The sequence below is a fragment of the Halolamina sp. genome (genome assembly GCF_036626355.1).
GTDB lineage: Archaea > Halobacteriota > Halobacteria > Halobacteriales > Haloferacaceae > Halolamina.
The window spans coordinates 1-57,119 of record NZ_JAZKRY010000002.1; the positions used below are offsets into that span (position 1 = coordinate 1).

Annotated in this window: 52 protein-coding genes and 2 tRNA genes; 30 read left to right on the forward strand and 24 right to left on the reverse strand. The window is 64.8% G+C overall.

The genetic code is table 11. The features are described 5' to 3' along the window. On the forward strand, positions 1–1,822 hold a 1,822-nt coding region (locus V5A38_RS00395; protein ID WP_332323761.1), incomplete at its 5' end, for an MMPL family transporter. 175 nt (positions 1,823–1,997) lie between these two features. Beyond that, positions 1,998–2,843 carry a DMT family transporter gene (locus tag V5A38_RS00400; RefSeq protein WP_332323762.1) on the forward strand — a complete coding sequence of 282 codons (846 nt, stop codon included), beginning with the start codon at positions 1,998–2,000 and terminating at the stop codon, positions 2,841–2,843. On the opposite strand, the gene V5A38_RS00405 is transcribed toward V5A38_RS00400, so the two are convergent. The 3 genes from V5A38_RS00405 to V5A38_RS00415 form a co-directional block, all read right to left on the reverse strand. Next, positions 2,744–4,114: an MATE family efflux transporter gene (locus V5A38_RS00405; RefSeq protein WP_332323763.1), complete on the reverse strand. Its 1,371-nt coding sequence runs from the start codon at positions 4,112–4,114 to the stop codon at positions 2,744–2,746. The two genes, V5A38_RS00400 and V5A38_RS00405, sit on opposite strands and share 100 nt — an antisense overlap. A gap of 96 nt (positions 4,115–4,210) precedes the next feature. Beyond that, the gene (locus tag V5A38_RS00410) at positions 4,211–4,396 is read right to left on the reverse strand and encodes a hypothetical protein (protein ID WP_332323764.1); all 186 of its coding nucleotides are present in this window, start codon (positions 4,394–4,396) and stop codon (positions 4,211–4,213) included. A gap of 252 nt (positions 4,397–4,648) precedes the next feature. Further along, positions 4,649–5,290, reverse strand: a complete 642-nt coding sequence (locus tag V5A38_RS00415) for a helix-turn-helix domain-containing protein (protein ID WP_345786261.1) — start codon at positions 5,288–5,290, stop codon at positions 4,649–4,651. Between the two features lie 159 nt (positions 5,291–5,449). On the opposite strand from V5A38_RS00415, the gene V5A38_RS00420 reads away from it, so the two are divergent. The 7 genes from V5A38_RS00420 (at position 5,450) to V5A38_RS00450 (ending at position 15,178) form a co-directional block, all read left to right on the forward strand. Continuing rightward, the gene (locus tag V5A38_RS00420; RefSeq protein WP_332323766.1) at positions 5,450–6,817 is read left to right on the forward strand and encodes a phosphomannomutase; all 1,368 of its coding nucleotides are present in this window, start codon (positions 5,450–5,452) and stop codon (positions 6,815–6,817) included. A gap of 165 nt (positions 6,818–6,982) precedes the next feature. Next, positions 6,983–8,071, forward strand: a complete 1,089-nt coding sequence (locus V5A38_RS00425) for a BMP family protein (RefSeq protein WP_332323767.1) — start codon at positions 6,983–6,985, stop codon at positions 8,069–8,071. Between the two features lie 60 nt (positions 8,072–8,131). Next, positions 8,132–9,727, forward strand: a complete 1,596-nt coding sequence (locus V5A38_RS00430) for an ABC transporter ATP-binding protein (protein WP_332323768.1) — start codon at positions 8,132–8,134, stop codon at positions 9,725–9,727. After that, positions 9,724–10,857, forward strand: coding sequence for an ABC transporter permease (locus tag V5A38_RS00435; protein WP_332323769.1), 1,134 nt, complete (start codon positions 9,724–9,726; stop codon positions 10,855–10,857). Before V5A38_RS00430 ends, V5A38_RS00435 begins: the two co-directional genes overlap by 4 nt. Beyond that, entirely contained in the window at positions 10,854–12,080 is a 1,227-nt protein-coding gene (locus tag V5A38_RS00440; RefSeq protein WP_332323770.1) for an ABC transporter permease, read from the forward strand. Before V5A38_RS00435 ends, V5A38_RS00440 begins: the two co-directional genes overlap by 4 nt. 83 nt (positions 12,081–12,163) lie before the next feature. Then, on the forward strand, positions 12,164–13,702 hold the full coding sequence (locus tag V5A38_RS00445; protein WP_332323771.1) for a SagB/ThcOx family dehydrogenase: 1,539 nt from the start codon (positions 12,164–12,166) through the stop codon (positions 13,700–13,702). A 102-nt stretch (positions 13,703–13,804) separates the two neighbouring features. Beyond that, positions 13,805–15,178, forward strand: a complete 1,374-nt coding sequence (locus V5A38_RS00450; protein ID WP_332323772.1) for a geranylgeranyl reductase family protein — start codon at positions 13,805–13,807, stop codon at positions 15,176–15,178. 203 nt (positions 15,179–15,381) lie between these two features. On the opposite strand, the gene V5A38_RS00455 is transcribed toward V5A38_RS00450, so the two are convergent. Both V5A38_RS00455 and V5A38_RS00460 read right to left on the reverse strand, forming a co-directional pair. Next, positions 15,382–16,656 (reverse strand): amidohydrolase, encoded by a 1,275-nt coding sequence (locus tag V5A38_RS00455; protein WP_332323773.1) that lies wholly within the window; start codon positions 16,654–16,656, stop codon positions 15,382–15,384. A 98-nt stretch (positions 16,657–16,754) separates the two neighbouring features. Beyond that, positions 16,755–17,081, reverse strand: a complete 327-nt coding sequence (locus tag V5A38_RS00460; RefSeq protein ID WP_332323774.1) for an uS10/mL48 family ribosomal protein — start codon at positions 17,079–17,081, stop codon at positions 16,755–16,757. Positions 17,082–17,203: 122 nt separating this feature from the next. Here V5A38_RS00460 and V5A38_RS00465 point away from each other — a divergent pair, with 122 nt between their 5' ends. From V5A38_RS00465 to V5A38_RS00475, 3 genes are all read left to right on the forward strand, one after another. Further along, positions 17,204–17,662 (forward strand): bis(5'-nucleosyl)-tetraphosphatase, encoded by a 459-nt coding sequence (locus V5A38_RS00465; RefSeq protein ID WP_332323775.1) that lies wholly within the window; start codon positions 17,204–17,206, stop codon positions 17,660–17,662. Between the two features lie 9 nt (positions 17,663–17,671). Further along, a complete protein-coding gene (locus V5A38_RS00470) occupies positions 17,672–18,706 on the forward strand; it encodes a DUF5787 family protein (protein WP_332323776.1) in 1,035 nt (344 codons plus the stop codon). A 268-nt stretch (positions 18,707–18,974) separates the two neighbouring features. Continuing rightward, a complete protein-coding gene (locus V5A38_RS00475) occupies positions 18,975–19,232 on the forward strand; it encodes a hypothetical protein (RefSeq protein ID WP_332323777.1) in 258 nt (85 codons plus the stop codon). A gap of 171 nt (positions 19,233–19,403) precedes the next feature. On the opposite strand, the gene V5A38_RS00480 is transcribed toward V5A38_RS00475, so the two are convergent. The 5 genes from V5A38_RS00480 to V5A38_RS00500 form a co-directional block, all read right to left on the reverse strand. Continuing rightward, the gene (locus tag V5A38_RS00480; protein WP_332323778.1) at positions 19,404–19,589 is read right to left on the reverse strand and encodes a hypothetical protein; all 186 of its coding nucleotides are present in this window, start codon (positions 19,587–19,589) and stop codon (positions 19,404–19,406) included. A 181-nt stretch (positions 19,590–19,770) separates the two neighbouring features. Further along, positions 19,771–20,997, reverse strand: coding sequence for a Zn-dependent hydrolase (locus V5A38_RS00485; RefSeq protein ID WP_332323779.1), 1,227 nt, complete (start codon positions 20,995–20,997; stop codon positions 19,771–19,773). Between the two features lie 111 nt (positions 20,998–21,108). Then, positions 21,109–21,179, reverse strand: a tRNA-Gly gene (locus V5A38_RS00490). A gap of 180 nt (positions 21,180–21,359) precedes the next feature. Continuing rightward, positions 21,360–22,391, reverse strand: a complete 1,032-nt coding sequence (locus tag V5A38_RS00495) for an NAD(P)/FAD-dependent oxidoreductase (protein WP_332323780.1) — start codon at positions 22,389–22,391, stop codon at positions 21,360–21,362. 96 nt (positions 22,392–22,487) lie between these two features. Beyond that, positions 22,488–23,462, reverse strand: a complete 975-nt coding sequence (locus tag V5A38_RS00500; RefSeq protein WP_332323781.1) for an MBL fold metallo-hydrolase — start codon at positions 23,460–23,462, stop codon at positions 22,488–22,490. A 100-nt stretch (positions 23,463–23,562) separates the two neighbouring features. Here V5A38_RS00500 and V5A38_RS00505 point away from each other — a divergent pair, with 100 nt between their 5' ends. Continuing rightward, entirely contained in the window at positions 23,563–24,774 is a 1,212-nt protein-coding gene (locus V5A38_RS00505; protein WP_332323782.1) for a DnaJ domain-containing protein, read from the forward strand. Between the two features lie 43 nt (positions 24,775–24,817). Here V5A38_RS00505 and V5A38_RS00510 read toward each other — a convergent pair whose 3' ends face one another. Then, positions 24,818–25,447 (reverse strand): uracil-DNA glycosylase family protein, encoded by a 630-nt coding sequence (locus tag V5A38_RS00510; RefSeq protein ID WP_332323783.1) that lies wholly within the window; start codon positions 25,445–25,447, stop codon positions 24,818–24,820. Between the two features lie 141 nt (positions 25,448–25,588). On the opposite strand from V5A38_RS00510, the gene V5A38_RS00515 reads away from it, so the two are divergent. Further along, positions 25,589–26,089: a DUF5797 family protein gene (locus V5A38_RS00515; protein WP_332323784.1), complete on the forward strand. Its 501-nt coding sequence runs from the start codon at positions 25,589–25,591 to the stop codon at positions 26,087–26,089. Here the strand turns inward: V5A38_RS00515 and V5A38_RS00520 are convergent. The 3 genes from V5A38_RS00520 to V5A38_RS00530 form a co-directional block, all read right to left on the reverse strand. Next, complete coding sequence (locus V5A38_RS00520; RefSeq protein WP_332323785.1) at positions 26,086–27,390, reverse strand: MFS transporter; 1,305 nt, start codon at positions 27,388–27,390, stop codon at positions 26,086–26,088. The two genes, V5A38_RS00515 and V5A38_RS00520, sit on opposite strands and share 4 nt — an antisense overlap. A 116-nt stretch (positions 27,391–27,506) precedes the next feature. Beyond that, positions 27,507–28,307, reverse strand: a complete 801-nt coding sequence (locus V5A38_RS00525) for an HD domain-containing protein (protein ID WP_332323786.1) — start codon at positions 28,305–28,307, stop codon at positions 27,507–27,509. Between the two features lie 67 nt (positions 28,308–28,374). Then, positions 28,375–28,878 carry a redoxin domain-containing protein gene (locus V5A38_RS00530; RefSeq protein WP_332323787.1) on the reverse strand — a complete coding sequence of 168 codons (504 nt, stop codon included), beginning with the start codon at positions 28,876–28,878 and terminating at the stop codon, positions 28,375–28,377. A gap of 178 nt (positions 28,879–29,056) precedes the next feature. On the opposite strand from V5A38_RS00530, the gene tatA reads away from it, so the two are divergent. From tatA to V5A38_RS00575, 9 genes are all read left to right on the forward strand, one after another. Continuing rightward, a complete protein-coding gene (tatA, locus tag V5A38_RS00535; protein ID WP_332323788.1) occupies positions 29,057–29,353 on the forward strand; it encodes a twin-arginine translocase TatA/TatE family subunit in 297 nt (98 codons plus the stop codon). 41 nt (positions 29,354–29,394) lie between these two features. Then, positions 29,395–29,467: transfer RNA gene (locus tag V5A38_RS00540), tRNA-Arg, on the forward strand. Positions 29,468–29,813: 346 nt separating this feature from the next. Continuing rightward, the gene (locus tag V5A38_RS00545; RefSeq protein ID WP_332323789.1) at positions 29,814–33,314 is read left to right on the forward strand and encodes an ATPase, T2SS/T4P/T4SS family; all 3,501 of its coding nucleotides are present in this window, start codon (positions 29,814–29,816) and stop codon (positions 33,312–33,314) included. After that, positions 33,315–35,348, forward strand: coding sequence for a type II secretion system F family protein (locus tag V5A38_RS00550; protein WP_332323790.1), 2,034 nt, complete (start codon positions 33,315–33,317; stop codon positions 35,346–35,348). It abuts the gene before it with no gap. Next, positions 35,345–35,863, forward strand: a complete 519-nt coding sequence (locus V5A38_RS00555) for a hypothetical protein (protein ID WP_332323791.1) — start codon at positions 35,345–35,347, stop codon at positions 35,861–35,863. The genes V5A38_RS00550 and V5A38_RS00555 overlap by 4 nt, the downstream gene beginning before the upstream one ends. Then, complete coding sequence (locus V5A38_RS00560; protein ID WP_345786262.1) at positions 35,857–36,501, forward strand: hypothetical protein; 645 nt, start codon at positions 35,857–35,859, stop codon at positions 36,499–36,501. Before V5A38_RS00555 ends, V5A38_RS00560 begins: the two co-directional genes overlap by 7 nt. Beyond that, positions 36,489–37,475 (forward strand): hypothetical protein, encoded by a 987-nt coding sequence (locus V5A38_RS00565; protein ID WP_332323792.1) that lies wholly within the window; start codon positions 36,489–36,491, stop codon positions 37,473–37,475. The genes V5A38_RS00560 and V5A38_RS00565 overlap by 13 nt, the downstream gene beginning before the upstream one ends. Further along, positions 37,468–38,871, forward strand: coding sequence for a hypothetical protein (locus tag V5A38_RS00570; protein ID WP_332323793.1), 1,404 nt, complete (start codon positions 37,468–37,470; stop codon positions 38,869–38,871). Before V5A38_RS00565 ends, V5A38_RS00570 begins: the two co-directional genes overlap by 8 nt. Positions 38,872–38,974: 103 nt before the next feature. Next, positions 38,975–40,531: a hypothetical protein gene (locus tag V5A38_RS00575; RefSeq protein ID WP_332323794.1), complete on the forward strand. Its 1,557-nt coding sequence runs from the start codon at positions 38,975–38,977 to the stop codon at positions 40,529–40,531. Here the strand turns inward: V5A38_RS00575 and V5A38_RS00580 are convergent. Genes V5A38_RS00580 through V5A38_RS00590 form a run of 3 tightly spaced genes read right to left on the reverse strand, consistent with a single transcriptional unit; the run spans position 40,528 to position 43,923 of the window. Then, positions 40,528–42,030, reverse strand: a complete 1,503-nt coding sequence (locus V5A38_RS00580; protein WP_332323795.1) for an amidase family protein — start codon at positions 42,028–42,030, stop codon at positions 40,528–40,530. The genes V5A38_RS00575 and V5A38_RS00580 overlap by 4 nt on opposite strands. Before the next feature lie 52 nt (positions 42,031–42,082). Then, on the reverse strand, positions 42,083–43,024 hold the full coding sequence (locus V5A38_RS00585; protein WP_332323796.1) for a PfkB family carbohydrate kinase: 942 nt from the start codon (positions 43,022–43,024) through the stop codon (positions 42,083–42,085). Positions 43,025–43,080: 56 nt separating this feature from the next. After that, positions 43,081–43,923: a M55 family metallopeptidase gene (locus V5A38_RS00590; RefSeq protein WP_332323797.1), complete on the reverse strand. Its 843-nt coding sequence runs from the start codon at positions 43,921–43,923 to the stop codon at positions 43,081–43,083. 310 nt (positions 43,924–44,233) lie between these two features. On the opposite strand from V5A38_RS00590, the gene V5A38_RS00595 reads away from it, so the two are divergent. After that, a complete protein-coding gene (locus tag V5A38_RS00595; protein WP_332323798.1) occupies positions 44,234–44,653 on the forward strand; it encodes a hypothetical protein in 420 nt (139 codons plus the stop codon). Between the two features lie 114 nt (positions 44,654–44,767). Further along, positions 44,768–45,745 (forward strand): C40 family peptidase, encoded by a 978-nt coding sequence (locus tag V5A38_RS00600; protein WP_332323799.1) that lies wholly within the window; start codon positions 44,768–44,770, stop codon positions 45,743–45,745. Between the two features lie 24 nt (positions 45,746–45,769). On the opposite strand, the gene V5A38_RS00605 is transcribed toward V5A38_RS00600, so the two are convergent. The 3 genes from V5A38_RS00605 to V5A38_RS00615 form a co-directional block, all read right to left on the reverse strand. Then, positions 45,770–46,840: a M20/M25/M40 family metallo-hydrolase gene (locus V5A38_RS00605; RefSeq protein ID WP_332323800.1), complete on the reverse strand. Its 1,071-nt coding sequence runs from the start codon at positions 46,838–46,840 to the stop codon at positions 45,770–45,772. Between the two features lie 100 nt (positions 46,841–46,940). Then, the gene (locus V5A38_RS00610; RefSeq protein ID WP_332323801.1) at positions 46,941–47,711 is read right to left on the reverse strand and encodes an MOSC N-terminal beta barrel domain-containing protein; all 771 of its coding nucleotides are present in this window, start codon (positions 47,709–47,711) and stop codon (positions 46,941–46,943) included. Positions 47,712–47,778: 67 nt separating this feature from the next. After that, complete coding sequence (locus V5A38_RS00615; protein ID WP_332323802.1) at positions 47,779–49,227, reverse strand: hypothetical protein; 1,449 nt, start codon at positions 49,225–49,227, stop codon at positions 47,779–47,781. 257 nt (positions 49,228–49,484) lie between these two features. Here V5A38_RS00615 and V5A38_RS00620 point away from each other — a divergent pair, with 257 nt between their 5' ends. The 5 genes from V5A38_RS00620 (at position 49,485) to V5A38_RS00640 (ending at position 54,781) form a co-directional block, all read left to right on the forward strand. Next, positions 49,485–50,381, forward strand: a complete 897-nt coding sequence (locus tag V5A38_RS00620) for an NAD(P)H-binding protein (RefSeq protein WP_332323803.1) — start codon at positions 49,485–49,487, stop codon at positions 50,379–50,381. Next, positions 50,381–51,088, forward strand: coding sequence for a hypothetical protein (locus V5A38_RS00625; RefSeq protein ID WP_332323804.1), 708 nt, complete (start codon positions 50,381–50,383; stop codon positions 51,086–51,088). Before V5A38_RS00620 ends, V5A38_RS00625 begins: the two co-directional genes overlap by 1 nt. A gap of 437 nt (positions 51,089–51,525) precedes the next feature. Then, positions 51,526–51,948 carry a macro domain-containing protein gene (locus V5A38_RS00630; protein WP_332323805.1) on the forward strand — a complete coding sequence of 141 codons (423 nt, stop codon included), beginning with the start codon at positions 51,526–51,528 and terminating at the stop codon, positions 51,946–51,948. A gap of 89 nt (positions 51,949–52,037) precedes the next feature. Next, a complete protein-coding gene (locus V5A38_RS00635; protein WP_332323806.1) occupies positions 52,038–53,186 on the forward strand; it encodes a nicotinate phosphoribosyltransferase in 1,149 nt (382 codons plus the stop codon). Positions 53,187–53,575: 389 nt separating this feature from the next. After that, complete coding sequence (locus V5A38_RS00640; RefSeq protein ID WP_332323807.1) at positions 53,576–54,781, forward strand: inorganic phosphate transporter; 1,206 nt, start codon at positions 53,576–53,578, stop codon at positions 54,779–54,781. An 11-nt stretch (positions 54,782–54,792) separates the two neighbouring features. Here the strand turns inward: V5A38_RS00640 and V5A38_RS00645 are convergent, their stop codons facing one another. The 4 genes from V5A38_RS00645 to V5A38_RS00660 all read right to left on the reverse strand — a co-directional run bounded on the left by V5A38_RS00645 (position 54,793) and on the right by V5A38_RS00660 (position 57,023). Then, entirely contained in the window at positions 54,793–55,224 is a 432-nt protein-coding gene (locus V5A38_RS00645; protein WP_332323808.1) for a universal stress protein, read from the reverse strand. A gap of 874 nt (positions 55,225–56,098) precedes the next feature. Next, positions 56,099–56,374: a hypothetical protein gene (locus V5A38_RS00650; RefSeq protein WP_332323809.1), complete on the reverse strand. Its 276-nt coding sequence runs from the start codon at positions 56,372–56,374 to the stop codon at positions 56,099–56,101. Then, a complete protein-coding gene (locus V5A38_RS00655) occupies positions 56,371–56,670 on the reverse strand; it encodes a hypothetical protein (RefSeq protein ID WP_332323810.1) in 300 nt (99 codons plus the stop codon). The genes V5A38_RS00650 and V5A38_RS00655 overlap by 4 nt, the downstream gene beginning before the upstream one ends. Positions 56,671–56,672: 2 nt before the next feature. Then, positions 56,673–57,023, reverse strand: coding sequence for a helix-turn-helix domain-containing protein (locus V5A38_RS00660; protein ID WP_332323811.1), 351 nt, complete (start codon positions 57,021–57,023; stop codon positions 56,673–56,675). Positions 57,024–57,119 lie beyond the last annotated feature (96 nt).

A 57,119-nucleotide genomic window follows, 5' to 3' on the forward strand; every position in this document is an offset into this window, starting at 1 on the left:
GAGGCTCGCCTGTGGCCGTCACGTCGGCAAGGGGGCTGGTTGCGAACCCGACAATATCCGCGGGCGTCCCTTCCTCGTCGTCGCCTATCGCGACCTGGTCGACCTGCTGCTGGGTACCACCGCGCTGGGGATGGCCATCGTCTGGACGTTCGGCTTCCTTGGGCTGGCGGGAATCCCGTTCAATCAGGTGATGATCGCGGTGCCGCCGCTGCTGCTCGCGGTCGGTATCGACTTCGGAATCCACTCGGTGAACCGCTACCGCGAGGAGCGAGAGACCATCGAGGCCGCCGGTACTGAAAGCGCCGCGGCGCCCGACGAGGCGATGTCCGTCGCCTCGCGGCAGTTACTTGTCGCGTTCGCCATCGTCACCGGGACGACCGTCATCGGCTTCCTGTCGAACTTCACGTCCAACCTGGTCCCCATCCGGGATTTCGGCCTCGTCGCTGCCGTCGGCATCCTGTTTACGTTTTTCGTGTTCGGGGTGTTCCTTCCGGCGGCGAAACTCCAGATCGACCGGCTCCGGGAATCGTACCCGATTCCGACGTTCTCGACCCGCCCGCTGGGTAGCGAGGGCACCGCGCTCGGCTCGGCGCTGATGGTCGGTATCGGCATCGCGCGACGCGCGCCGGCGGTATTCCTGCTCGCGATGCTCCTCTCGTCGGCGATGCTCGGCGGCTACGCGACGGGGATCGACACCTCGTTCAGCCAGCGTGATTTCCTGCCGCCCGAGGAGACGCCCGACTACCTGCAGGGACTGCCCGAGCCGTTCCGACCGACAGAGTACGCCGTCGTCTCCCAGCTCAACTTCCTGGAGGACAACTTCGCGGCGACCCAGGGCGGGTCGACGACGGTGTACTGGGAGACACGGATGGAGCGGGATACGGCGCTAGAGGAGATCCACCGTGCTAACAGCGACCCGCCCGAGTCGTTCGTGAGCGAGAACCGCCGGGCGGAGTCGACGAGCGTCCTGAGCGTGCTGGAGACGTTGCAAGCCCGGGACCCCGCCTTCGCCAGCCTGGTCGCGCGTAACGACCGGAACAGCAACGGCGTCCCAGATCGCAACCTCGGGGAGATCTACGACTACATGCTCTCCTCGCCGCTCCGAGCAGAGACGCTACGCTATCTCGATGAGGACCGCCGAAGCACCCGCGTGGTCTACAGTCTCGACGCCAGTGCCCAGAACGACGAGGTGACCGCCGACACCCGCACCGTCGCCGAGCGGTTCCGCGGCGACGCCACCGCGACCGGTGGAACAGTCGTGTTTAGCGCCGTCTCGGACCTGATTTTCCAGTCGGCGGTACTCAGTCTCGCCGTCGCGCTGGCCGGGACGGTGGTCTTTCTCGTCATCGCGTACTGGCTGCTCGAGGGTCGGCCCCTGCTTGGAATCGTCAACACGGTGCCCATCGTCGTCGCCGTCGCTGCTGTCGCGGGGTCGATGCGGGCCGCCGGCATCCCGTTCAACGCGTTCACGGCTACCATCCTCGCACTCACCATCGGGCTCGGAATCGACTACTCGGTCCACGTCGTCCACCGGTTCCTCGACGAGCGCGCAGAGCACGGACGCTGGCTCGCGCTCGAGCGCACGCTCCGCGGGACTGGCGGCGCGCTCGCGGGCAGTATGCTCACGACGGTGTCCGGTATCGGCGTGCTCGTGCTGGCGGTGCTTTCGGTCCTCGGACAGTTCGGGATCCTGACCGCGCTCTCGGTGTTCTACTCGTTCATCGCCTCCGTGGTGGTGCTGCCATCGGCGCTGGTCCTCTGGGACCGATACGTCTCCGAGGACGCCGACACGCCGCTCACACCGACCGCTCGAGGGCGCTGAGCTGTCGGGGACTGGACGACATCGCTAACTACTGGCCCCGAGCCACCTCCGCCATGAGCCGTGAACGACAGACAGACTGGGATCGCACACGTGTGTGCGCTTCGGCGAGGTCTCACCGGCCCAGCGTAGTTGACCCGCCGCGCTCGAATCAGTTCCGCGGCGACTGCGACGACTAATGGCCCGCGCCGCGTTTGGCCCGCTGCTCGCTGCGGCACTCTGGGGCGGCATGTACGTCGTCAGCAAGTGGGGGTTCGCGGTCGTGCCACCCCTTACGCTTGGCTTCCTCCGCGTCGCGCTCGGCGGTATCGTCCTCTACGCGATAGTGCGGGCGAACGGCGACAAGGGCGGCATCGACGCTGACGATTATCGGGGCTTCGCGGTCCTCGGGGCGTGGGTAGCTGCTACCATCGCTACGCAGTTCCTCGGCACCGAACTCACGAACGCGAGCCAGGGCTCGCTCCTGACGATTCTCACTCCCGTGTTCACGGTTGCACTGGGTGCCGCCGTCCTCGGCGAGCGTGTCGGCGCCCGGAAACTGGTCGGTATCGCCATCGCGCTCGCCGGAACGGTCGTCGTGCTCGCCGGGCAGTACGATCTCGCCGCGCTCATCGCTGGAACCGGCGGGAGCCTCGTCGGCGTGTTCCTGTTGGTCGTCGCGAGCCTCTGCTGGGCCGGCTACACCGTCTGGGGGCTACCGCTGGTCCGGCGCTACTCCGGGCTCACGGCGGCGACGTACTCGACGCTCGCGGCGATTCCGATGCTCACGCCGCTCGCCATCGTCGAACTGTCTCTCGACCCGCCGCCGCTCGCCGGACTGCTGGCGCCGCGGGCGATTTTCGTTGTCCTGTATCTCGGCCTCGCTGCGACGGCCGCGGCGTGGGTGCTCTGGTACCGAGGGCTGGAGACACTGCCCGCCGACACTCAGGCGTTCTCGGCGCGCTCGGCGATCATCGACGCCGCCGTTTCGGTCCATCCGCCCCAGACGAAGCCGGCGCCGACGATGATGGCCCAGGAGAGGTAGGTGAGAATCATCCCCGCGTAGACGCCGGGCAGGCCGTAGCCGAGCGTGATGCTGAGCAGGTAGGAGGCCCCGACCATGAACACGAACGCCCCGACCAGCCGCGCGTAGAACGGTGTGCGGGTGTCGCCCGCGCCACGGAGCGTTCCTGCCAGCGGGAAAAACACCGCGAAAAACGGCATCGAGACGGCGAATACGCGCGTGAACGTGACGGCCTGTCGCTGTGTCGTCAGGTCGCTCGTGAACACCCGGACGAGCGGCCAGGCGCCAGCGAACATCACGACGCCGGCCCCGGTCAGAAGGAGCAGACTGAGCCCGAGAAGCGATTTCGCGTTCGCCCGGGCCGCGACCGGCTCCCCCTCGCCCAGCGTCTGGCCGACGACGATGCTGGTGACGGTGCTGACGGAGCGATAGATCGGACCGGTGAGCTGCTGGTAGATGCGCCGGCTGATGTGGTAGGCCGCGTTGGCCTCCGTCCCGAACAGTAGCAGTATCGCGTTGAACGGGAAGTTCGCGAGCGATGAACTCATCCCCTCTGCGAACGTCGGCAGGCTCACCGCGACCACCTGTTTGGCGATGGTGAGGTTGCGCGAGAAGTTGAGCGACAGGACCGTTCGCGAACTGGCGATCGCTGCGGTGACCGTCACAGCTTCCGCCGCTCGACTGATCGCCGTCGCGAGCCCGACGCCGACGATTCCCAGCTCGGGGGCGACCCAGAGGCCCAGGCCGAGGGTAACCGTCAGCACCGCGTTCAGGAGGTTCGTCCCGCCGTTGAGTATCATCGGCGTGCGTGTGTCGCCGGCGCCCTGCAGCGCACGCGCACCGACGAGCCCGACGATGCGCATCGGCGCGATGCCGAAGACGAACGTCAGATAGAGCCCCCCGAGCCGGGCGACTTCGGGCTCCGCGCCGAGGAGCGCGATGAGCGGCGCGCCGAAGAAGAACCCGACGGCGACCAGCGGCAGCCCACAGAACGCCCCGAGGACGAGTGACTGCGTAATCGCCGTATCGCGGGTCACCTGGGCACCCCGACCGGTGTCCTGACTCGAGAGCGCGATCGCCCCGGAGCCGAGGCCGAGGCCCACACGGAGCGGCACCTGTGCGTAGAGGTCTGCGAGCCCGACAGCGGCGACGGCGGCCGGCGAGAACAGCCCGGTGACGATGATGTCCACCGTCCGCATCAACGTCGTGAACGTGTGCTGGACGGAGATGGGCCACCCGAGGCTGATCGCCCGTCGCCAGACCGTTTTCGTCCGTGACCCAAGCAGCGCCATCCAGGTGGGGAGACGAGACTGGGGCCTAACAAAACACTGATAGGAGCAAAGCAGACGAGCACCCGTCCCCAGGCCCCGGTCGGACGCGTCCCCTCCTCAGTCCGACCGCTCTCTTTTGACGACTTCGGTAATCACGGCCTCCCAGTCCGGCTGCTCGGGGCCGTTCCGGCAGTCCCAGCCTCCCTCGACGTCGATGTCGCTGTCGTATGCGCGCCGGAGAAGGTCCTTCAACTCGGCCTGGAACTTCGCTTCGGATTCGAGGGGCGTCTCGTCGGGCGCCACTACAGCCTCCCCCCTCGATGCCTCGTTGGGCCCGTCGTCGACGCGACACTGACGGGGAGATGGCTCCCTGCAGCGGTGGTTGCTCGACAGCGTCCGTGTCTGGCTCCCTCGGTGGAGAACGCCAGTGAGTCAGCCGACACAGATGAGTGCGTGGTAACCATTGGTCGTTGTTCTTCGGTACATGCTCCCGGCGGGTGAGATTGCCCACTGATAATACAGATTATTTAAATAGTCACCGGGTCGCCAATCGCGTCACGACGAGATCAGCGTGTTCGAGATGAGCCGGCGATAGCCCCGTTTGAGCCGGGAGGAGAGTGACTGTTGGGTGATGCCGAGTTCGTCGGCGATCTCCGCGAGCGTCGTCTCCCGCGGCGAGTTGAAGTAGCCACGCTCGTACGCTAGCGCGAGCGCCTCCCGCTGGGTCTCTGTCAGTTCGTACCCCTCGCCCTGGACTGGAAGCAGTGCGTGGATCGCGGTGATCTCGATGGGGATCTCGTGGTCCTGGCACTCCGTCCGGAACTCACTGATCGCCTCACGGCTCTCCCCCCGAACCTCGAACCTCCAGCCGACGGTCCGCCCCACGCCCGAGAGCACGGCGATGTTGGATTTGGCCAGTGCACTCAGAATCCCGAAATACTCCTCTTCCCATTCCGCACGCATGAGGTACTCGTCATCGACGTCGTCGATGAGTTCGATATTGATGACGCCCGCGTGGGTCTCGAACGCGTTCTCGATATCCTTGGTCTCCGCGCCACGGACCCAGAAATACGGGATGACCAGCGACTCGTGTGGGATGAGTCGCTCCAGTTCAATTGTCACCTCCGGCAGGTTCTCGAACACCGTCCCCAGTGGGAACTCGTCGGCCGACGTCGTGAACTCCATCACTGTCGCCATAGAGCACGAGAGGGGAGCCAGGAAAGTAACCTACGGGGGTGGATGTCAGGGAGATAACGGGGCGTGCCTCGTCGCCCGATACCGTCCCGCCCGTCCGAACCGCATCGGCCGTGTCGGTGGAACCGGGCAGGCCAAGTGACCCCGCATCAAGGTGGGGACATGGAACTGTTCGGCACTGCCGGTATTCGTGGCGACGCCCGGCGAACCGTGACTCCCTCGCTCGCCCTCAAGGTCGGCCAGGCCGCCGGCGCCGAGGCCGTCGACGCTTCCAGCGCAGGTGAACCAGTCGAGTTCGTGGTCGCTCGCGACGGGCGCGTGACAGGTGAGGCACTGGTGGCCGCGATGGTCGCGGGCCTCCAGTCGGCTGGCGCTGAAACGGTCGCCATCGGACAGGCAGGCACGCCCGCACTGGCCTACGCCAGCCAGGGTCGCTACGGCGTCGCGGTCACGGCTTCGCACAACCCGCCCACCGATAACGGTATCAAACTGTTCCGCGACGGTATCGAGTACAGCGGCGACGCCGAGGCACGGATCGAGGAGCGCGTCGCCGGCGACGAGGGACCGACCGAGTGGGACGAGTGGGGGTCCGGCAGGAACACCGAGGCGCTCCCTCCGTACCGCGACGCCGTCGTCGAGTACGCAAGTGGGCTTGGTGCGCCGCTCGACGGACTCGAGATCGTCGTCGACTGCGGCAACGGGATGGCGTCGACGACGACGCCCGTCGTGCTCCGCGAACTCGGTGCCTCGGTGGTGACGCTGAACGCCAACGTCGACGGCCACTTCCCCGGACGGGAGAGCAAGCCCACGGCGGAGACACTGGCCGACTGTATCGCCTTCCTGGAGGAGCACAACGCCGACTTCGGAATCGCTCACGACGGCGACGCCGACCGCATCGTCATCCTCGACGAAGATGGAGCGCTCGTCCACGAGGACACGGTGCTCGCGATGCTCGCCGAGGAGTACACCCGGGAGAGCGACGCTCCCGACCGGGTTGTGGTGACGACGCCCAATGCCTCCGCGCGAATCGACGAGCGGGTTCGGGATGCCGGTGGTCGCGTCGAGCGCGTGGCGCTGGGCTACCTACACGACGGTATCGCCGAGGCTCGCGAGGAGGGCGGCACCGTCGTGTTCGCCGCGGAGCCGTGGAAACACGTCCACACTGCCTTCGGCGGGTGGATCGACGGCATCACTTCGGCGGCGGTGCTTGCCCGTTTGTTCGCGGAACGCTCGCTGACCGAGCGACGCGAACCCATCAGTGAACGACCGTACCGCAAGGTGAGTGTCCCCTGTCCCGACGAGCAGAAAGCCGATGCGATGGCGGATCTCGCCGAGTCGTTGCCGCCGGCGTTCCCGGAGGCGACCGTCGACGACGAGTACGGGGTTCGCCTCGAACTTCCCGACGCGTCGTGGCTGTTGGTGCGTCCGAGCGGAACGGAGCCGTATCTCCGCATCTACGCCGAGAGCGACGATGTCGATGCGCTGGTTGAGGAGGCGCGCGGCGTCGTCGAGAACGCCATCGAGAACTGAGTGTCGCGTTTTCGGTTAAGTTGGTTTCAGTAGCGGCCCCGCTGCTTGTCCACTGCCCTGGCTGCTGGGTGGGGCTGTGTACCGCTGACCGGAGAGGCCCGAATACCACAGGTTGGACCCCGAAACGACGACTTTATGGGTCGTTCGCGGCAGGATGAACCAACGATGCGTACAAAGCTCGACCGACGAACGTTTCTCGGAGGCACTGCTGGCGCCGCAGTAACCGGACTCGCAGGCTGCACCGGTGGTGGCGGTGGCAACGACGAGACGACGAACGTCGGGATGGTGTATGCTCTCGGCGGCCTCGGCGACAAGGCGTTCAACGACATGGCCCATACCGGCATCCAGCGCGCTGAGGAGGAACTCGACATCGAGTACTCCAACACCGAGCCCGAGAGTCAGAGTGAGTTCGAGACGATGCAGCGGCAGTTCGCCAGCTCCAGCGACCCGACCTACGAGCTGGTCGCCTGTATCGGCTTCGCACAGACGAGCGCGCTGGAGACCAACGCCGAAGAGTTCCCCGACCAGAAGTTCATGCTGGTCGACAGCACGCTCGACGCCGACAACGTCGCCTCCTACGTGTTCAAGGAAGAGCAGGGTTCGTTCCAGGTCGGCCATCTCGCCGGCCTGCTGACGACCCGCGAGTTCAGCCACGAGGGGAGCTACGGCGGCTCCGATACGACGTTCTCCACGAACTCCGAGAAGACGACCGTCGGCTTCGTCGGCGGGAAGGAGAACCCGCTCATCAAGAAGTTCGAAGCGGGCTTTATGGCAGGCGCCCACCACGTCGACGAGAATATCGAGGTGCGCCGCGCCTACGCCGGCTCCTGGAACGACCCCTCGAAAGGAAAAGAGATCGCCGACTCGATGTACAACGAGGACGCCGACGTCGTCTACCACGCTGCAGGCGGCACTGGCAGCGGCGTCTTCAAGTCCGCCGCCGAACGCGGCAGTCTCGCAATCGGCGTCGACAGCGACCAGTCACTCGAGAACGATGCCAGCCACGCCATCGTGGCGAGCATGGTCAAGCACGTCGACACCGCCGTGTTCAACGCGACAAAAAGCGTCGTCGACGACGCGTTCAACGGCGGCGAGATCACCGCACTCGGTCTCGAGAAAGACGGTGTCGAGGCCGTCATCGGCACCGAGTACGAGGGTGAGCTCCCCAGCGACATCACGGACGCCCTGGAGGAGTCACAGTCCGCAATCAACAACGGCGATATCGAGGTCCCGACCGACCCCGAGAACGCCTGAGCCCGATCTGCTCGCTCTCCCGGCAGTGCCGGGACGAACCACCCACTCTCTCAGAACTAGATGAGCGCCCCCGCGGTTGAACTCCGACGGATAACCAAGCAGTTCCCCGGCGTCCTCGCAAACGACGAAGTCGATCTCGCGGTCGAGCGCGGGAGCGTCCACGCGCTGCTCGGCGAGAACGGCGCGGGGAAAACCACCCTGATGAACGTCCTCTACGGGCTCTATCGCCCGACCGCCGGGACGGTCGTCATCGATGGCACCGAGCGGACGTTCGACTCGCCGCGCGATGCCATCGAGGCCGGGGTCGGCATGATCCACCAGCACTTCATGTTGGTCGAACCGATGACGGTCACCCAGAACGTCGTGCTCGGCAACGAGCCACGGAAGTGGGGTGGGCTCGCGGTCGACCGGAAGCGCGCTCGCGATGAGGTTGCGCAACTCGCTGATCGATACGGGTTCGATGTCGACCCCGAAGCTACGGTGGCGGAGGTCTCTGTCGGCGAGCAGCAGCGCGTCGAAATCCTGAAAGCGCTCTACCGTGGCGCAGACACGCTGATCCTGGACGAGCCGACGGCCGTGCTGACGCCCCAGGAGGTCGAGGAGCTGTTCGCGGTGTTCGAGGAACTCACCGAGGCCGGCAAGACGATTATCTTCATCACCCACAAGCTGAGCGAGGCGACCGGCGCCGCCGACGAGGTGACGGTGCTTCGTGACGGCAGGAACGTCGGGACCGTCGCGACCGACGAGGTGACCGGGGAGCAACTCGCGGAGCTGATGGTCGGCCGTGAGGTGCTGTTCGAGGCGGAGAAACCCCCGGTGGAAAGCAGCGGGGTCGGACTCGCGACCAGTGGGCTGGTCGTCGACGACGACCGCGGCGTCCGCGCTGTCGACGGTGTCGGGTTCCAGGTCGCCCAGGGCGAAGTGTTCGGAATCGCCGGCGTCGACGGTAACGGGCAGTCTGAGCTGGTCGAGGCGATAACCGGGATGCGCTCGCCAGAATCCGGGCAGGTGTTCCTCGGCGACGAAGCGGTCACCAGCGCCTCCCGACGGGAGCGCATCCGGAAGGGGATGGCGTACGTCCCGGAGGACCGCCAGGCCCGTGGGCTGGTGATGGCGTACGATCTCGTCGAGAACGGCCTCCTCGGAAGCCAGCACGACGGCGCGTTCGCGCCCGGCGGCCGCATCAACTGGGACGGTGCGGACCACCACGCCGCGGATATCATCTCCGAGTACGACGTCCGCCCGCCAGACACCGACGCGACGGCGAACGCCCTTTCTGGGGGGAACCAGCAGAAGTTCATCGTCGGCCGGGAGTTCGGGCGCGACCCGGAGGCGGTTGTCGCCGCCCATCCGACTCGGGGGGTGGACGTGGGAAGCGTCGAGTTCATCCACGAACAGCTGCTTGCACTCCGGGAGACGGGAACGGCGGTGCTGCTCGTCTCCTCGAAACTCGACGAGGTGCGGAGCCTCTCGGACCGCCTCGCCGTGATCCACGACGGCGAACTGATGGCTATCGTCGACCCGGAGCGGGTCACCGAGGAACAGCTCGGCCTCCTGATGGCCGGCGAGCATCCCGAGACGATTCCCCGACCGGACGGGATTTCGGACGAGAAGCCAGCGTCGGCGTCCACAGAGGAGACGGAGGGTGAGGCGTGAACACAGAGCGTCTCCCCGACTCGGTGACGAGCGTTCTCGGGCGGCTGGTCGATGCCTCCGTAGGCGAACGGCTGGTCGTCAGCCTCGCCGCAGTGCTCGCCTCCGTGCTCATCGGCGGCGTCGTCACGGTGGTCGCGGGACTGGTCGCTGCGTGTAGCACGCCGACGTTCGGCCCCTCATGCTACAACCCATTCGCAGTGTACGAGTATCTCTTCCTCGCACCGCTCTACAGTTCGTTCAACTTCGGCATTATGGTCGAGCAGACCTCGCTGCTGCTGTTCACCGGACTGGCCGTCGCCGTCTCGTTCCGCGCGGGGCTGTTCAACATCGGGACGCAGGGCCAACTCGTCCTCGGCGGGCTGGCAGCGGCGCTCTCGGCTGTCGCCGTTGGCCCGTTGATCCCGTCGGGACCGGTCGGTGGAGCACTCATCGCGCTCGTCGCGCTGCTTTCCGGCGCGGTCACGGGTGGGCTGTTCGCGGCAATTCCGGGCGCGCTGAAAGCCTACAGCGGCGCCAACGAGGTCATCACGACGATCATGCTCAACTTCGTCGCCAGCGACGTGGCCTTCTTCCTCGTCTCGACGTATTTCCAGAAACCCGGGAGCGGCTCCATCGAGACGCGGAACGTCCCCGACGCGGCGATGATCGGTCCCGGCATCGCACTCGCGATGGGGCTCGCCTTCGTCGCGTTCACGACGTATCTGCTCTGGGGCACCTCCTTTGGCTACGACCTGCGGACCGCGGGACTCCAGCCCGACGCGGCGAAGTACGCGGGCGTCAACGCCGAACGGATGGTGGTCGCCAGCATGACGCTCTCGGGCGCCATCGGCGGCGTCGGCGGTGCCATCTGGGTGCTGATGTCGGTCGGTCGCTGGGTGACCGGCGTGCCGCCGCTCGGCTTCGACGGGATCACCGTCTCGGTGCTGGCCAGCAACAACCCGCTGGGGGTGCTGCTCGCCGGCCCGCTGTTCGGCACCATGTCCGCTGGCAGCCTCTCGATCGACTTCCAACTCGGGGTACCCCGACAGCTCGTCGGCGTCATCCGCGGGCTGGTCATCCTCTTCGTCGCCATGCCGGAGTTCTTCCGCACGCTCGGTGCGCGCTGGGGGCTCGGCGGGGGTGTCCAATGAACGCGGGCAAGCGATTCGTGCTGGCAGCAACCGTGCTTCTGGTCGCTGGAGCGGCGGTGCTCGTCGAGTTCCTCTTCCCGGCCAGCCCGGTGAGCGAACTGATCCGCGTCGTCGACAGCGGCTACCTCGCCTCCGCGATTCGGCTCTCGGTTCCGATCGCGTTCGCCGCGCTCGGCGGTATCTTCGCGGAGAAAAGCGGCGTCATCAACATCGGGCTGGAGGGGCTACTTATCGTCGGCGCCTTCACCGGCATCGCCGTCTCCCACTGGCTCGGCGGCGAGACCGTCGCGGTCTTCCCGGGTATCGTGCTGTTCATCGCGCTGCTGCTCGCCCTTCTCGTCATGCTTGCGCTGCTGGGGCTCCTCGGTGATGGACTCCGAGAGATGGTGGTCCGTCTGGGTAGCGGCACGCTTGTCGCACTCCTGCTGGTGGGGCTCACGCTGGTGCTGACGGGAGCGGGCCAGTCGGCCGCCTGGCTCTCCTTCTACATCGCCGTGCTCGCGAGCGTGGCGCTCTCGCTGCTGTTTGCGGTCGTCACGATCGAGTACCGCGCGGACCAGGTCATCGCCGGGCTGGCCGTCTGGCTCATCGCGCTCGGTGCGGCGCCGTTCGCCAGCAACGTCATCTGGGGCGCCATCAACTCCCCAAGCGTCGACACGCTCGATAGCTGGGCGGTACCGGTGCTTTCTGAGTTCCCGACCATCGGCTCCATCCTCTTCGACGCCGACCCGACGGTGTTCATGCTGCTCGCGGCGACGCCGCTCTCGTGGTACGTCCTCCGGCGTACGTCGTTCGGCTACTGGGTCCGGGCGAGCGGGGAGAACCCCAAAGCGCTCGACACGGCCGGCATCGACGTGCGGCGAGTGCGCTACGCCGCGGTGCTCATCTCCGGTGCGTTCTCGGGTATCGGCGGCGCCAGTCTCTCGCTGGGCCAGATCGGACAGTTCATCGGCAGCGGCTCGACGATGGTCGCCGGCCGTGGCTGGATCGGCATCACGGCCTACCTCTTTGGCAACTACAACCCGCTGGGCGCGTTCGGCGCGTCCCTGCTGTTCGCCAGTCTCGACGCACTCCAGATCCGACTCCAGCAGCTCGGGTACGGCCTCCCGCCCTCGCTGGTCCAGACGATTCCGTACGTCACGGTGATTATCGTGCTCGCACTCGTCGGTCAGACTCGGATTCCGGAGGCCGCGGGCGACCATTACGACTCCGGCGAGGACTGACGCCCACGGAGGGGACGGACTTGCGTGCGGGGAGTTCCCGCGGGCACCGAACGACTATGCCTGTCCGGCCGGATTCCTGCAGTATGACAGACACGATATCCGCCAGGAAGTTCCACGAACGGACGAAACTCCCGCCAGACGACGGCTACGACCGACGGACTCCGGCCAACCTCCCACAGGACCACAAAGCGTACGTCGACCTGCCGAGGCAGCCGCTATCGGACCGTATCCGCCCGCCCCAGGTACCCGCGCTGGCCGCACTCTCCGACGGGAATCCCAACCCGGAATCCCCCGCCACCCGGACCGATATCGACCGCGAGACGCTCACCCAACTCTGCTACCACGCCGCCGGGATCACCAGCGTCCGTGAGGGAGAGCGAACGATCCGCTTCCGAGCGGCCTCCTGTACGGGCGCGCTCTATCACATCGACCTCTACCCCGTGGTCGGCGAGAACGGTCCCATTCCTGCCGGTGTCTATCACTTCGATCCGCTGACCTGCTCCGTGGACGTGCTCCGCGAGGGGGATTTTCGTGGAGTGCTCGCCGACGCATCGGGCCGACACGAACGCGTCGGCGACGCCCCGGTGACGTTCGTCACCACCTCGACGTGGTGGCGGAACGCGTGGAAGTACTCCGAGCGAACCTACCGTCACGCGTTCTGGGACTCCGGGACGGTGCTTGCGAACCTGCTCGCCGTCGCCCACGCACAGGACCTGCCGGCGGAGGCAGTGCTCGGCTTCGCCGACCAGCGTGTCGCGGCCCTGCTCGGTGTCGACATCGACGACGAGGCGCCACTGGAACTCGTCCCAGTTGGCGCCGGGAACCCTGCGCCCGAGGCGCGTGAGATGCCGAATCTCTCCCCGGAGACGGAGCCACTCTCCCCCAACCCGAAACAGTATCCACTCATCACGGAGGCTTATCGCGGGTCAGTGCTCGCCGACGGAGCGGCCGCTCGGGCATGGCGGGAGGCGGCGGCCGCTCCGAGAGAGCGAGCAACAGCAACGCACCCGACTGCGACACAGGGCAAGTCCATTCCGCTCGACCCGGTCGGCGACGACCGGGCGAGCAAGGCGCCGTTGCCGGTGTCGATCCGCCGCCGCCGCTCGCATCGGGAGTACGCGCCCACCCCGCTCAACTTCCGCAAGTTCTCGACGGTGCTTGACCGCGCGGTGCGGTCCCAGCCGCTCGACGCCACGCCCGGCGACGACCCGCTCGCACTGCTCGACTGCTACCTCATCATCAACGCCGTCGAGGGACTGGAGTCGGGGAGCTATCAGTACCACCCGGGAGCTGGGGAGCTGGAACAGCTCCGGAGTGGCCAGTTTCGCGAGGCGGCGACGCAGCTGGCGCTGAGTCAGGAGTGGGCCGGCGACGCCGCCGTCGGGGTTTACTTCATGGCCGACCTCGACGCCGTCGTCGGTCGGCTCGGCAACCGCGGCTACCGCGCAGCGCAGCTGGAGGCCGGCCTGCTGGGCGGGCGGCTCTATCTCGCGACGTACGCGCACCGCGACCTCGCCGGCCTCGGGCTGACGTTCCGTGACGACGCGGTGACCGAGTTCTTCGAGCCACGGGCTGCCGGGACGACGCCGATGTTTCACTACGTGTTCGGGCGGCCGGCCTGACCGCGAATCGGCAGCCGTCAACGGGGTGGCGCCGGACTGCAGGTTCTGTTCCCTGCTCGGGATAAATAAAGAGTTTTGCACCCCGGCGACGGAGGTTGGATAATGACCATACACGAGTACGACATCGTCGTCGTCGGCTCGGGCACGTCCGGCTGTTACGCCGCCGCCACGGCGGCGAAGGCCGGGCTGGACGTGGCCGTGGTGGAGCGGAAAGACGAGGAGGAGGCCGGCCACATCGCCTGTGGCGACGCGCTGAAAGGCGCGGATACGTTCCCCACGGCCATCCCCAAGTCCCGTATCGAGTCCGCCTTCACCAACACCGAGGTCGACCACGGGCGCTTCGAAATCCCCGCCCACGATAGCGTGCTCGACATCCCGGTACCGGGCGAACTCGCCGTCATCGACCGCTGGGAGTTCGGCCGACAGCTCATCAGCGCTGCCGAGGACGCCGGTGCGACGTTCCACTACGACACCGTCGTTACTGACGTGCTGCAGGAGGAAGACGACAGCCGCGTCTACGGCGTCCAGGGCAAGCGCAAGGGAGATGTCGTGGAGTTCCACGGCGACGTGACGATGGACGCCGCTGGCGCGCTCTCGGTGCTGCAGGACCACGCCGACTTCTCTGAGACGACGTTCGACAGCAACGTCTCCTACTCACAGTTCTGCTCAGCGTACCGCGAAATCGTCGAGGTGCCTGAACCTGTCGACTGGGACGACGCGCTGGTGTTCAAACCAACCGAGCGCGCATCCGGCTATCTCTGGTACTTCCCGCGCACGCCGACGACCATCAACGTCGGCCTCGGGTTCCAGATGAGCGAGGAGCCGATGAAGCTGGTCCAGGATCTGCGGAAGGACCTGCAGGAGCGCCCGGAGTTCGAGGGCGCCGAGGTCGTCGACAAACTCGGGGCTTCGCTTCCGACCCGCCGGCCGTACGACTCGGCGACGGCGCCGGGCTACATGGCCATCGGCGACGCGGCGGCGCTGGTCAATCCCACGACCGGCGGTGGTATCGCCGGTGCGGCCTACTCCGGGCAGTACGCTGCCGAGGAGGCCGTCGACGCGATCGAACGGGGCGACGTGAGCGAGCAGGCGCTCTGGCGCTACAACGAGCAAGTGATGGACCACTTCGGCGCCCGCTACGCCGCACTCGACGTGTACAACGTGCTCTCGACGGCCATCGACGTGGACGAACTCATGGAGCTACTGGCGGCGCTTCCCGGCGAGCAGGTCGCCGAAGCGCTCTACTCCGGCAAGACCGAGATGGGGCTGGGGCTGAAACTCAAGACCGCTATCGGCGCCGCGGGCTATCTGCCGAAGATCTGGAAGTTCTACAAGACCAAACAGCTCGCCGAAGAGATCCTCGACCATTACGAGTCGTATCCGGACCGCCCGTCGGTGCTCCCACAGTGGCAGGAGCAACGCGACGAGATCATGGAGCGGGTGTACCAGCGGACAGGCGCGGACCCGAAGTACTAGAACCGACCTTTTGCTGCGGGCCCCGAAGGGCCCTGGCAAAAGCTCGACCAAAAGCCTCCTCGCTCCCTGCGGTCGCTCGTCGGCCCGCTCGCTTCGCTCGCGATGGAACTCTCTCAGTACAGCCCCGCACAGCGACTGCCACTCCTGCTCGACTCTCCTCTACGCTTCGGACGGACTGGTTCAAACCCAGGTACTGTGCCGACTTAGGCCGGGTTCTCACCCAGCGCGAGAATCGCGCCGGCGAGGGTCTCCACGCCGATGCGCAGCGACTCCTCGTCGACGTCGAACTTCGAGGTGTGGTGGCCGTCCGGGTGGTCGGTGCCGAGGCCGATGTAGCAGGCTTTCCCACCGTTCTCCTGGACTTCCTTCATCAGGTAGGTCGCGTCCTCGCTTCCCCCGAGGTCATCCTCGTCCATGATGGAGTCGACACCCTCGACCTCTCTGGCGGCGTCGGCGACGAACTGTGCGAGGTCCTTATCGCTCGTCGCAGACGGCGCTCGGGAGAGGCGACTCCGGGTGGCCTCGACGCCGTGCATGTCGGCAGCTGCGTCGATGACGCTGCCCGTTTCCGCCCACATGTACTCCATCAGTTCGGTGGTGGCCCCGCGGACCTCCGCCTGGAGGCGAGCCTCCTCGGCGATGATGTTCGAGGCGGTGCCGCCCTCGACGACGCCGGCGTTGACCCGGGTCGCCCCGTCACCGTGGCGCGGGATGGCGTAGATGCTGGAGATGGCTTCGGCCATGGCCTGAATCGCGTTGTCACCCTCTTCCGGGTGCGCGCCGGCATGGGCTGGCGATCCCTCGAACTCGACGTCGAAGCCCGAGACGGCGAGGAAGCCGTCCACGGCGGCGACGATCTCACCGGTGGGGTGGTCGAGGCCGATGTGGACCGCGTAGAGATACGCCACGTCCGCGAGCAGGGGGGAGCGGGACATCGGGCCGCCGCCGGAGCCTTTCTCCTCTGCAGGCTGGAAAAACACCTTCAGCTTCCCGTCGAAATCGCTCTCGAGCACGGCGTCGATGACGCCGATGCCGACCGTGGTGTGTGCGTCGTGGCCGCAGGCGTGCATGTAGCCGGTCTCCGAGCGGAACCCCTCCACAGCGGGCTCGTGGTCGTCGGCAGTCGACTCCTCGATCGGGAGGCCGTCGATGTCGACGCGGAGGCCGACGACCGGGCCGTCACCCTTTCGCACGACGGCGACGGCGCCCGTGTTGCCGTCGTCGAGGCGGGAGACGAGGTCCGGGTCGGCGCCGGCCTCGACCGCGCGTTCGCGCCATTCCCTACGGGTTGTTTCGTCGGGGACCGCCATCCGGTCGTCGTCGCCGTACGCGTCCGGGCCGACGTGGAGTTCATCGAGGTCACGCTCCTCCAATACGTCGACGATACGGGCGGTCGTATAGAACTCACACCAGGACGGCTCTGGGTGCTGGTGGAGATCACGACGCAGGTCGATAAGCGCATCCGTCTCGAGTTGCATGGTGGTCATTCCGGCGGTGACGGGCTTAAACCCCGCCATAGCGGCGAGACGGCCAACGTGTGAGGCGGCGAACGGGAGAACTGAGAGGGACCTGGCTGTTAGCGGTAGGCCTGGCTCGCCTGCCGCTCGACGTCGACTTCGAGATGAATGGCGTCCGGAAGGTCGGCGCCGGCGATCTCTCGTGCGATGTGGTCGGAGCCGTGGATCTCGAGCCAGCGTGTGTAAACCGTGTAGTGCCAGGGATCGAACTGTGTCCCCGGTTGGCAGCGAGTGTACTGCGGCACCGAGTGGTGGGTTGGCTGTTCCTGATGTGGACCCTTGCATTCGGCGCCTTTCCGCTCTACCTGCTCTTTGAGTCGCCGGACTGTTTCGTCCAGGGCGGTTTTGTCCCCGCTCTGGAAGGTGAGGGTCGTAACGAAGGTCATAGCGTAGACGTTGGGTTCGAGCCTCAAAAGCGCATCTACCGGCGCTCGCCTTCCGGAACGGCAGGCGGCGTGCGTTCGGGGCACCGAAGCCGATTTAAGAACACGTCGTCTATATCGGCGTAATGACGGTCGAAGCGACGTCAGCTGGAGCCATCCTCTTCCGCGACACCCGCGGCGAACGGGAGTATCTCCTCCTGAAGAGCCGACCCGGGGACTGGGAGTTTCCCAAGGGCGGGGTCGAGGGGGAAGAGGAGCTCCAGCAGACCGCGATTCGCGAAGTAGCAGAGGAAGCAGGTATCGAGGATTTCCGGTTGGTTGACGGGTTCCGCCGGGAGTACGACTACGTGTTCGAGGCCGGCGGCGACACGATTCACAAAACCGTGCATCTGTTCATCGCCCGCTCCTTCGAGGCTAACGCCGAACTCTCCTCGGAGCACCGTGATCTCCAGTGGCGGGATTACGACCAGGCACTGAACACGATCACTCAGAACGGCCCACGCGACATACTGGAGGACGCCCACGACTATCTCGACAGAGTGCGTGAGGCCGAGGGCGAAGGGTACGTCGGGACACCGACGTAGCGCCCAGCCGTGTCCACGACGGCGCTGAACTCGGAGTTCTCTTTCGAGCTACTCGTCTGTCGCTGGGCCGAGTTAGCCTGGCCGCCCGGCGCCGACGACGCGCCGGCGCTCGTCGTCTCCAGACAGCTCGGCACGCAGCGCCGCCGCTGGGACACCATCGTCATCGAATGTGACCCGGCGGGCCTCGCGGCCCGACAGGCGTTCGGCGACCACACGATCGATGCTGAGCTGCTACCGATCGTTCGCCATGCACCCCCAGAGTGGGAATACTACCGCGAGGCGCTCCCGGACCCGGGCTACGACTGGCGCTACGTTCGGGAAGCCATTCACCGCGGGGCCGCGCGCGGACTCATCGACAAGCGCAAGAACGGGCGCCGCATCGAAATCCGGCGGAAGCGGGCCTACCCAGACTGGGTCAGTCGCATCGTCGCCATCGAGAACAAACCGGATCTCGACGCCAGCGCCGCCGCGGCCCTCACTGACCAGTTGACCCACGACGTGGAGACGGCGCTGGCCGACGAGGTGTGGCTGGCGACGAGTCGCACCGGCGACCGCGTCGAGCCGGCGCTGCTGGAGGAGTTCCCGGTCGAGGTGGGTGTGCTGACGTTCGATTTCGCGGACGAGACCAACGCGAGGAGACTAGGTGTCGAGGCGACCGCTGTCGACGCCGACGTGGCGACGGTCGACTGGCTCCCCTCGTCGTTGGACACGGCCGCCGATAGCGAGGCGTTCAGTTCCGAGGAGAAGACGCGGCGGCGACGATGGCTCGCCGAGCGGGCGTACGGCAAAGGCTGGCGCGCCTTCACGGACACGATGCGTCCCGACTGTCGACACTTCGAACTCCGGCGAAGCGGCGAGGCGCTCGTTCCGTACTGCGCGGCGAAAAGTCGCTGTCAGTCAGAAGCAGAGTGTGGCGCCCGCTGTGGCTTTTTCGAGCCAGAACCGCCCCAGTGGCGGACGAACGGCTGGCCCATCGAGGGCGGCCCCGGTCGGGGAATCAGAACGCTGCTGGAGCGTCGACGCGAGCGCGCACGCCGGGAGTAGGGCTCGTCCTCGCGCTCTCGTCGCTCGTTATCGACATCTACTTGATACTTTTCAGCCTGGTGTGGTTCGGCGAGGGCGTTCACGATCCGGCGGACGGCACGACGAATCAAGCCCTCAGAAACCAATGGACGGCGGATATAACTTTGGGCGGCACGCAGTTGTGTGAAAATTTGAGTGAAGCGAAACGCGCGCTCGATGGACACCATAGCCCGGGGACCGCTCGATATGTGGGACTACCTATATGTGGGTAGCCGTCACATACTGTTCTATGTCTGATGATACTCTGTGGATGCTCCCTGACGGGGCAGGACTGCGGTTCCAGCATCATAACGGGTTCGAGTACGTCGCAACGGTGGAGGACGGGGAGATCGTCGACCCGAACGGCGTGAAACGGTCACCGTCGGGTGCAGCCCGGGAGGTCGATAAGATCGTTCGACCGGATGATTGGCACGACGGCTGGAACGGCTGGGAGAAGTGGGAGTGGTTCTCCGGTGACGGCTGGGAGACCATCGACAATCTCAGATAGTTTTCAGCTTCAGTCCGCCGTTCGTCGGGCTTCGGTCGACGAGGTGCGTAGATGAACGGAGGGTATTCTGGGTTCGCCGAGCAGAAACTGGGGACTGTGCGGGCCTGGACGCACCGTGGATGGCAACCGCTCCTGGTCAGCACAACTGGCACCCCCGAAGTTTGTCCCGGATTACGTTATCATGATGCTTTCATCACCTTTCACCCCGACGATCCGTTTGATCCTGTCGCCTGGAATCCAGTGGCGTTCGATTTCGTCCTCGTCGTTTTCGACGTCGGCGATGACCCAGTCGCCGTGGATCTCGACGTCTTCGGCAGTCGTTGGGGACATTTCGTCCTTGAACTCGATTGTCGCCATGCCAGTTTGGAGATACCGTCCTCCGGAGGATATGCTTGGGGGCTGTTTTCATCGACTGGTCACCGAGAACCCAGAGTGCCGGGGTTCGATACGTCCCCCCAGTTCTCGTTCCGCTCTGTTTCCACCGCCGTGGCGGTTCCGGAGGTGTCCACATGCGCTGGGTCGAAACTTCGGGTCTTCCCTACTGGGTTGCCAGTTCGACGGTCACTGCCGCATAACAGTTGGCCGTCCTCACACAGTCGTCCCACTCCGTCAACTCGGCTTCGTTGTGGGTCTTCCCGTCGACCGACGGGGCGAACAGCATCGCCGTGGGGGCGATATCGTTGAGATGCTTCGCGTCGTGAGCCGCGCCGCTCGGCATCCGCTCGTGGGCGATTCCCTGGTCGTCGGCAACGCTTTCGATGACATCACAGACCGAATCATCGAACGCGGTCGATTCGATGCTCCAGACATCCTCAACCGAGGCGGTTGTCGAATGGCGCGAGCAGGCGTGCTCGACCTCCTGCTTTACTCTTGTGACCGCCTCCGCAACGACCGAATCATCGTCGGACCGCACGTCGACAGTAAACTCGGCTGTATCTGGGACGACGTTGATCGAGCCAGGGCCGATAGTGAACTCACCAACCGTCGACACAGCGTCAGCCGAGAGCCGGTTCGGTAACCGATTGATCTCGCTGACAGCATCGGCAGCGGTAGCCATGGCATCGGAGCGGGTGTGCATCGGTGTCGGTCCTGCATGGTCCGAGTCGCCAGTGATCGTCGCACGAAGCCAGGACATTCCGTAGACGCCTTCGACGATACCGAGTGTGTTGCCGTGCGCTTCGAGGGAGGGGCCCTGTTCGATGTGGAGTTCGATATGCGCGTGGATGTCGGACGGTCCGGCAGGATGGTCGCCGTCGTATCCGATCTCTCCGAGCGCTTCTTCGACAGTTGTGCCTTCGTCGTCGGTTAACCCAAGTGCTGTCTCGAGTTCGGTGTTGCCGGCGAAGACACTACTCCCGAGCAGCGCATTCTGGAAGCGAGAGCCCTCTTCGTTCGTCCAGTTCACGATCTCGATAGGGCGCTCCGTTTCGACACCCTCGTCGTCCAGTCCACGGAGCGTCTCCAGTGAAGCGAGGACTCCCAGTTGGCCGTCGAACCGCCCACCGTACGGCTGGGAATCGAGATGCGATCCGATCAAGACCGGGTCAGCAGTCGGATCCGTCCCGTCGCGGCGGCCGAAGATGTTCCCGATTCGGTCGATTCTCACGTCCAGGCCGAGCGCTTCGAGGTCGTCGACGAACGTATCGCGGGCGCGCTTGTCCGCCTCCGTGAGCGTGAGGCGGTGCAGTCCACCGTTCGCAGTTGCACCGATACGCGAGTAGTTCTCGAAGGACTCACGGAACCGCTCCCTGTCTATCGTTACCATGGATGCGAGAGGCCGGGACGGAACTTAATCCCTGCCACGCTGTCGAGCATGGCTGGGTCTGGAGAACTGCGTCTCGATCACGGAATTGCAACACAGAGCGACGCCGACAAATGCACCGGCCGGGATTTGAACCCGGGCCATGAGCTTGGAAGGCTCAGGTCCTGCCACTAGACCACCGGTGCCTGCTTTTCTGTTTCGGATGCAGGGATAAGGGCGTTCCCCTTCACGAGAGTTCAAATAGGGGGCCGGAACCACACCGCGTGTGACCTGACCACTGCCGTCGACGGGACAGCGAGTGTGCGGCACGTCCGTCGGCGAGAACGTCGCGTCGCCTGTTCACTATTCCGGCACGAGTCGGCGGCTCAGTCGTCGTCCGCAGCCGCCTCAGGCGCCTCCCCGTGGCGCGCCGCAGCCGCCTTCCGCAGGCCGTCGGAGATGGCCGGCGTCGTCTCGGGGTCGACCGTCTCACCGTCGAGCTCCGCCAGCGACTTGGGGAACTCCCGGAGGTCGTAGTGGATGGCGATACCTGCCTTCGCGCCCTGGCCCATCGCGACGGGAATCTGGTTGTGGCCCGGCACCAGATCGCCGACGGCGAACACGCCCTCCACGGAGGTGTGCCCGTTGTCTTCAACTTTGACGTTCCCCTCGTCAGTGCGCTTGACGCCGAGAATATCCGCGAGTTCGGCGTGATAGTCCGAGCCGTACATCGGGAAGCCACCCTTGTACTCCCGGGTGGTGCCGTCCTCGAACTCGAAGGACTCCAGCCAGCCGTCGTCCTTGCGGTTCATCCCCGTAATCTCCGACTCGATGATGTCGACCGGGTGAGCCCGAAGCTGCTCGTCGGTGGTCTCGCTCCATTCCGGATTATCTCCGCGGAGCAGCAGGTCCACCTCGTTGGTGAAGTTGAGCATGATCATCGCGACGTGGGCGGCGCTCTCGCCGGTGCCCATCACGTACACTGATTCGTCGATGAACATGTAGGCGTCACAGTGCAGACAGTAGTGGAGCCCGCGACCCGTTCGGGGGAGGGGCGGATCCGGATGCTCGTCGGAGAACCCGGTTGCGAGAACGACCCGCTCTGCGGTGTAGCTGTCCTCGCCAACGTCGAGTTCGAACGAGCCCGCGGAGCCGTGGATATCGGTGACAAACCCGCGGACGGTGTCGGCGCCGTAGCTCTCGACCTGCGCTTTGGCGGTTGCAAGCAGCTCCTTCCCCGAGGTCTCCTCGGTGATTCCGATGACGTTGTGGGTGTCCTGCATCATCGCCGCGCGGCCGCCGCCGCGGTCGATGAGCACGGTTTCGTGTCCAAGTCTGGTCGTATACAATGCAGTCGTTAGTCCGGCAGGACCCCCGCCCACAACGGCGACCTGATACTCCGGGTCGGCTTCACTCATCGGGGAAACGTACCATCTCCCCACGTATAAACGCATTACTTGCGTGCACTCCCCGCACGAATCCGCCGGCGCTGAGAATCGGCGGCTCGCGGGCGGTTATCGCTCCGGAAACAGCCCGGACACGTCCGGATCGTCGTCGATAAGCCGATACTCGTTGACATCTCGTTCGACGACGCCATGGCGCTCCAGGTGGTCGAGATGGGCGTACGCTTCGCCCGGGCCATGGAGGATGTGGATGGTCGCCAACTCGCCGAACAGGTGGTGGCTAACGGTCCAGGCGGTGCAGGCGTCGTGGCGGTCGAGCACGTCGATGACCCTCCCAGTGCGCTCGCGGTGGTGGTCCAGAATCTCCCTGGCGCGTCCGGCGGGGTCGTCGATGGTGTTTCGGTGGCCGGGATGGGCGCAGTCCCAGTCCCGCTCGATAATCTCTCCGAGGCTGTCGACGTATTTCGTCAGCGGCGCCTCCACCCGAACGTCAGCGCCACCGACGTTGGGTGTGTATCTCGGGAGTATCGCGTCACCGACGAACGCCTGACGCTCACCCGCGCGCTCCACGGCGAAGGCTGTCAGGCCCAACGCGTGGCCAGGGAGGTGGATCGCTTCCATGGTCAGTCCGTTGACTTCGAACCGGTCACCGTCCGTGACGGGCGTCACGTCGACGGTCCCACCACGCAGGTCGGCATGGCCTTCGAGAAACCCCAGTAGTTCCTCGCGCGGACCGTCCGGAATCTGCCATTCCTCGAACGTCTCCTGTTGGCGGGTTCGCTCCTCGATGAGGGACTCCTCGTCGCCGGCGACAAGCGGTGCATCGGCCTCGTGAACGTGGACGGTCGCGCCGCTCTCCTCCTGAATGTGGCCGGCGAGACCCGCGTGGTCGTAGTGCCAGTGGGTGAGAAACACGCGATCTACGTCGGCGAACTCGAGTCCCAGGTCTTCGAGCCCCTCGGCGAGTTCGGTCCGCGTCTGCTCCGTGTCGACGCCGGAGTCGACGAGGACGGTCTCCTCGCCCCGGAGGACGTAGACGTTGTTCAGCCCCTCGAAGACGGTGTTCCCCAAGCGAATACGCTCCATACCCAGACTGCTCGGCGCCCGAACAAGAGGGTTCGCACTTCCGGAACTGGCGCTCGGTGGCGGTAGATTCAAACCGCAACTCTCTGTACGGGTGTGTACAATGCCGACGGACTTCTATGACGTCCTCGGTGCCACCGCTGACGCCTCCTCCAAAGAGCTGAAGCGCGCCTACCGCGCTCAGGTCCGGGAGTACCACCCGGACGTGAACGATCACCCGGAGGGTGACGAACAGTTCAAGCTGATCCGCAAAGCCCACGACGTGCTCTCGAACTCGGCCGAACGGAAGGATTACGACCGAATGGGTCACCGTGAGTACGCCGACAAACGGCTCGACGACCTCCCGCCGCTCTCGGTGTTCCCGGAGGCCGAGGACGGGGGACCGGCCGAGCCGGCCTCGGAGACGACTGTCGATAGCGCAGACTCCGTTCACTCCGACGGGGAATCCACTGAGGGCAGTGGCGGCGCTTCAGCAAGCCGCTCACCCAGCACGAGCACGTCATCGAGCAGTCGGTCGTCCAGAAATCGGTCGAGCAACAGCTCCCGGTCGTCAGGGGGGAGCCAATCGCGGTCCACGCAATCTTCGAGCAGCAGTCGATCGACGGGCGGTAGCCAGTCGAACTCGCACAGCCGGTCAACCCGGAACAGCCGATACACGGGTCGTAGCACGTCGACGAGGAGCGGTGCATCCACGAACAGCACTCAGAGCCAATCTACCGGGCGCTCGCGAGGGACCAGCTCTACTGGCGCCGATCGCTCGGACAGCTCGTGGGACGACGTAACCGAGCAAACAGCCCGCGCCGGCGCATCACGGTCGTCGACGACAGCCGCGGCGGCTCGGCGACGTCGCGGTCTGGGGCGCTGGTACGGCATCGTCCTCCTCTCGCTGCTCGCCTACGTTGCGGGCATCGGGACGTACGCAGCCCCGCACGGGGAGTCGCTCAGAGGGTTGGGAACCGGGCTGGCGACCAGTCCTGTCCCGACACTGAGTGCCGGGTTCCCGCTCCCCTCGCCCAGTACATACGTTCTCGGGACGGCTACCGCGGCGGCTTCCGGTGAGCCCGGTGTTGGCCTTCTCTTCCTCGTCGGGGCGGTCGCGCTCCCGCTTGTGGTGCTGACAGCTGTCGCGCAGTTCGGACAGGGGAGCGCCTGGATCTACGCCCTGGCATCGCTCGGCCCGGTGGTTCCGCTCGCGGTCGAGCGCGTGGCCGCGCTCCCGACAGTGGTCGCATTGATCGGGCTGGTCGTGCTCCCGCTGGTCAGTGGACTCGCCTTCCTGATCGATGTGGGTCGGTATCTCTACGCGACCCGGTGAGTACGCGCTGGTCACGCAGTTTCTGGGGGAACCGTCGCCGACGCTACCGAACGTGGTAGGGGTCGCCGCCTGGGAGAAACCGCCCGAGATCCGTCTCTCTCCGGAAATCAGTCGACTGGAGGTCGAGCAGGGCCTCGACGAGTCGTTCGTCGTCGCCGTCCTGCCAGTCGGCCGGGTCCGCGATGGGGAGGACCAACCAGCCGCTTCCACGCAACTCCTCACCGTGGAGTCGGGACATCTCGACATCGGTTTTGTGTGCCTGAGCAGTGTACTCTTCGAGAACGTGGCGCGTCGCGCGCTCGCCGACGGGAAGCAGCACGTGAGCAGCGATGGCCCGTAGCTCAGCGTCGAAGAACCGTTCCAGTTCGCGGTAGTCGCCAGCGGTTGGCGCCCCGTCGGGAACGCACATATGGAGATACGAGAGGAACGTCCGGTCGGTTTCGGGTCTGTCGCCACCGTTGTCGAGCAGCCCCGCGTTCTGGAGCGCTGTCTGCAGTCGTTCAGCGTCGGCGGTTCCGGTGAACGGGACACCAGTGGTCGTGCCACCGTGGACGCCTGGGTGGTCGCCGATGACGTGGAAATCGGCGTTGGCGTCCCCGTACCCGGGGACGAACCGCTCGCAGTCCGGCTCCATCCCGAATGGGTTGCGAACCCGGTCGGTGACGTTTCGCACAGATGGATGGAGGGGGTCGTCAGGCTTAGCTGCCGTGGTTCGGCCCGCAGTCCTGGAGTGGCGACAGAGCTGAGTTGGTATCGCCGGACAGCGGGACCGCCATCGGAATAGCCAAAAGCGCGCGACCCACAGCCAGTGGTAATGGGTCTGGATGAGGAGGCCAGAGAGCGCCTCGCGGATATCGTCACGCTCCAGCCGACGAAGAACAAGGAGCTACAGGACCGCTGGGGGATGGAGTCGGGAAGCGAGGTCCACCAGTATCTGGAACACGTGCTGGGGGAGTACTACTACCGCGACGACGACAGTCTCATCCGCGCGACGGAGAAGGGTGTCGACCTCGTCGACGTGGAGCCGAGCGTGCCCCCAGAGGAGGAGGGCGGGCTCCCCGAGATGATTCGGGTTCCGACCCTGCACGCACAGGTCCTCGACGTGCTCGGCGGGCCAGAGGAGCGCTCCGAAAGCGTCGTGAGCGTGCTTGGGAAGCTTCGCGAGGAGCTCGATATCGACCCGGACGTGGATGAGGTGCGGAGCGCACTCCAGAGTCTCCGGCGCAAGAGCGTGGTCGAGGTGGAGTACCGAACCGTGCCGACGTTCCGGCTGGCGGTGGAGCGCGACGCGTTCGAGGTCCAGACTATCGATTAATCGGTTAGCGCCGCATCGACGGCGTCCGGTTCGTCCGAGAGCGTGTAGGTGAGCCAGAACAGCCCCGTCGCGAAGATGATGAACACCGAGGCGGTGAGGAACGCTTCCGTGGTCCCGACGTAATCCTTGATCAGGCCGACGCCGAGGGGGCCCGCAGTCTGGCCGATCTTCCACGAGAGAGAGCGCAGCGACATCGCACTGGCGACGGAGTCGTACTTCTCGCCCTCTTCGACGAACAGCGCCATGCTGGCTGGGAGGCGGATCGAGTCGGCGATCCCGAGAACACTGTACGCCCCGAAGAGAACGAGGAACCCGCCACCGAGGAGCTGTCCCTCCCCGAGGAGTTCGAAGTAGAACTGCCCGAAGTACTCCTCTGCCGGAACCGATAGCGGGATCAGGGCGACACCCAGCCCGTACATGAGCGCACCGACGGCAACGAAGCGCGGACGGTTGCCGATTCGGTCGGTCAGGTCACCGATATACCCTTGTAACAGGGATTTCGTCAGTTTTCCACCGGCCAGAATCCAGCCGATCGCGAAGGCGTCGATACCGAACTCCTTCCGGGCGAGAATTGGGAGGAAGATGATGACCGCCATCTTGCCGACGGAGAACGCCAGCCGGAAGAACACCAGCGCCCGCAGCATCGGGAGGTTGTACAGGTTCTTGAGCGCCTTCAGCCCGGACTCGGCGCCGGGGTTGTTGACGCCGCCGCCCGGGTCGTCTCGGAGGGAGGTGTAGACCAGCGCGAACGCGATGATGGTCACGAGGGCGAGGATAGCGAACACGACTCGCGATTGGAGCGGGTCGTAGACCGTGAGGAGATAGCCGCCGACTACGTCACCGGCCAGCGAGGAGAACGCGGCGACCTGGTTGTAGGAACCGAGCCAGCGGCCGCTCTCGTCCTCGGGCGAGATCTGACCGACGACGGTGGAGCCCGTTATCCAGAGGATGCTCGCCCCGATACCCTGCAGCATCCGGATGAGAACAACGTCGACAGCGTTACTGACGAACATGTAGCCGACGAACACTGCAATGTTGACGAGCAGGCCACCGAGCAGCCAGTGTTTGGCGTTGCCGGTGTCGATTTTCCGCCCGAGTGGGAGGACGATGAACAGTTGGACCAGTGCGAACGCCGTTCCCCACAGCCCTTCGATGAACCCGGTGGTGTTGAACGCGTCCGCGTAGAGCGCGAGCGCGATGATGATCGTCGAGTACGCCTGACTTCTGGCGAACGCCGTTCCCGCGAGCGAGAGGAACTCTCTGTCCCGGAGTAGTGCAACCGAGTTGCCGACGCGGGCCACAGTTGCGTTGCCGAACGACCCACCGGCGGATAAATGAACCCATCCCCCGAGCGGCTTACTGGTTTCGGACGTGAATCGGTACCGCGCTCAGCCGGGGACGAAACAGGGGCGAGCCGCTACAGTTCGATGCGCTCGACGAGGTTATCGTCGCTTTTCCGATTAATCGCAACGATGCGGACGTGGTCTTCGATCATCGAGTCCCGGAGCTTCGCCTTGAGCAGGTTATCGACCTGGTAGACGCCGGCGGCGTTGACCATCTCGATTTCGACCAGCACCGGGCGGTCCTCGCCGGGATCCAGCCCGACGTTGCGGATGGCCTGACTCGAGAGCGTGTTGATGCCGCGTCCGCCCTCCTCGTACGGGATTCGCGATCGCCCGTGTTCCATATCGAGGGCGTCTGCGACGCGGATGACGCCCGCCTCTCGGGTCAGTGGCGTCTCTGGGGTGTGGTGACAGAGAATGGCGTGGAGCACCTCTGATTTCACGCGGATGCGTTCTGCGGTCCCGTAGAACCTGTCCAGAAAGGAATCGAGGAGGTCCGCCGCGAGCGGGATGGAGTAGTATGGGTGGTCCTCCCTGTGGACGACGTGCCCGATGTCGTGAAGCGTCGCCGCCAGCGCGAGGATCACCGGTTCGTCGGCTTCGTCGAGGCCCTGCTCTCGCGCGCCGTTGAACACCACGTTGTCCGCTTTCAGCAGTTCGTACAGCCGGAGCGCGCGGTTCCGCACGATTTCGATGTGTTTGGTGCCGTGGTCGTTGTACCCCATCCGCATCACCGGGTTGACGTTCTGTGCCTCCAGATACGCCGTCACCTCGGGGTCGTCGAGGAGTTCAGGCAACACCTGGTTCAGCCGCTCGTCGGGGAACGCGTGTCGGGCCTCCGGGTCGTACAGGTACTCCGTCCGTTCCGTCGCCATACGCTCACAAACTCACGGCGTCGGGAAAAGGCCGCCGGGGTGAAATCTCGAACCCGGTTCAGCCCGCTCAGTCCCCTGCAACCTCCTCGACGCTCGTAGAGACGGCGTCGTAATCCGGCTCCTGCCCTGGGTGTTCGGCGAGCCAGCGATAGCGAACGACGCCGTCGCCGTCGACGACGAACACGGAACGGCGGGCGATGCCGTCGATACGTAGCCGTTCGTACGTCGTTCGAACGCCGTAGGCCGAACAGATCGAGGCGTCGTTGTCGGCCACGAGCGGGAAGGGGAGCGACTCCTGCTCGCGGAACTCCGCGAGCGCCCACGGGAGGTCGGTGCTGATGCCGAGTACGGCGGCGTCACTCTCTTTCAGCGGGCCGAATCGGTCGCGGAACGTACAGAGCTCGGTGGTGCACGTGCCCGAGAACGCGGCCGGGAAGAACGCGAGTACGATCGGCGCGTCCGGAAGATAGTCGGTCAGTGATTGGTGGGCAAGACCGTCCTCGTCGGCGACCGGTGCGGTGAACGCCGGGGCATCGTCGTCGACGGCCGGTGGCTCGTTAGTGCGGGTCATACTCGCCACTGGATTCTCGGCGGCAAAAACACTCCTGATGCGCCATGGTTGGGCTCCTGTCGCTCACTCTCGGGCGTTCGACAGCGCTATGCGTCGTTTTTCGAGGTGTCGCTCCCGGTTTGGGACCCCCTGCGGTCCAAAAAGCCTATAGTCGCGACTGAGGAACTACCAGGTAGAGATGTCCCAGATTGTCCCGCTGTTCGGAGCAATTCCCGGGGGCCCGGAGATGCTCATCATTCTCCTGGTGCTCGTGCTGCTGTTCGGTGCGAACAAAATCCCCAAGCTTGCCCGGTCGACGGGGCAGGCAATGGGCGAGTTCCAGAAAGGTCGCCAGGAGCTAAACGAGGAGCTCGAAGATATGGGGGAAGCGCCGGAAACCAGCACGACCGAGTCGACCACGACCGAGTCGACGACGGAGTCCTCCGAGACGAGCGACGAGGCCGAGACCGAAACAGAAACTGAAAACACCGAGTAACGCACGCGGTTCTTTTGTGGCGGGGTCGTAAACGCGATACAGGGCGTGTGGCCTAGCGGACAGGGCGAGGGGTTCCTAACTCCTCGATCGTGGGTTCGAATCCCACCACGCCCGCTCATGTGTCGAGCGACGCGAGATCGTGAGCGCCGCGTGTGGGATCCGAAGCAGGGAGATCGCGCATAGCGAGCGTAAGCGAGCGAGCACCCTCACTCGCTCCGCTCGCGAGAGTCCCACCCCGCCTGTTTCGGCCCCAACCATCAGTCAACGGGGATAAATGAGTGGTTAATCGATACGTTGTACGAGCGCAGCCGGGGTACTCGGAATATTCACTGGCGGCGTGATGCGAGAACAAGCGTAGGGGGCGCCTATTCCCTGTTGAGTAACTGTAGGCGGGCCAGTTCTACAGTTTGATAATCCGGGGGGGAGTCTTTTTGGGTGCGGCGGTAATTCTCCGATATCAATGGCTACCGACGATGCCGATCCCGCGCCGAGCCAACTCGAGGGGGAGGTCCAGGAAGCTCCCACCGAGGAGCGTTCCGCGGCAGTAGTCGGTGAATATACGTGGGACGATTTCCTCCGCGAGCACGGGGAATCGACCGCTGCCGAGCGACTCTACGAACGGTTCAACGAGGCGCCCGGCAGCGAACGCTGGGGAGAGACCGACACGACGCTTGGTCGGGAAGATTGGGACCGAACCAGTATCGAGCCGGCGGAGTATCTCGGCTTCCCCCCGTGGGAGCTCGAAGCGCGCCTCGGCGCCGCCCATCACGTCGCCGAGACGATCACCGAGAGCTCGTCGCTGGTCGGCTACGAGCAGACGCCCGTGATCAAGGATATCTACGGCTGGGAGGATTACAAGCGGGAGTACTTCTACACTGAGGAGGGTGAACAGCCGACCGACGATGAGGGCGAAGCTGAGGAGTTCGACGCCGGCGAGGCACTCGGGTTCGATCCGGAGACGCTGGGTTCGGTGATGGCAGACCACGAGCGAGCCGGCAAGGAGCTCACGGAACTGATTGACGAGCGGACTGTCGATGTCAACGAAGACGTCGACGAGGATGCATTCTTCTCCGACGAAGAGGGCCGGACCACCGTCGTGAACCGCTACGACCTGGAGAAGACGGTGCCGATGGCGAAGAAGCTGCATTTCCGTGAGGAGGACCGCTACTGGGTGAACGAGCCGTACTCCTTCGTCGTCATCTTCCACTCCACCAAGGAGAACGAGAAGAAGTACTACGTCGTCCAGCCGCATCTGAACGAGATCGAAAAGCAGCTCCAGGAGTATCTCTCGGACAAGCTGCGCGCCGCGATCAAGTACGAGCAGGAGGGAGAGGAAGCCGGCGACGAGGAGCACCGCCGCTCGATTATCGAGAACCAGACCCGGGAGCTGCTGGATCGCTATGACCTCTACGAGGAGCCCAAGGACCGATGGGCCGGAGGGCTCGGCAACAAACTCGCCAAGCGGTTCGATCTGGATCCGAACAGTGGGCTCTCGGGCCGACTCGTCGATGCGCTTGGCTACGAAGCGCCTCTCACCGGCGTGCGCAATCTGGAGGGTATCGCCGCCCGACCCGAGCCGGTGCTCGTCGAGGAGGACGCCGACACGCTGAACGAGTACCAGGTCGAGAAGCTGCTATATTTCCTCGAACGGAACTTCATCGGCTACGAGCGTATCGACGGCATCAAACACGACATCAACGTCGAGGACATCTCGTGTGACGGCTACAACTCCCCGGTGTTCGTCTATCACTCCGACTACGAGCAGATCATCACCAACATCTACCACGGGGAGACCGAACTCGACAACTTCGTCGTGAAGCTGGCCCAGCGGTCGGGGAAGGGGATCTCCAAACGCCGACCGCAGGTTGACGCGACGCTGCCAGACGGTTCGCGAGCCCAGCTAACGCTCGGCCGAGAGGTGTCGGACCACGGGACGAACTACACCATCCGACAGTTCAAGGACGTCCCGTTCACGCCGGTGGACCTCATCAACTGGAAGACGTTCAGTCTGGACGAGGTGGCGTTCCTCTGGCTCTGTATCGAGAACCACAAATCGCTCATCTTCGCCGGCGGGACGGCATCCGGGAAGACCACCTCCCTGAACGCGGTGTCGCTGTTCATCCCGTCGAACACGAAAATCGTCTCTATCGAGGACACCCGCGAGGTCGAACTCCCCCAACGCAACTGGATCGCGTCGGTCACCCGACCGTCGTTCAGCGACGACGACAAGGGTGACGTCGACGAGTTCGACCTGCTGGAGGCCGCACTGCGACAGCGCCCTGACTACATCGTGATGGGCGAGGTGCGCGGGGAGGAGGGCCGTGACCTGTTCCAGGTGATGTCGACGGGCCACACCTCCTACTCGACGTTCCACGCCGACAACGTCGGAGAGGTGCTCAAACGGTTCACCACCGAGCCGATCAACGTCTCGAAGACGATGTTCACGGCGCTGGATCTCGTCTCCGTCCAGACGTCGACGCGGGTGAAAGGGCGGAAAGTCCGTCGAAACAAATCCCTCACCGAAATCAACCATTACGACGCCGAGAACGACGAGATCAACGTCCAGGACGTCTACCAGTGGCAGGCAGAGACGGACGAGTTCCTCAAAATGGGGGACTCCAACACGCTGGACGACATCATGTTCGACCGCGGGTGGAACCGCGAGCGCCTCGACGAGGAGATTTTCAAGCGGCAGGTGGTGCTCGCCTACCTCATCGACAAGGGGCTGAACACGTACACGCAGGTCGCGGCGACGTTCCAGGCGTTCATCAACGATCCCGAAACCATCCTCACGCTGATGGCCAACGAGGGCCTGGAGTCCTCCCTCGAGGACCTCCGGGAGATGGAGTCGGTCCACATCGACATCGATCCGGATAAGGAGGCGATGGTCCCGCGGCCGGAACCGAGCGACGAGATCGCCGCCGAGGCCAGAGCGATTCTCGAACGTGCCGATGCGGAGCTCTTCGAGGACCTCCGCGGCGAGATTTCCGAGGGCGTCGCGGAAGCGCTGATCGATACCGAACCGCAGGACGATATCGAGGTCACGTCGGAGACAGCCGGCGAACTCCCGTCCGGCGGACCGGAGGCGGACAGGGGAGCCCAAGAACCGACAGTAGACGGGCGCAGCGACGGGGACGAACCAGCCCTTGACGAAGAGCCAACGCCCGCGCTTTCGGCGGGTGATTCGGCGGACCGTTCGGCGGACTCCGAGGAGTCGGCAGATATGATCCCGGGGGCGCCGGACGCGAACGAACAGGATGAGGATGATGATTCCGAGGACGTGGTCCTCGGTGAACCCGAAACAGCCGACGATGAGCCGGTAACCACTCTGGAGGAGGAGCCGACCGAATCTGCCGACGAGGACGCGGATGACGGGGCAGATGAGGAGCCAACTATCGGGGAACCCGTCGGGGAGTCTGACCCATCCGAGAGAGCACTGGCGTCGGAACCGGACCATGACTCCGGGAGTGACGACGTCGGTGAACGGGAGTGGGGAACCGAACCGGACACCGACGGCTCGGCGTCGGACGAGGAGATCGAAATCGACGAGCCAGAATGGTCGGATTCGGAGGCGGACGAGTCGGAGACTGCCCAGGAAGTGAGCGAGCTGTCCGACTCCGAACGCCAGTTCGGCGCCGCCGCCACCGATACCGAAGCCGGGGCCGACGGTGACGGCGGTTCGGACGACTCCGAGAGCATCCGTGACTCCGAACCGGATGCAGGCGCCGAAAGCCACGATGTCGCGGAACCGGACAGCAGCGGCCTGAGTCCGGAAGGCGGCGACGGTTCTGCGAACAGTGACGACGGCGAAGGCGACGGCGATACTGGCGAATTAGGCGGTATCTGGGGCTCCGTCGACGAGGACTGGGAGGATATCGCCCCCGAACTGGAGGCCGATGGCGACGGCGACACCGCGAAGGTGGACTCCCTGGGGGTAGATAGTGACGAGGAGGAGGAGTAGATGAGTTTGGATCTCAGTGACAACAGCCACGAGGCGGACCCGTTAGCCGACGCGTTCTACCCGCTGTTCTCACTGTTGTTCGACGACGAAGGCGATTTCGTCGCAGACATCGAGACGAAGCTCGAGGAAGCCCGGATGAACGAGATGGTGGAGCTCTACATCTCCCGTTCGCTCGCGGTGGGGGTCATCGTCGGGAGCCTGCTCTGGCTGCTCGGGAGTCTCATCGGCTGGGCGGTGTTCAACTTCGGGCTCATCACGCCGGAGAGCATCAGTCTCGGCATTCCAGCGGGGAGCGAGCAGACGGCGGAGATGCTGAAGCAGGCGACAGTGCCCGCGGCGATCCTCGTCTCGGGGCTCGTCTTCGGCAGCATCGGGTTCGGAATGGGCTTTGGCACACTGATGGTCGTCCCCTATTCGCAGGCCTCAGCCCGCGAACGGGCCATCAACATGCTGCTCTCCGATGCGGTTTCGTACATGTACGCGCTGTCGGTCGGCGGGCTGAACCAGCTGGAGATCCTGGAGGCGATGGCCGCCGCAGACGACACCTACGGCGAGGTCGCAAAGGAGTTCCAGAGCATCGTCAACGAGACGGAGTACTTCGGCACGGACTACCGGAACGCCGTGCGCAAACAGTCCCAGGAAACCCCCAGCGACGAACTTTCGCAGTTCCTCACGGACATGCTCTCCATCATCAACTCCGGGGGGGATATGGAGCAGTTCCTCTACGACAAGAAGGAAAAACACATGCGAACCGCCAAACAGCAACAGGAGATGACCCTGGAGACCCTGGAGCTGTTCGGGGAGATGTACATGACGCTCTCGCTGTTCCCGCTACTGCTCATCATCATTCTGGTCATCATGAGCATGCTGGGTGATCCCAAGACCGACCTCATCTACGGAACCATCTACGGGCTCATTCCGATCACCGGAGTCGGCTTTCTGGTGCTCATCTCGACAGTGAAACAGGACGAGCCCGGTGATGGCTACCTCTCGCCAAGCGACGGGAGCGAGCGCCTGGAGACCGCGTACAAAGAGGGGCTGGTCCACCTGGGGCTCATCGAGGCGTTCACCGGCCGGTTCAACATGTTCGACCGCATCAAATCCCGCGAGGGGAACTACAAAACTCGAGAGCTCCTCACATCCCCACAGACGTTCTTCCGGGATAACCCGCTGTTCACGCTGGCGATTGCGGTACCGACCGCGATGGTAGTTCTCGGCATGTTGTTCCTGGGCGAAGCTATCCCCACGTCGTGGAACGGGATGATCGCGAACCCCGTCTGGGGAACCTTCGCCTGGTTCTACATCCCCTCGTATATGATCTTCATCCCGCTCGCGTTCTTCTACGAGTGGAACCAGCGCAGCCGGAACGCCATCACCGGGAAGCTCTCCGAGAACCTCCGGAAGCTCTCCTCTGCCAACGACACCGGCCAGACGTTACTCGAGTCGATCAAAACCGTTTCCGACACCTCGACCGGACAGCTCGCGGAGGAGTTCGATGTGATGTACGCGAAGGTGAACTACGGGATGAGCCTGCGGGACGCGATGGTCGAGTTCAACAACAAATACCACATCCCGCGGCTGGCGCGGACCATCAAGCTCATCGCCGAGGCACAGGAGGCCTCCAGCCAGATTACGGACGTGCTCTCGACGGCCGCACAGTCCTCCGAGAACCAGGACGACATCGAGCGCGAGCGCATCTCCAGAACCCGGATGCAGGTCGCGATCATCCTGATGACGTATCTCACACTGCTGGCGGTGATGGCCATCCTGAAGACGCAGTTCCTCGACGTGATGGCCGGCCTGACCGAGCAGGCAAGCGGCGGTGGCGGGGGTGGCGGCGGCGGCGGAATGGCGTTCGGCGGGGGCATCGACGTCCAGTTGCTCTCGCTGCTGTTTTTCCACGCCGTCACCCTGCAGGCGCTACTCTCGGGATTCATCTCCGGCTACATTCGTGACGCCAAGATCATCTCGGGGGTGAAGTTCGTCGTCATTCTCCAGACGATCGCGCTTCTGGTCTGGGTGGTGGTGGCGTGAGCTCCCAGCGTAGGCGGGACTGGTTCGAAGCCAACGACCGCGGGCAGACAGTTCTCGATTTTGCCGTCGCCGTCGGTATCTTTTTCGTCGCGCTGGTGTTCGTGCTCGGGACGATTCCGGGCATCTTCGCGCCCTTCATCAGCGGCGGCAGTACCCAGGTTGCCGACCGGACCGCAACCTCACTCGCTGCCGATACCCTCGGTGTCCCCGACACGCCGTACGTGCTCAACGACACGTGCACGGAGGGGTTTTTCCGCCAACTGAACGGCAGTGGCCCAGCGCCGCTGAGCTGCCGGTTCGACACCAACGCGAGCGACCTCCACACGATGCTCGCGCTCGAGTCAGCCATCAACATCCGGGTGGAGATTCAGGACCCGGACGGGAGCGCGGCGACGATTGATGGGACCGCCCTCGTCGCAGGCGGCACGCTGCCGGAGCGCTCAACAGTTACGACGGCCAGACGGACCGTCGGACTCGAGGGCCAGAGTTACACGCTCGAGGTGCACGTATGGTGAGTGACCGGCCCGAGCGGTCGCGGACAGCCGACCGCTCCGAGGCGAGCCATCCAGAGCGGAGGCGTGGACAGGCCTACACACTGGAGGCAGTTGCGGCTGGCATGCTCCTGCTCGCAAGCGTGCTGTTCGCGCTGCAGGTGACCGCAGTGACGCCGCTGACGGGCAGCACCTCCAGCCAGCATATCGAGAACCAGCAGGCGTCCCTGGCAGAGGGGCTGCTCGCCTCCGAGGCGGAGAACGGCACGATCGTCCCGACGCTCCTCTACTGGAACGAGACCGGCTCGGGGTTCCACAACACCAGCCGGGGCGTCTACGAGAGGGCCGGCCCGCCGACGACGTTCGGCTCCGCGCTGAATCGGAGCCTGGCCGACCGCAACATCGTGTTCGACGTGAACCTGTTCTACGTCCGACCAAACGGTGAGCGCGAGTCTCGCCCGCTCGTCAATCTGGGGGACCCGTCGGACCATGCTTCGACGGCGAGTCGGTCGTTCACACTCTACGACGACGACCGGGTCCTCGCCGCCAACGGCACCGCACTGGGCTCGCTCGAGAACACGAGCTACTTCGCGTCTGACGCGGCGCCGAACAGCCGCGTCTACAACGTGGTGGAAGTTGAGGTGGTCGTATGGCGGATGTAAGTCGCCGTCGGCTCCGCGAGGCCGACCGGGCACAGCTCTTCCTGGTCGGCGCGCTGGCGCTCTCGGTCATCTTCGTGGTGCTCGCCGTGCTGCTCAACACTGCCATCTACACCGGGAACATCGCCACCCGGGACCCCGGACCGGGAACCGACGAGGTCGTCGAGTACGAGGGCGAGGCGGCGTCGGTGGCCGGCACCACCCTCACGACGGTGAACGACCGGAACAACAGTAGCTACGCCGAGCTCCGGTCGACGTACGGCAACACCATCGCCGTCTGGAGCGAAACGGCCAACGCACACAAAGTCGCTGACCTCGCCGACGCACACCTCTCGATCGTGACAACGAACAGGGGGTCGAAAATCGGCCAGGAGCAGCAGAACGGGTTCGTCAACGACACTGGCGGCGGGAACTGGACGGTCGCCAACGACACCGCCGCCCGCGCGTTCCGGATGAACGTAACCCAGTCCTCGCTGTTCGATACCACGAGTGGGGCTCTGAGCGAATCGTTCTACGTCGGGTTCAACGACAGCAGCGGTGAGTGGAAAGCGTACGTCTATCAGAACGGGGGGAGCAACGTTTCGGTCGACGTGATTTACCCGAACGGCACCCAGGTGGGCTCGACGTGCTCCGTCGACGCCGGCGCCAATGACCACGCGGTCATCGAACTCTCGTCAGCCCGTATCGGCGGACAGCCCTGTCCTGCGTTCACGAAGCTGTTCCGCGGGCTCTCGGCGCCCTACAACGTGACGTACACCAACGCGCTGGATAATTCCGCGAACGAGCAGATCGACGGCACCTACTCCGTCGTCGTCGATCGTCGGCTCACAAATCTCGAAACGGGCGCCGACGAGAACAGCGGTGAACCGTACGCCGCGCCGGCGCTCTACAGCGCCGACCTCCAAGTCACCTACCGGAGCTCGGTGGTCACCTACCGAACCAATCTGCGGGTCGCCCCGGAGGAGCCCGATGTCTAAGCGCACGCCGGGGGCAGGATGGAGCGTCCTGACCGACGAGCGCGGGGTGTCGACGACGCTTGGCTACTCACTGACGCTCGCAATCAGTGCGATCCTGATCACTGGGCTCCTCGCCGCCGGCGGCACCCTTGTCGAGGACCAGCGAGAGCGCATCGCGGATGAGGAACTCGGGGTGGCGGCCGAACAGCTTGCGAGCGGCCTCGGGGACGCCAACCGGCTCGCGGGCACCGACACCGACGGCGTCCTCCGAGTGACCGTCTGGCTCCCCGACCGTATCGCCGGCGGCGAGTACACTATGACGTTAGCGAACCAACCGACGGCTGACAACCAGCCAGCCAGAGGCACAATCGTCGCCGAGTCGCAGGCCGTCGACGTGACGGTGCAGCTCTCGCTCCGGACGAGTGTCCCGGTTGCGAACCGGACGGTTACCGGCGGGCCGATGATCGTCAGTCTTCGGGACGACGACGGCGACGGCGCCCGCGAGCTCGTGGTGAACGAGTCACGTGACATCGCCCCCGAGGAGCCCGAACCGACCGTCATGGCTCACGAGGAGGTGGTCTTCGCCGACAATAACACGAGCGAGCTATCCAGCATCGCGCCCGACGGAACCGTGACCCGCTACGGCGTCAAGGCCAGTGCCATCGGCCCGAAAGAGGTCGACCTCGACGGTGACGGAATCCGAGAGATTCCCTACGTCGACTGGTCCAACCGGCTGCGAATCGTCGACGCGTCAGGGGAGGTCCAGACGCTCGCAACCGACGCTGCCACGAGCCCGATCCAGAGCAGCTACGGCACGGTCGTCGCCATCGGCCAGTGGCGCGGGGAGAGCAGCGTCTTCTACCTGAACACCTCTGACGTCGGCCCGAACGGCGAGGCGACTATCTACCGCGTCGGCCTCGACGGTGACCAGCAGCAAGTACTCGCCAACAGTAACCCGGTGGAGGCGACCGCCATCGCTGGCACGGGCGACAGCAACGACGATGGCGATACGGATCTCGTGTTTGTCGGCCTCTCTGAGGGCATCCGTTTCATCGACAACGATACCGTCACCGACACCGGGGAGGACGCCGATGTGGACGGAGGCATCGGGATCGGCGCGCCGCGGCAGTTCGACACCGGGGAGGAAGACAGAATCCCGTTCGTGACGTCCAACGACGTGACGCTGTTGAGCTACGCCGGTGGCTCCGCATCGGAGACCGATCTCACCTCCGCTGGCGAGGCCGAACCGACGTCCGTCACCAGCATCGACTGGACCGCCGACGACGCGCTGGAGGTGGTGTACGTCGACGACACCGACGGCTCGCTCCACGTCGTCAGGCTCGGTGGCTCGACCGGAACGATCACCGACTCCGACGGCGACACGATATTCGTCGACACACGGGTGGGGACAGCATGAGCCGACTTCCAGATACTGCGGAGCCCAGGGGGCCGGGTCCGTCAGGTGTAGCTCGTCCAGCCAGGGGATGGAGCTTTGAGGGTGGAGGGTTTAGGCAATGACTATGCGCGAGGACGGTCCCTCACTTCAGACCGACCGTGTGGGCCAAGCATCCACGATCGGTGTCATCCTGATCCTGGCGATTACGCTGATGGGGACGGGGTTAGTCGTCGGCTACGGGATGCAGGCCATCGGCGACACCGAGCGGGTGACGACGCTCTCGAAAGCCGAGCACTCGATGACGCAGTTCGACTCCCAGGCGGCCATCGTCGCCCTCGGCGAGAGCGCGGTCCAGCGGGTCGATCTGGGCTCGGCGGCTGGCGGCCGGTTCTCCGCTGATGATGACGGGGGGTGGATCCGGATTGTCCACCGAAACGTGAGCGGTAACGGAACCAACGAGGAACTGTACAACGCGTCGCTTGGAGTCGTCCAGTACGAGAACGACGATACCACCGTTGCCTACCAGGGCGGTGGGGTCTGGCGGCGCAGCGGCAACGGGAGCACGATGCTCTCGCCACCGGAGTTCAACTACCGCGGCGGGACACTGACGCTCCCGGTTATTCGTGTCTCCAACGAGGATAGTGCTGCGGGGGAGGCGACGGCGATACTCAAGCGAGCCAATAACTCCCGTCGTGTGTATCCGAACCAGTCGACGACGTACAGTACCAGCAGCCGGGGCTACAGTAATCCGATCACCTCCGGCACGGTCACGGTGACGGTGAAAAGCGAGTTCTACAAGGGATGGGGGTCGTTCTTCAACAGTCGGACCGCCGGCAACGTGAGCATCGACCACGGAAACGGAACTGCAACAGTTGAACTGCTAACGCTCGATAAAGTCGGTGATTTCACGTTAGCGGACATAGTCGACACCGACGGGGTTTCGGCCACTGGGCAGTCACCGGGACACAGTCTCACCGAGTTCAGCATGACCGCCGAATCAGACCAGGGAAACGGGTTCAACCATCACTACATCAGTTTCTACGCCGAGGAGGACAACCACCGGTTCCAGTATCTCGTCCACATCCCGCCCGGGACGAACTGTAATACTGGCGTCACCAGCAGCGACACGCTCGAGGCGGCGGTGCTCTACCGGAACACCGCCACCGGTGAGCAACACGAGTGGTCGAACAAGAGTATCAGGGCTGACAGCGGCCCGATCCGCCTGGAGTGTCCTGGCGGCGGCGGCGGTGGCGGCGGCGGCCCGCCGGGCATGGGCGGCGGCGGCGGCCCGCCGAGCATGGGCGCCGAACTCCATATCGACGTCACGTCGAGTCAGCCGTTCACCTACGGTGATATCTCGGTCGATGGCACCGATTACGACTGGAGCGGGACCCCGGTGAGCACCGCGAATTTCAACCATACCGAGGATGGCGAGCCGTCGACGTTCCAGCCGACAAACACGACGACGAGCCAGCATCTCGCCCGCCACTACGTCGCACTGCTGGGAGATGATTTCACGCTGTACGGCCTGGCCGGGACTGGCAACAACGCCAACGGTGGCGGGGCACAGATCAACTACGGCGAATCCATCGGGACGTTGGATTACGACACCGCCGGTGAGACGTACATCACGTATCTCCACGTCACCGAGAACGATCTCGAGGTCGAACTGGAGAGTTAGTCGATCCGCCCGAACCCCTCGGGCGGTCGGCGGTGATCGGTTGCCTGTTCGAAGCTGTACGCCACCTCGAGCAGCCGGGGCTCGGCGAATTTGCGCCCCAGTAGCTCCAGCCCAACCGGGAGCCCGTCGTCAGTGAACCCGGCAGGGACCGTGATGGCCGGCAGTCCCGTGTGGGCCGCAAGCTCACATCGCAGCTCCTCGAATGGCTGGTGGGCCGGAATCTTGACCGGCGGCACCGTCGACGGCGGGTACAGCAGCGCGTCGAGGTCGTGCTCCACCAGCCGCGCTTCAGTGTCGACGCGGATCTCCCGTCGGCGCTCCAGGCGGTCGAGGTACTCCGCGTTCTCTCGTAGCCTCTCGCTATCGGCTTCCAGGATATCACCGTCGTGGATGCGTTTCTCGATGCTCGGCGCGATTATGTCAGTCTCGACCAGTTCCGCGAGCGTGTCGTAGGGAACCTCGGGGCGGTCAGCCAGATAGGCGTCGATATCGCGCTTGAACTCATAGCCGAGCACGCGCGCGGAGTCGAGGAACTCCCGGTCGATGATTTCGACCGGGTCGACGACGGTTGCGCCGGCAGCCTCGAGTTCGGCGATGGCGTCGTCGATGACCTCGGTCACGGCCTGAGCGGCGTCCGGGTCGGCATCACGCTCCGGCGAGAGGCCGAACAGCTCGCGAGCGACGCCGATTCGGGCGCCCGACAGCCCATCTTTGCGGAGATGTGAGACGTAGCCGTCCGCCGGTGGCTCGCCGACACCGGTTGCAGTCACCGGGTCCTCCCGGTCGTAGCCAACGAGCACGTCGAGCATTCTGGCGGCGTCCTCGACGGTCCGGGTGATCGGGCCCACAGTGTCCTGGGTGGCACAGAGCGGGACCACGCCGCTTGCGCTGACCAGCCCGCGACTGGGCCGGAAGCCAACGAGGTCGTTGAACGCCGGCGGCGAGCGGACCGAGGAGCAGGTGTCGGAGCCGGTTCCCACGGCGGCGAGGTTGGCGGCGATAGCGGAAGCGGTCCCCCCGCTCGATCCGGACGGCCGGCGGGCTCGATCGTAGGCGTTGCGCGTCGCCCCACCAAGGGAGCTGATGGTGTCGACCCCAAAGGAGAGCTCCTGGAGGTTCGCCTTTCCGAGGACAACCGCGCCGGCCTCTCGGAGCTGTTCGACGACGAACGCGTCCTCCTCGGGGATGCAGTCGGCGAGCGCCGCTGAGCCGGCTGTTGTCGGCATGTCGGCTGTATCCTGGTTATCTTTCAGCAGGAGCGGGACGCCGTGAAGCGACCCGGTGAACCCTTCCTCGGCGAACCGCTCGTCGAGATGGTCGGCACGTTCGCGCGCGTCGCCGTTCAGTGTCAGGACGGCGTTCAGCTCGTCGTCGTAGGCAGCGATGCGGGCCCGGTAGCTCTCGACGAGGTCGACGGCCGTGCAGTCACCGCCCGCGATGGCGTCGTGGATTTCGGCGACGGTGGCTTCTCGAACATCGAACTCGGCAGGTGTAGACATTCGTGGAGAAGGGAGACGGCCACCCACTTAACAATGAACCGCCGTTCGGGTCCTACCCGTCCGCCGCTCGAAACCGCCGGAGTTCTTCGAGCGTCGGAATGCCCTCGCGCGCACCGGGCGTCGTCGTCGACAGGGAGCCGGCGATGACCGCGATATCCAGTGCCTCGCTGAACTCGTCGCCGGCCGCGAGTCCTGCGGCGAGGAAGCCACTGAGCACATCGCCCGCACCCGTCGTGTCGACAGCGTCGACTTCTGGCGGGATGGCCTCGTCCACGGGGGTATCGCCCTCGACAGTGACGGTGTCGCCGCCGCGCTTGTGAATCACGATGCCATCGAACTCCGCGAGCGCGTCACCGATGGTCGCGTACTCGTGCTCGTTCGGGGTGAGATAGTCGACGGCGTCGTAGCCCAGCAGCGGGTCTACGCCCTCGGCAGGGGCGGGGTCGAGGACGACAGTTGGCCGGTCGGGCTCCTCGCGCAGCCGGTCGAGTAGTTCGGCGACCGGTTCCACCGGTACTTCGTTCTGCAGCAGCAGGCAGTCGGCAGCCAGAATGATGTCGTACTGCTCGTCGATATAGGCGGTATCGATGGCGTCGTTAGCGCCGCTACTGATGGTGATACGGTTCTCGCCGTCCGGGTCGACGAACACCTCGGCGGTCCCGGTCGGGACCGCCGCAATCCCGACGGCGCTGACGTCGACGGCTGCTTCGCGGAGCGCCTCCAGTACGCCGAACTCCTCGTGGTCGTGACCGACTTTCCCGAGCAGCGTGGTGTCGGCGCCGGCAGCCCGGGCGGCGATGGCCTGGTTCGCACCTTTGCCGCCGTGGCGGATGCGGTCGGGGGCGGGCCACTCTCCGGGGAGTTCCTCGACGGTGACGGTCTCACCGGGTCCGGGGAACCAGCCGTCGCGCGCTTCGAGCGCCTCCAGTTCCGCCGCTTCGACGGTCCGCACCCTGTCGACATTGATACTTCCGAGGCTGACGACACGACTCACATCGTCCACAGCGGGCGGCTGGCACCTGAAGCTTCTGGACGGGTCGGGTGGCTGGCTCAGCCGTAGTACTGGTCGGCGGCCCGGCCACCCGCCCGGAGCATCGCGACCGTCGCCTCGAACGCCGTTATGTACTCCTCGTCGGCCACAGCCGTCTGCCGGGCATCGACGCGCTCGATGCCGGGCAGTCGCGACGCCTCCTCGGCCTCCTGCGTCGTCGCCCACGACGCGGTCATCGTCACTGGCGTCGACGCCGTCGTGACGCCGAGCGTTCCGTCACCAGCCCGTTCGACCGCTCGTCTCGCACCCTCCTGGAGACGCGGGCGCGTTTCACTCCCGGGCCAACAGGTCGCGGAGAAGCGGTCGATCGCCTCTTTCACGATGACACGCTCCGCGTCGGGTACCTCGGCTGTGGCTTCCTCGGCGGTGGCATCGTCGCCCGTCACCAGTCCAACCGGGACGCCGAGTGCGCCGGCGAACCGGGCGTTCCAGCCCATCTCCCCGACTTCCTCGCCGTTGATGTGGAGGCTCTGCAGTTCGTGGCCAAGAACGGTGTGGTTGAGCACGGCTGCGGGCGTTCCCATCTTCGCGTGGTAGCCCACGAACAGCGCGACGTCGTGCTCACTCCGTAGCCCCTGGACCATCGACCGAGGTTTGGTGTTGCCCCGGATCAGTGTCGCGCGGTCGTCCAGGCGCGCCCGGTCCAGGTTGCGCATCGTCGAGTGCGAGTCGTTGACCAGCACCTCGTCGGCGCCGCCGTCGAACGCGCCCTCGACGGCGGCGTTTACGTCCCCGTGAAGCAGGTCGACGCCGCGCTCGTACTCCGGTTCCCCGTTGACCACGTCTTCCGAGGGTGCGATTCCCGTGATGCCTTCCATGTCCGCTGAAATAAACGCGTTCATGCGGGGTCCTGCGGGGAGCGGCGAAATAAAGCTACCCCGTGGCGCTGTCGACGATTATCGCCGCTGATCCGGGTATCGCCCGGCGCCTGCAGCACCTCCCGGACGGTTTCACATTCCCGGTGTCGGTGACTCACGCTGGCGTCTCCACCGTTGCGTTCCACGATGCACACCGGGGCCGTCCCGCCGGTTGTCGGCTCCGTGTTCCAGTCCACTGTCGTCGGTGTCATCGGTGTTGTCCAGCGGGTGTTCCCCGTCGTTGTGCTGATTGACCGTTCGTACCGAGGTCGCTGACGGATGACCGGATCTGTCGATGCAAGCGGGGTCGGGCCGGCTGAAGCAGCGCGACGTGAGTCTCTTGGCGAACGCGGTGGAACACGGCCAACCCGATGACCACCATGGCAAACTCGAGAGCGGCTTCTTTTTCCCGCCGATCCAGAACCCCCGTCGAAGACCGAATGCGATGTTCGACGCTGACGACACAACGATGAAGGAAGCTATCGGCGACGGCGGCTTCATCGTAACGCGGGTTCTCGACGCCCACGGCTGGGACGTTCGCGTGACCGAGAGGTCCACCGGCGGCGTGCGCTTCGAGTTCACCGGCCACTCGGTGGAATGGGCATCTTGGCCGACGATGACCGTCTGGGAAACGGTTTTGTCACTCGATTTCGACGGTCCCGCGACGGGTGAGAGAGTCCGTTGCCAGGGGTTCTGCCCAGGCTGTGAGATGTAGGTGACGATGGTCGACGAGGAGTGCTCTGACTGCGGGACGGCGCTTGACCCAGAGTAGCATCGCCATATCCCCGGTTGCCGAACCGTTTTTCCAGTGCTCACCGAACGGGAGGCCATGGGAACTCCCCGAAGCGACGTTGGGCTCACGGTCGACGCGTTCAGCGCCCGCGAGGTCCCGGACGGCCGAACCCGCGTCTGTGACCTCTCGGTCAGCTCCGAAGGCTGCGATACCGTTGTCACCGGAACAGTCTCCACGCACGATCTCGCCCGGCGACTCTTCACGCTGCTCCGCGAGGTCCCGGACGTCGACCGGGCGGCGTCCTCGGTTCGGGTTCTTTCGGACGTGGCGAGTGACCGCACGGTCACGGACACCGCCGTTCCCGTCCGGAGCGACCCGGACCAGGCTGCTGAACAGGCCACCCAACTTCTCTATGGTGCGGAGGTAGTGGCCTACGACGCCGACGGAGAATGGCGACGGGTCACCGCCCCGGATGGCTACGTCGGGTGGGCCGCCGCCGAGGCCATCGCGTCCGCCGAGTCGCTCGAGGCAAACGCTGTGCTCCGGGCGAATGTCGAACTCGACGACGGGACGTTCCTTCCGATCGGGACGCCGGGTGAAGCTGTTGCGGAGGATGACAGCACGGTCGAGGTACGGTTTCGATCGGGCGAGACGGCGACAGTGCCCGCCGAGAGTCTCTCCCGGCCGTCAGGACTCCCGTCCGGTCAGGACATTCTCGACATCGCGCGCCAGTTCGCCGGCACGGAGTACGAATGGGGCGGGATGACGACGGCTGGTATTGACTGTTCCGGCCTCGTCTGGGTCAGCTACCGCGTGTTTGGCATCGAACTCCCGCGCGACACCGACCAGCAGCAAACAGTCGGCGTCGCTGTTCCCCGGGACGAACTGCGCCCGGGGGATCTTCTCTTTTTCCCCGGTCACGTCGCCATCAGCACTGGCGGGTCGGGGTACGTCCACGCCCACGGAAGCAGCGGCGGGTTCGTCGAGAGCAGCCTCGACCCCGACGACGAGGGGTATCTCGCCGACCTCGACGATGGGCTCACCTGCTGTCGACGACTCCTGCCCGAGAACTGAGGGGGAGGAACGATTTCCTACGGCTCAGCGTCGAATGTCCTCAGGACCGGGGAACTCCGTCCCGAGCGCGCTGACGAGCGTCGCGACCGTCTCGTTCGCATCCGTGAGGTCGAGCGTCTCGACCGGTGAGTGGGAGTACCGGCAGGGAACGGCGATTGCGCCGGCGTAGCGCCCGCCGCGAACCTGCTGGAGCTCCGTCGCGTCGGTGGAGCCGCTGACCATCACCGTCTCCTGGATGTCGACGTCGGCCGACGCGGCCCCACCTTTCAGCCACGTCCGCGTCTCGCGATCAACGAGCACCCCGCCAAACAGGTACTCCGAGGTGCCGTCGGCAAACTCGATAACCGGCCCCTCGCCGAGTTTCGCGGAGGGCTCGGGTTCGTCCGCGGCGGGGTAGTCGTCGGCAGGGAAGATCTCGAGGGCGATTCCCACGTCCGGGTCGACGGTGTGCCCGGCCATGCGCGCGCCGCGCAGGCCGACCTCCTCCTGGACCGTCGCCACGTAGTGGACGGTCATCTCCGTTTCTGCTGCCTCGGCGACGGCGACGAGGATGGCGAGCGCGATTCGGTCGTCCAGCGCGCGGCCCGTGATGCGGCCGTTCGCGAGGTGGTCGTACTCGCGGTCCCACGTTGCGAAGTCGCCCGCCTCGACGTTCAGCGTTGCGACCTCCTCCCGGGACGTGGCGCCGATATCGATGGTCAGGGACTCCTCGTCGATTTCTTCTTTTTCGTCCTCGGTCATGAGATGACGCGATTTCGGCCCGAGGACGCCCAGCAGCTCGTCCGGACCGACGACGACCCGCTGGCCCGGGAAGTTCCCTTTGTAGTGGCCCGCAATCTTGGTGTACTCCAGGAAGCCGTCGTCCCGGATGGTATCGACGAGCAGCGCAAGCTCGTCCGTATGGGCCGCGAGCATGACCGCCAGTGCGTCGTCATCGCCCTCGCTGGTCGCGATGACGTTTCCCTGTGCGTCACGCTCGATTCGGTCGACGTGCTCGCCGATGCGCTCGGCGAACTCGTCGGCGACATCGTACTCGTTGCTCGGTGCGCCGCGCGCGGCGACGAACGCCGCCAGGTCGTCCTCGTCGATCTCCATACCGCAGTAGAACGGAACAGTCCCAAAAACACTGCGGGTCGGGGAAAGACGGGTAGTCGACCCGCGCGTCGGTGACTCTCACCCCGACTCTGTCGGAGCGTCAGGTCACCACACGAACCTCGTCACCGACCCGAAGCTGTTCACCGCGGTCCCGTTCGGGGACCCGCGCAATGAGCATCATCGTGTAGAAGTGGTCGAACGCGTTCTCGTCGGCCCAGTTGGGAAACGTCTCCTCGCGGCGCGTTACGAACCGCTCGCGGAAGGCCGACAGCGCCTCCCCTGTCTCAGGGTCGCGCTCGGGGACGATACAGCGCCCGCAGGGCGTGACACCCTCGAATCGGACGGTACCGATCTCGAACGACGGCGCCCCGTCGCCGACGAACCGGTCCTCCCAGAACGCTGGCACACCCGCAACCTCGACATTGGCCCGGAGCCGTCGTCGCGCGCTATCGACGGTCATCTCTTCGAACCACGAGGCGACTGCCTCCAGCGTCGCCGTGCTGATGACCGAGGGCCCCATCTCGCGCCGATCCACGAAGCCCAGCGACGGGTCCTGCTCCAGCGTGAGCGCCTCGTCGAAGTAGTCGCTGAACCACTGACCGGCAGCGTCGCGCTCCGACGGGAGCTCGAACACGTGCTCCTCGCCGTCGCCCGGTTCGACACGGAACGTGGCTGACTCCGGGTCGAACGCTGTTCTGAGTCGATGAACCCGGTCGGTCCGCTTCCCGTTGAGAACGTCGCCCTCGGCGTCGAAGAGTGCGAACTCCCGGTCGTGTTCCAGCGTCCCGCCGTCGACCAGTTCTGCCGCGTTGACGTCGATTCCGTCCAACCCTTTTACCGGATATACTGTGAGCCGTTCGAGGCGAGCCATTGAGAGGGCATTGCTGCCCGGCTGTAATAGCGGTTCGTTCGAGGCAACTGGGCGAGGCCGGGAACTCTCAGCCTGGTGGAAGGCTGGTTTCGTTCGCGGTCTCGGTCGGCGTCTCGGTCTGTTCAGCGGCGTCATCGGTGGTTCGGTTCTTCGCCGTGTCCAGCCACTCGGGGGGCGAGACGGAGCCGCTACCCTCGCCGACATCGAGGTACTCCAGGTGGAACCGGACCGGGACCGGCTCCCCCTCCTCCAGTGGGTCGATCTTGTAGCGCACCCTCAGCGACCGGACGAACCCGCGCTGGTCCACGAACGCGACGGCTCTGTAGTCGATGACGTCCGTCCGGAGCTCGATCGGATCACCAGTCGCTTCCACTCGGAAAGTCTGGCAGTCCTGCGTCTCGCTCGTCGACGCACAGCTGACCGACGAGTTCGGGGTCCAGAGGAACCGCTGTAGATAGAGATCGACCCAGCCAACCTGGTCTGAGACGCCAAGAATCCGGCCGCCCTGCTGTTCGACCGAGGCGCGTCGGTACACCAGCTGTTCGGGCCCGTCGAACCGCCAGAACTTCTGGCTGCCGTTTGCGTACACCTGCTTGGTCAGCATCGCTCGTGACGAGTTGTTGCCGACGTCAACCTGCCGCTTCGGGTCCCAGACGGTGAGGTTGTCCTCGCGTTGCTCGACGCGAAAGCCGTACGGCGCGACCTCCTGCTTCTGATACCGATAGTGGACCCAGTTCTGGATCTGTACTGTGGCGTTCCACTGCGTGAGGCCGAGCATGAACGGTGCATGCTGGGGGCCGCTGGCCGCTATCCGGTAGGCGTGGGACTGCCCGTCGAGGAACTCGAAATGGGCGACCGTCAGCTCACCGGCGTTCTCGATGCCGTCGGGGCCGAGTCCAGGCGGGTACTCCTGGTTGCCCCCGATTGCACCGGCTGCACCTGGTGTATACGTCACGTTCAGTTCCGGCGACGCAGCGTCCGAGTCGAGCGTTGGGGGCAGTCCGACACCCACAGCCCAGACCGCGATGCCGATGAGAAGAATCGCGACGAGGACCGCCTGTCGCGCGTTCCAGTCGAACGAGGGCCAGAGCGCAGCGAGATTCAGTCCCGAATCCGCAGCGTCATCCTCGAGAACGACGACTGAAAGCGGCTGGTCGAAGTACTCCGTAAAGAGCACAGCCGCCTGCTCTCGGTCGAGCCCGTAGAGCAAGAGATCACACAGGTCAGCGGGGGTCCGATAGTCGACTCCAGCAGCCTCGGCGGTCGAACGAACCCCGCCGTGGTCGCGAGTCACGACCACCTCGTCGACGTCCGGGAGCGAGACGGACCTGAGCCGAGGTGGCTCCAGTATCGCGATTCGTCGCGTCTCGCCATCCTGACTCACCTGAAGCTGACCGTCGTCCATCTTGACGTCCACCCCACGAGCCGCGTAGAGGTCAGCGACGAACTCCCGTTTGGCCTGGGTGTCGAGCCGGTCGAAAAGCCGCGCGAACGTCGCCCCTGAGACCGGGCCCATCGGACGCTACGAAGTGACGGGGAAACAAAAGTCTTCGTCGGATAAGAGCGCCCCAGACACCCTGAACTGATACGGTCGTGCGTAATTCGGTACCGCTTCGCAGCGACGAGTTCCGTCTCTCGGTGTTGAAACGACGATGTTCCCGAAGGTCGCTGAGAAAAGGGACACACGACCGTCTGAGAGGGTCAATGTCATGGATGGCCCCTCACCAGCTGAGCCGTCCAAGAGCATAAGCAATGTGGGCTCCTACCGAGCGTATGAACGTTCTCGTCACCGGCGTAACCGGGTTCGTCGGTGACCGACTCGTCCCCGCGCTCCGTTCTGCTGGGCACGACGTCTCCGCTCTTGTCAGGAACACCGATGCGTACGTCCCGCGGGATGGAGTCACCGTTTTTCAGGGGGACGTACTCGAGCCGGAGACGCTCGAGGGCGTGCTTGCCGATATCGACGCGGCCTACTACCTCATCCACGCGATGGGTGGTGGCGCGGGGTTCGAAGAACGCGACAGGCAGGGTGCGCGCAACTTCGCCGAGGCCGCCGACGCTGCGGGTGTCGATCGGATCATCTACCTCAGTGGGCTGGGTGTGGACGGCGAGGACCTCTCGGCCCATCTCCGCTCACGGCGGGAGATCGAGGAGGTTCTCGGCGAGGGCGAGTACGACCTGACTGTGCTCCGGGCAGCGATCATCATCGGCGACGGGAGTGCGAGCTTCCAGATCATCCGCCAGCTTTCTTCGCAACTGCCGGTGATGATCACGCCACGTTGGGTCTCGACTCGCGTCCAGCCGATCGCGATATCGGACGTCATCGCGTATCTCGTCGGGATTCTCGACGTCCCCGAAACAGCGGGTGAGACGTACCAAATCGGTGGCCCTGACGTACTCACATATCGGGATATACTGGTCGAAACCGGGCAGATACTCACCGGGCGGAAGCCGATCATCGTCCCGGTCCCGATCCTGACGCCGCGGCTCTCCGCCTACTGGGTTGATCTCGTCACCAACGTCCCGGCCGGAGTTGCGTACCCCCTCATCGACGGCATGGCGACGGACGTGGTTGTGACGGACGACCGGCTCGAGTCACTGGTTCCAGTGGACCGCACGCCGTTCGAAATCGCGGTCCGACGAGCCCTCGAAGAGCGGGACAGCGACTGATGGCCCCGAACTACGGGGAGACGTGGGTGTACGAGAGTCTCGTCGGCGCGGTTCCCGGACTGCAGCTATCCGACCGGATGGCACTCGCGATCCAACTGGTCCTGTTCGAAGCCGCCGTGCTCGCGGTCGCGGCGGGCTATGGGCTCTGGGACGCGGTCCCGGCCGCCACCGCAGCCATCGTCGTCGCCGTCGTCGGGAGCTGGCTGATGCTGACGTTCAGCCGGACCATCCGGGAACTACGCACGCCGGAACCGTATCGCCGACTGCTGTTTGGCTCCAGCGTGGAGATGGCGCTAAGCCTCCTCGCATTCGTGCTGTTTGTCACATACCTGTTCGTGGTCGACCCGCGAGGCTCCCAGCCGACACTCCTGCAGCAGCTACTGGGTCCGGAGCCACCCGCGATTGCGGTGGTGCTGTTGCTACTCATCTGTTGGGACGTCATCTACCGCATCGGGACGTGCTGGTGGGCGACGGTTGTCGGGTTCTGGCGGTCGCTTCGATACAGCTTCGACCGGCCAACGACCGGTCGATTCGCCCGCCTGGACGCGCTGAACGTGCTGTTTGCAGCTGTCCAGGTGATGCTGCTCCCGTTCGTTACTGACCACCTCATCCTCGTCGTCGCCGTTCTGGGACACCTCGTCGCCGTCGTCCTCGTCGCCGCTGCGTCCATCGCCCTCCAACGGCGACGGGTCACCGAACGCAGTTGAGCGACCGGTGGCTGCACGCGATTCTCCTGTAGGCCAGCGGCGTACGAGCGTTCCTACGTTCGACGCCGGGTTCGAGGCGTTCGACCCCGCCGAGCGAGTGCCGGACGTCTTCGAGAGGAACCTGCTGGTCGTCTTCGGCATCCTCGGCGCGCTGTTACTCGTCCGATCGATCAGTGCCTGGCGCGAGGGCCCCGTTGCCGCGGGAGACAGCCGAGTCAGCAGCGGCCTCTGGGTTTCCTCTCTCGTCGCAGTAGTATCGGCCTGCACAACCTCACGAAGGGGCTCGCCATCGGGCCTACCGGGTGTCTGCAGGGGCAGTCGGTGACGACCGAGACCGAGCTGGGACTACCTACTTCGCGAACAGCGGACGGGCTGTCCCCATATCAGACGTCTCTGGCGGATTCGGGGTTAATTACGTGCGCTGCATATCGGTGAGTATGGAGTTCACTATCGTCCAGGGGGATATCGCCGAACAGGAGGCGGACACCCTCGTGAACGCCGCGGGGACGAGTCTCCAGATGGGCAGCGGTGTCGCCGGCGCGCTCCGCCGACACGCAAACGGCCCGATCAACGAGGAAGCGGTGTCGAAAGGCCCCATCGACCTCGGAGCGGTCGCCGTGACCGACGCCTACGAACTCGATGCCGAGTACGTCATCCACGCGGTCGCGATGCCGCACTACGGCGACGGGCGCGCGACTCCCGGGAGCATCCGCGCGGCGACGCGGAACAGCTTCGAGAAAGCCGACGAACTCGACTGTGAGTCACTGGTCGTCCCAGTGCTTGGAACCGGAGCCGCAGGGGTACGGGTCGGAGCCGTGCGAGATGGCCTGGGGACGCGCGGCGGTGTACTGGGTTTTTGAGCATAAGGCTACGGATATTCAATACGGACGACCCACAGCGGCCACGAGGACGGTTGCTGTGTGTCGAATAGCCCGAAGACATGCTACACATGAGCGAGTTCGACATCATCCAACCCAAGGCAATCGAGGCAGGGGACGCGACTGACGCATACTTCGACCGAACGGTCGAGACACTCGAGTACGCGGACCGGAACCCCACCGTCGTCGCCGAGGTCACGGCCGACCAGTTCCCGTCCGGCGAGTTCGAACTGCTCGCCGGCCTGAAAGACGCGGCGCATCTTCTCGACGGGTTACCGATCGACGTGGACGCGCTGCCCGAAGGGACGCTCTTCGACGGCGGCCCGGTTCTCCAGATCGAGGGAGCGTATCTCGACTTTGCGCGGTACGAGACGGCGCTACTGGGCTTTCTCTCCCACGCGTCAGGCATCGCCACGAACGCACTTTGCACCCGTCAGGCGGCACCGGAATCACTGGTCCTGAGTTTCGGGACGCGACACGTCCATCCCTCGATCGGGGCGGTTGTCGAGCGGTCCGCGCTGCTGGGTGGACTCGACGGCCTCTCGAACGTCGCTGCTGGCGAGGTCATCGGCCAGGAGGCCGGCGGAACGATGCCCCACGCGTTACTGATCTGCTTCGGAAAGGGGAACCAGGAACTGGCATGGCGAGCGTTCGACGAGGCTGTCGCCGATGCTGTTCCCCGGGTGGCTCTCTGTGATACGTACTCCGACGAGGTGGACGAGGTCATGCGTGCGGCTGCGACCCTCGGCGACTCCCTCGAAACTGTCCGCCTCGATACGACCGGCTCACGGCGGGGCGACTTCCGCCACATCGTCAGGGAGGTCAGGTGGGAACTCGACGCGAACGGGAACGAGGACGTCGACATCTTCGTGAGCGGCGGGGTCACGCCCGAAACGATACAGCAGCTCCGGGACGTCGTCGACGGCTTCGGGGTCGGTGGATACATCAGTAACGCTGACCCGGTTGATTTCGCCCTCGATATCGTCGAGGTGGACGGCACGGCTGGCGCAAAGCGCGGAAAGCTCTCCGGACGAAAGCAGGTCTACCGGACTGCCGACGGCGGCCATCACGTTGGTCTCGCCAACCGCGCCGGCCCGGAAGACGGCGAAGCGTTACTCGAACCGCTCATCCGTGACGGCGAACTCGTTCGCGAGTTCGACCTGGATACCGCGAGCGAGCAGGCGGCGACCGATGCGGCTCGGACCGGATTCGGTCCCTGAAAACCGCAAGCTGTCCCCCGAAGAGCAATGCAGCCGGCCGAGGAGGAGCCGGCGTACGAAGGGTAAAATTCGGGTAATACGTCCGGTTCCGACGGAATTTCTTGGTGAAAATCCTCGATAGCAGTTGGTTAGAGACTGGTGAGGGAGTCGTTATTGTCTTCTGTCCGGCAGTATCAGTACCGACCCAATCCGGCGACCGCAGTCAAGAATCGGCTGACAGAGTGCCTGCTCACGGCCGTATCCTCCCGAACGCACAACAGCCGCTTTCGGCCGTCGCGAGTGTTCGACGAGCAGTTGCGCACGCGAACGTTTATTCGGGAGCATATCTATCACAGCAACATGATTCACCCTCCCGTACGGTACCCGCTCAATCGTGGAGGAGTCTGAACGTGCCGGGGGTTCTCTTCTGGGCCCTGGTCGTACTGGCAACACTCACGAGCCTCGCCACGGCGTGGGCCCTCGGTGCGAACAGCAACTCACCACCGTTCGCGCCGGCGATCGGCGCCAATGCCATCTCGACGATGCGGGCGGCCTTCCTGATCGGCATCCTCGCGGCACTCGGCGCACTCACCCAGGGCGGGGCGATCTCGGAGACGATCGGGGCCGGGCTCATCAACGGTGTCCAGATCACGTCGCTCGCGGCAACGGCGGGGCTTCTGACCGCAACTGGGTTCATGGTCATCGGCGTCTACACTGGCTATCCAGTCCCTGCGGCGTTCGCGACCACCGGGGCGATGGTCGGCGTCGGCCTCTCGCTCGGCGGCGATCCCGCCGTCGATACGTACCGGCGAATCGGGATCTTCTGGCTGCTCGTTCCCCCTGTTTCGGGCGGACTTGCCTATCTGACGGCGACCCTCCTCCGCCGCGACGATATCCCAGATACGGTCGGCGTTCCGCTCCTGGCGGGGGTCGTCGGCGGAATCGTCGCAAACGTCCAGCTGGCGGTTATCCCCTCGCCGCCAACCGTCGCTCAGAGCTCCATCGCGAGTTTCATCTCGAGACAGTTCCAGACACCGACAGTCCTCGGAATCGAACCCGTTGCGGTGCTGGTCACGCTGGGCGCTGCCGTGGTGAGTTTCCGGGCGATCCGCCGACGGACACAACAGTCAGCTGAAAAAGGCATCCGCACGTTCCTCATCGTTCTCGGGAGCGTCGTCGCTTTCTCGAGTGGCGGCAGTCAGGTCGGACTGGCGACCGGTCCACTCGAGAACCTCTACGGTGTGGAACTCGGCCTGCCCAGTATCGTTCTCCTGGCTCTCGGCGCGACCGGCATCCTCGCCGGCGCCTGGATGGGCGCGCCGAAGCTGCTCCAGGCGACCTCCCGCGAGTACGCACAGTTGGGGGTCAGACGCTCGATCGCCGCGCTGGTCCCCGGGTTCATCATCGCGCAACTCGCCATCGCGCTGGGGATCCCCATCTCGTTCAACAACATCATCATCTCCGGAGTCATCGGTGGTGGACTCGCCGGCGGCTCGGGGGGCGTCTCCCGCCGAAAGATTGGCGTGACGCTCGGGTTCTGGGTCATCACGCTCGGGTCCTCTATCGCAGTCGGATTCGGGCTCTACAAGCTCTTCGCCGCGGCGCTCGGTGGCTGAGCACCGGTTGCTCAGCGGACCACGGTCACGGTCACGGGCGCCTCGCTGACGACGTTCGTCGCCACGGTTCCGAGCAACCGCCGGGCGACCTCGCCCTGCTCGCCCCCGTGCCCGCCCATCACGATGCGGTCGACGTCGTGGGCGGCGACGTACTCGAGGATTGTCTCGGCTGGCTCACCGGTCTCTATCGCCGTCTCGACCGTTCGGTCGACCTCCATCGCGTGGGATTTTGCTCGTTCGATGATGCGGTCGGCCCGGTTACGTGCGCTCTCACGGCGGTCCTCGCCGGGTTCGAGAATCCCCCCTTCACTCATCGACGCGTCGATGGGCGTCACCACGTTCAGGACTGTCACTTGACAGTCGAAGAGTTCGAGTGCCTCTTCCAATGCCGCATCCGCCAGCGGTGATCCGTCGAGCGGGACGAGGACGTGCGATGGCGCCATAGGACTGCTTGACTCCCAACCCACATATTGCCGGCGGTCATCCGGCAGTTCACGGGGCAAACAGCGAAATCGTCACCGCCGCGCTCGTGAGGCAAGCCACCCGGCTCCAACAGGAGTGGAGTGACTTCCGCTACCGGCTGCTCGGGATGGAGTAGTGGTTACGGCTGTGTCGATAATCTGGCCCAGAGTACGGTGAGAGATTCCTCAGCATTCAACACAGAGGAGCCACGTAGCACAACGAATATCGATCTTCCTGGAACCAGTACAAAACGGTCTGAATGAAAATAGGGGACAAATATAGAACGCTACACCCGGGGCGAGACCACTTCAGCGGCAGGTGATCCGAGCCGATACCAGCCATTGATCGCCCCAGCGACCCCGGACAGCACGTCGAAGGCTGTAACGAAGGCGATCCTGCCGAACAGTCCAGATGTATCGAACTCAAAGAGTCCAATTGGGAGGAGAATGAGCACAGTCGTACCCCCACCCCGAGACCGGCGAGAATGGCACGGGCGGGATACTCGCCGTACAGGTATCGTTGGGTAGTGGCCAGTTGACCGTCTGAGCCGCATGAACTCATCTGTGTTCGGGGGTAGCCACCGTGATTCCACAATCTGAGAGAGTGTCACAGAGGCGCCCTGTATTCATACTGCCGGACAGAACGATGCAACCATCGCTCGCCGTGAATCGGCCGTCAGCTCGTGTGAGAGCCAGAGACTGGTGAGCGAGTCTGTACTGACTTCTGTCCGGCAGTATATCTCATACTGTAATCAGGGATGGTCTTCCCTGATTTCGCACATTTTAGCTCGCTGGGGAAATCGAGATGTTGGCCTGTTTTGATACACTGAATCCCACCCGTGTACAGGTGGGTAGCTCATCTGAGGAACGACCAGAGGAGGACGGCAAATCCGCAAAGGAGTGCAACTGATTCAGCAATGTGGACCTGGGTCAGCGTCAGTGTCGTGAGTTGATACAGAAATCCCTCGATGAGGACGCCGAGGGTGATGAAGCCGAACCCGATTGTCGCGTCGCGGAGATAACGAGTCCCTTCCTGACGGTACGCGCGAAAACTGATAGCTGTCGTCGTAAGCCCCAGTCCGAGCAGGAGAACGCGGACTCCAACCAACGCCAGTTCCCAGCCATCACTCACGAATCATCACTTTCGTCTGTTGATTGGGGTAGCTGTCCATACAACGAGTACAGAATGACCAGCATCCCCACCGCGACGATGCCGGTCTGGATAGTGCCGGCCAGAAAGATCGACAGGTCGAACACATCGAACAGCACCCCTTCGATGACCGATCCGACACTGATGAACAGGAATCCGACAGCGACGTACAGCATCGGCTCGCTGCCATGGACGCTGTATCCATTGTACGCCTGATACGTTATCAACAACCCGAGTCCGACGGTGATGAGTTTCGCGATGACGAGTTCGATGTGCATGGTTAAGTCTCCCGGATATCACTCCAGATCCGTGAAAATCGTTTGGCTGCGTCTTCACGAACGTGTACGCTGACGTCGATCGTTCCTTCGTCGATATCGATGTCGAGGTGATCGATGTTCGCTTCGTAACGGCTGTGATGGCTTCCGTCCGCTTCGATCTGCGTCCGCTCGACGAGGAGGTCGGCGTCGATCATGTCCTCCACTCGCCGATAGATGGTGGAGCGGGCAACGTCACATGTTTCGCTGAGTTCTTTCGCTGACATGGCTTCCCGGCTCGTCGCTGCAAGAATCTGGCGGACGAGCTCTTCGCCGAGTAGCTCCAGCAGTACGGCAGGTGGTTCGTCACTGGACACAGCTGTTCCTCGCAGTGTCCGTTACACAAGCGGGCATACTGAAGAATGGGACCGGTTTGCGTCGCGTGCAAAACAGGTTCCCAGCCTATCCGGCCT

Bases quoted from the DNA above. Each gene is read 5' to 3' on its own strand.
- V5A38_RS00480 (WP_332323778.1), bottom strand. From the start codon at position 19,589: ATGGCGACAATCGAGTTCAAGGACGAAATGTCCCCAACGACTGCCGAA.
- V5A38_RS00475 (WP_332323777.1), top strand. From the start codon at position 18,975: ATGTCTGATGATACTCTGTGGATGCTCCCTGACGGGGCAGGACTGCGG.
- V5A38_RS00545 (WP_332323789.1), top strand. From the start codon at position 29,814: ATGGCTACCGACGATGCCGATCCCGCGCCGAGCCAACTCGAGGGGGAG.
- V5A38_RS00500 (WP_332323781.1), bottom strand. From the start codon at position 23,462: ATGGAGCGTATTCGCTTGGGGAACACCGTCTTCGAGGGGCTGAACAAC.
- V5A38_RS00515 (WP_332323784.1), top strand. From the start codon at position 25,589: ATGGGTCTGGATGAGGAGGCCAGAGAGCGCCTCGCGGATATCGTCACG.
- V5A38_RS00645 (WP_332323808.1), bottom strand. From the start codon at position 55,224: ATGGCGCCATCGCACGTCCTCGTCCCGCTCGACGGATCACCGCTGGCG.
- tatA (WP_332323788.1), top strand. From the start codon at position 29,057: ATGTCCCAGATTGTCCCGCTGTTCGGAGCAATTCCCGGGGGCCCGGAG.
- V5A38_RS00625 (WP_332323804.1), top strand. From the start codon at position 50,381: ATGGCCCCGAACTACGGGGAGACGTGGGTGTACGAGAGTCTCGTCGGC.
- V5A38_RS00505 (WP_332323782.1), top strand. From the start codon at position 23,563: ATGCCGACGGACTTCTATGACGTCCTCGGTGCCACCGCTGACGCCTCC.
- V5A38_RS00595 (WP_332323798.1), top strand. From the start codon at position 44,234: ATGCAAGCGGGGTCGGGCCGGCTGAAGCAGCGCGACGTGAGTCTCTTG.
- V5A38_RS00565 (WP_332323792.1), top strand. From the start codon at position 36,489: ATGGCGGATGTAAGTCGCCGTCGGCTCCGCGAGGCCGACCGGGCACAG.
- V5A38_RS00455 (WP_332323773.1), bottom strand. From the start codon at position 16,656: ATGCAACTCGAGACGGATGCGCTTATCGACCTGCGTCGTGATCTCCAC.
- V5A38_RS00615 (WP_332323802.1), bottom strand. From the start codon at position 49,227: ATGGGCCCGGTCTCAGGGGCGACGTTCGCGCGGCTTTTCGACCGGCTC.
- V5A38_RS00400 (WP_332323762.1), top strand. From the start codon at position 1,998: ATGGCCCGCGCCGCGTTTGGCCCGCTGCTCGCTGCGGCACTCTGGGGC.
- V5A38_RS00445 (WP_332323771.1), top strand. From the start codon at position 12,164: ATGACAGACACGATATCCGCCAGGAAGTTCCACGAACGGACGAAACTC.
- V5A38_RS00630 (WP_332323805.1), top strand. From the start codon at position 51,526: ATGGAGTTCACTATCGTCCAGGGGGATATCGCCGAACAGGAGGCGGAC.
- V5A38_RS00415 (WP_345786261.1), bottom strand. From the start codon at position 5,290: ATGGCGACAGTGATGGAGTTCACGACGTCGGCCGACGAGTTCCCACTG.
- V5A38_RS00420 (WP_332323766.1), top strand. From the start codon at position 5,450: ATGGAACTGTTCGGCACTGCCGGTATTCGTGGCGACGCCCGGCGAACC.
- V5A38_RS00635 (WP_332323806.1), top strand. From the start codon at position 52,038: ATGAGCGAGTTCGACATCATCCAACCCAAGGCAATCGAGGCAGGGGAC.
- V5A38_RS00525 (WP_332323786.1), bottom strand. From the start codon at position 28,307: ATGGCGACGGAACGGACGGAGTACCTGTACGACCCGGAGGCCCGACAC.
- V5A38_RS00440 (WP_332323770.1), top strand. From the start codon at position 10,854: ATGAACGCGGGCAAGCGATTCGTGCTGGCAGCAACCGTGCTTCTGGTC.
- V5A38_RS00460 (WP_332323774.1), bottom strand. From the start codon at position 17,081: ATGACCTTCGTTACGACCCTCACCTTCCAGAGCGGGGACAAAACCGCC.
- V5A38_RS00600 (WP_332323799.1), top strand. From the start codon at position 44,768: ATGGGAACTCCCCGAAGCGACGTTGGGCTCACGGTCGACGCGTTCAGC.
- V5A38_RS00495 (WP_332323780.1), bottom strand. From the start codon at position 22,391: ATGAGTGAAGCCGACCCGGAGTATCAGGTCGCCGTTGTGGGCGGGGGT.
- V5A38_RS00560 (WP_345786262.1), top strand. From the start codon at position 35,857: ATGGTGAGTGACCGGCCCGAGCGGTCGCGGACAGCCGACCGCTCCGAG.
- V5A38_RS00465 (WP_332323775.1), top strand. From the start codon at position 17,204: ATGACGGTCGAAGCGACGTCAGCTGGAGCCATCCTCTTCCGCGACACC.
- V5A38_RS00605 (WP_332323800.1), bottom strand. From the start codon at position 46,840: ATGGAGATCGACGAGGACGACCTGGCGGCGTTCGTCGCCGCGCGCGGC.
- V5A38_RS00575 (WP_332323794.1), top strand. From the start codon at position 38,975: ATGCGCGAGGACGGTCCCTCACTTCAGACCGACCGTGTGGGCCAAGCA.
- V5A38_RS00550 (WP_332323790.1), top strand. From the start codon at position 33,315: ATGAGTTTGGATCTCAGTGACAACAGCCACGAGGCGGACCCGTTAGCC.
- V5A38_RS00405 (WP_332323763.1), bottom strand. From the start codon at position 4,114: ATGGCGCTGCTTGGGTCACGGACGAAAACGGTCTGGCGACGGGCGATC.
- V5A38_RS00590 (WP_332323797.1), bottom strand. From the start codon at position 43,923: ATGAACGCGTTTATTTCAGCGGACATGGAAGGCATCACGGGAATCGCA.
- V5A38_RS00450 (WP_332323772.1), top strand. From the start codon at position 13,805: ATGACCATACACGAGTACGACATCGTCGTCGTCGGCTCGGGCACGTCC.
- V5A38_RS00610 (WP_332323801.1), bottom strand. From the start codon at position 47,711: ATGGCTCGCCTCGAACGGCTCACAGTATATCCGGTAAAAGGGTTGGAC.
- V5A38_RS00530 (WP_332323787.1), bottom strand. From the start codon at position 28,878: ATGACCCGCACTAACGAGCCACCGGCCGTCGACGACGATGCCCCGGCG.
- V5A38_RS00655 (WP_332323810.1), bottom strand. From the start codon at position 56,670: ATGCACATCGAACTCGTCATCGCGAAACTCATCACCGTCGGACTCGGG.
- V5A38_RS00570 (WP_332323793.1), top strand. From the start codon at position 37,468: ATGTCTAAGCGCACGCCGGGGGCAGGATGGAGCGTCCTGACCGACGAG.
- V5A38_RS00425 (WP_332323767.1), top strand. From the start codon at position 6,983: ATGCGTACAAAGCTCGACCGACGAACGTTTCTCGGAGGCACTGCTGGC.
- V5A38_RS00485 (WP_332323779.1), bottom strand. From the start codon at position 20,997: ATGGTAACGATAGACAGGGAGCGGTTCCGTGAGTCCTTCGAGAACTAC.
- V5A38_RS00580 (WP_332323795.1), bottom strand. From the start codon at position 42,030: ATGTCTACACCTGCCGAGTTCGATGTTCGAGAAGCCACCGTCGCCGAA.
- V5A38_RS00620 (WP_332323803.1), top strand. From the start codon at position 49,485: ATGAACGTTCTCGTCACCGGCGTAACCGGGTTCGTCGGTGACCGACTC.
- V5A38_RS00430 (WP_332323768.1), top strand. From the start codon at position 8,132: ATGAGCGCCCCCGCGGTTGAACTCCGACGGATAACCAAGCAGTTCCCC.